The sequence below is a fragment of the Salinicola rhizosphaerae genome, assembly GCF_014652715.1.
Taxonomy (GTDB): Bacteria; Pseudomonadota; Gammaproteobacteria; order Pseudomonadales; family Halomonadaceae; genus Salinicola; species Salinicola rhizosphaerae.
Window position 1 is genome coordinate 128,275 of the sequence record NZ_BMZI01000007.1, and the last position, 56,304, is coordinate 184,578.

A 56,304-nucleotide genomic window follows, 5' to 3' on the forward strand; every position below is an offset into this window, starting at 1 on the left:
CCGAGGCCGGTCGCACCGCCCAGCGTGACGGCGAGCCCGATCAGCATCATCAGGCCGTCGCCGGCCGTCAGACCCAGCGCCATGACAACGATTGCCAGCGCCGGCAATGCCGCAGCGAACGGCAACAACTCCAGCGGCATCATGCCGAGCCCCAGAAACACCATCAGCAGCGCCAGTAGACGCTGCGTCAGCGACCCCATCAGCCACTGCAGGCGCGGCTTGAGCAGCCGGTCGATGCGCTGCGTCCAGGGCTTCACCCGCTGAGTGATTCTATGCCAGCGATCGTGACTGACGCCCCGCTCGCTGATCTGGCGAGGAAGCCAGGGGCTGCGGCGTCCGAGCACGAGCTGGATCGCCATCAGCGCAATGAAGATGCCGCAGAGGCTGGGAATACCGGGGACACCACCTGTCGGCAGCAGAACGATCAACCCGGGCAACAGAACGACCGGGCCGAACCCGCGCGAGTTGAAGGTATCGACGATATCACCCAGGGTGATTTCGTCATCCTCGACCTGCTGATCGAGGGTCTCGAGTATGTCGGTGAGCTTGAAATGCTCGGCCATTCGTCACCTCCCTGTGACGTTCTAGAAATGATCGATACCGGGCCGTCGTTCCTTACAGCCCGCGGCGCGCATGCTTCAGCGAAATCTGATCGTTGAGCGTCCAGAAATCGTAGAGCACGCCGATGAGAAAAAGCCCGCCAGTGAAGAGATAGATCACGCCGGTGATCCACTTCCCCATGTAGAGACGGTGAATACCGAAGACGCCGAGAAACGTCAGCAGTATCCACGCTAGCGTGTAGCTGGTCGGCCCGGCGCGAAAGCGGAAATCCGCCTGTCGATCCATCGCCGGTATCAGAAACACGTCGATCAGCCAGCCGATGCCGAACAGACCGAGGGTCAAAAACCAGATCGTGCCGGTGACAGGCTTGCCGTAATAGAAGCGGTGCGCCCCCGTGAACCCGAACAGCCAGAGCAGGTAGCCGATGATCTTGCTGTGCGTGTCATTGAATCCGATATCTCTTTGCGCCACGCGCTTCACTCCTGATCGCGAACCGGTTGAATTCATGCGGTTGAATCCATGCATCGTCCCCGGAAATCAAGATATCGATCTCCGGCGGGAGGCATAGCTTACCCGAGGCGCCGCCCGACGTGCATACTGCTGGGGGGGGCGAAGACGTGAACAATCACTGGCCAGGCACGGATTTGACCGTGATAACGCCCTGACGGACCACGCCCCCGAAGAGGACCTATGACAGTGGTGTCTCAATCGTCTTTAAAAGGGTTAATAAAACCATACCCGATGCCGCGATTGGCGCTAAAAAAGCCTCTTCCATGTTGTAGACGTGTCCGAAAATTCCATCTATGGTGCTTAGGCGGGGCATGTCTTAAACCCGTCCAAAGTCAAGTGGTGGGCCGCTTGACGAGATTTGGCGGGCACATGCATCATCCGCTGCGTAGGTTTGCAGGTAGAATGTCGTCAGTTGTCAGTCGATCTCGTCGAACTCCTCTTGCGCATTCCCCCCCTGGTCTGACCACGCAATTCGGGCTCCCCTGGGGGGAGGCTCGGCAACATCACCATGCAAGTTAAGGATATCGACAATGGCAACTGGCACTGTCAAATGGTTCAACGACACCAAAGGCTACGGATTTATCTCCCCGGACGACGGCGGTGATGATCTGTTCGCACACTTCTCCGAAATTCAGGCAGAAGGCTTCAAGACCCTGCAGGATGGCCAGAAGGTCACCTTCGACGTCACGCAGGGCAAAAAAGGCCTTCAGGCCGCTAACATCAAGGTCAGCGGCTAAGTCAGCGCGAACGCTTGAGCAAAGCCCACCGATCAGGTGGGCTTTTTTGTGTGCCTCGACTGCCGGCGCCAGGATGCGAGCCGAGCCATGTCATGAATCCCCCGGCAGCGAACGCTTCAGGGCTCCCCGATATCCTCGTTCCAGATCTCCGGGTGCTCGGTGATGAACTGCGTCATCATCTGCCGGCAGGTCGGGTCATCCACCACATCGACCTCGACGCCGCGACTGCGCAGCAGCGCCTCTTCCCCCATGAAGGTGTGATTTTCCCCGACCACGACCCGCGGAATGCCGTAGAGCAGGATGGCGCCGCTGCACATGGCGCACGGTGAGAGCGTGGTATACAGCACCGATTCCCGATAGACCTCGGCGGGCAGACGGCCGGCATTCTCCAGTGCATCCATTTCGCCGTGCAGGATGGCGCTACCCCGCTGCTGGCGCTGGTTGTGCCCACGGCCGATGATCTCTCCACGATGGACCAGTACCGAACCGATCGGCACGCCACCGCTCTCCAGTCCGCGCCGCGCCTCATCGATGGCGGTTTGCAGGTAAGGCTCCGGCATGTTGCGACTCCTCGATCAGGGCTGATGGTTGAAAGCGGCTCGTCCCCGGCAACGCCGTGTGACAGAGAAAGCCGGCGCCGTGTGGCAGAGAACCGGCTGAGTCACTGGTCTCGGCCGAGCAGCGGTGAGCGTTCGGGCACGACGAGCGATATCGCCTCTTGCTCCAACCCGGCCCGGAACCGGTGATACCGACGCGGTTCGCCGTCCAGATTGAGCGGGAAGGCGCCGTCACTGTCGAACTCGACCCACGGCACGCGAAGATAGCGAACGAAGTGTCCATCGTGCGGGAGATTTTCCAGCTCGTCGATGATGCGCTTGAGCTCGCCCAGCGAATTGAAATGACGGACGAATAACAGCTCCAGCAGACCATCGTCGAGTTTGGCCGACGGCGCGAGCTGCTGGCCACCTCCGGCCTGACTGCCGTTACCGATGGCAAGCATGAATAGCGGCACCCGGTCTTCGCCATCCGGCCAGCGGAGATGTCCCTCAAACGGCTGGTAGTTCCACGCCTTCAGCATGCCCATCAGCGAGTAGGCACCACCGCCGAGAAGACGTTTCAGCCCGACCGGCGTGGAGGTCGTTATCTCGGCGCCGAAGCCCCCGGAAGCGACATTGATGAATGGTTCGTCGTCGAGCATGCCGACATCGACATCGCGCACCTCTCCACTCACGGCGAGCGCCAGCGCTGGCTGGGGCGCCAGCGGCAGGTTCAAGCCGTTGGCGAAGTCATTGGCACTGCCCAGCGGGAGAATACCGAGCGCGGGTCTGGCGCTACGCTCGTGCGCCATGAGGCCGGCCACGATCTCGTTGATCGAGCCATCGCCGCCACCGGCGACGACACGGGAGATGCCCGCCCGTACGGCGTCGTCGACCAGGCGTTGCCCATCGCCACCTTCCCAGGTCACCCGGACATCGAGCCGATGCCCCGACGCTCGCACGCGCTCGACGGCTTCACGAACGTCCGGCTGTTGAGCGGACTTGCCATTGAGTATCAACCAGGTGCCATCCCTGCCATGCTCGGCCATACAGATACTTCCTTCTAGACTCCGTTCGGCGGACGAAACCGCCATATCGGCGCGGCCCTTCCCGGGTCGCGAATCACCGTGTCGCCCGACACCACGAGCTACAGTCTAGCCCAGCCGGCGTCGCTGCAGGAGCCTGCGATGCCGGGCCGCTCATGAAAGTGGTGTCGGCGAGGGATCGGCGCTGCTGAGACAACATGGGGGCGTCAGGATTCCACCGAGGTTGCCCGGCCGTCGGATATCACCGGGCGCTTGCCGAGCTGCCAGAGCAATAGACCAGCGCCCGTGCACAACAGCGTCAGTGCCAGCCGCGGGGGCACTGGCGTCAGCAGAAGCAGCGTTGCCAGAGACGCACCGCCGCCCAGTTGCAGCGCACCAAGCAGCGCGGCCGCGGTTCCTGCCCGCTCGGGAAACGGTTCCAGCGCCAGGCTCGCGGCGGCGCCGAGAACCATCGAAAAGCCGATCGAGAGCCACGCCACTGGCGCCATGAAGGTCACCACCGATAGCGGTAGCGAGACGAATAGAATGGCGATGAGCAATCCGCCCGCCGCCACGACGATCAAACCTCGCTGCACCGTGACCATACGGCCCCAGCGCGCCATCAATTTCGGCACGACGAAAAAGGCGATGGTACTCACCAGGGCATTGGCGCCGAACCACAGGCTGAAGACCCATTCCGGCTGACCGAGTCGATCCATGAGCACCACGGGCGCCGCTGACACATAGACCAGAATGGCCGCCATCATCAGGCTGACCACCGCCGCAAAGTAGAGAAAGCGACGATCGAAGAGCACCGGGCGATAACGCGACCAGCGATACAGATGTCGCTCGACGGGAACGTCCACGGGCCGCGTCTCGGCGAAGCGCCAGCAGGCGCCGATCCAGAGTAGCGCGGCAAAACCGGCCATGAAGGCAAAGTTGCTTCGCCATCCCAACGCGACGGTCAAAGCTCCGCCGAGCAGCGGTGCAATGGAGGGAATCAGCGTCAGCGAACCGTTCAGATAGCTGTATAGCCGCGCGCCTTCGGTCGGCGTGTAGCCATCGCGCACGGCGGCGAACGCCACCGTGACGGTGGCGCAGGCGCCAAGCCCCTGCAGCACGCGCGAAGCATAGAGCATCTCCAGTGAGACCGACGTCATGCCCAGCAGCGCCGCCGCGCCATAAAGCCCGGCCCCACCGAGCAGAACCGGGCGTCGGCCGAACCGGTCCGCCAGTGGACCGACCAGAACCTGCCCCGCCCCCACGCTCATCAGGAACAGCGTGATGGTCATCTGCAGCGCGGCGGGAGAGCGCTCGAAATCGCGCGCCATGGCGGTCAACGCGGGCAGAAAGATATCGATCGCCAACGGCGACAGCATGATCGCACCCATCAACACCCAGAACGGCGGCCTGGCTTTCCCTACCGGCATCGCGACCTCGTCTTCCCAACGAAAGCGACCACTGTAGCGGGTGGCTCCCGAATGACAAACATTCGCGATCAGTCACCAGTCGGCGATAGCTGAAATTCCAGTAGATCCCGGTTGGCGAGCAGATCGCGCGCCAGCAGCGCCAGGTACTTGCGATGATGCGTGCGCAACATCATTCGATATTCGAATTGCCTGCCATCGTCTCGCGTGCGGTAGCTGAAGCTCTCCACGTGAAAGCGATGCTCCCGCATCATGGCAACGATGGTGCCTTCGTCGAGGACCTTCTGGCTATCGCAGCGCAGTATGCAGCGGGCGAAGGTTCTCGTCGGCACTCGCGCCTCGACGATACGAAACAGAGAGAGCGTCAACAATGTCAGGACCGTGGCCAGCACGGCAGGGACCAGAAATCCGATACCGTAGAGAATGCCCAGTGCCGATGTCATCCAGATCGACGCGGCCGTGGTCAGCCCACGGACCGTGAGACCTTCCTTGAAAATCACCCCCGCACCGAGGAAACCGATCCCGGTCATGATGCCCTGGGCCATGCGCGTCGGATCGGTACGCACGGTGGACTCCGGCACATCACTACCGAGCCACTGCCACTGATAGACCGTCACGATCATCAGCAAGGCGGAGGAGACGCAGACCAGTGCGTGGGTGCGAAACCCCGCCGGTCGGCCATGAAAGGTTCGCTCCAGGCCGATCAGACTGCCGGCGAGCCAGGCCATTCCCAGATGCGTCAAAATCGTCAGCGATACTGTAGACATCCGACTGTCTCCCGAGCGTTTTTCCATCTATCGTTCTGAGCATAGCGCCGACGACCGCCGCCGGTCGCGCGCGCCATACCGATGTCATGACAAGGATGACCCGATTGAGCAAACACGACGACCTCACGCCCCCCAGCCGCGTCAAGGGCGATGGCGAAGAGCACGACCTGCATCTGAACGGCGACGAGCTGCCCTCGCGCGCCGCCGCCGTTCACGAGACCATTCGCGAGGAGGGCGAGAAGGAGCTCGGCCGCACCGTTTCCGCCCTGCTCTGGTCGGCGATCGCCGCGGGACTCTCGATGAGCTTCTCGATGCTCGCCAAAGGCATTCTGCGCGCACATCTGCCCATGACCGACGGCGGCTTCCTCATCGAGTCGATCGGCTACACCGTCGGCTTTCTGGTCGTCATCATGGCGCGCCAGCAGCTCTTCACCGAGAACACCGTGACCGCAGTGCTGCCGGTGATGAGCCAGCCGCGGCTCGACCGCTTCCTGTGCCTGCTGCGTCTCTGGGGGGTGGTGCTGATCGGCAACCTGATCGGCGTGTTCGTTTCGGCCTGGGCCATCTATGCCCTGCCGATCTTCTCGATGGACACTCACGAAGCCTTTCTGGCACTCGGCGAGCATATTCTCGAGAACACCCCGATGCAGATGTTCGCCAAGGGCATCGTCGCCGGCTGGATGATTGCCACCATGGTGTGGCTGCTGCCGAGTGCCGGCAGTGCCAAGATTTGGGTGATTCTAATCGTCACCTACCTTGTCGCGATCGGCGGCTTCACCCACATCATCGTCGGTTCGACCGAAGTGATGTATCTGGTGTTCGCCGGCCACGCCGACTGGACCGAGTATCTGTTCCACTTCGGACTGCCGACGCTCGCCGGCAACGTCTTCGGTGGCACCTTCATCTTCGCGCTGATCAGCCACGCGCAGATCCGCAGCGATAGCGATCGCTGATTTCGGTACTGGAGCGGTAAAGATGCTGGCCTGGTAACACACCGGCCTAACGAAGAAGGGCGCCCCGTGGGGCGCCCTTCCGGCCGATCATTCCAGCAATTACCCTGTCACTGGGCAGTTTCCATCTCGCGCATCGCGCTGGTCGCGCTGGATTCGGCAAGATTGATGCCGGAGATCACCGCCTTCAGCGAGGCACTGACGGTATCGCTGTCTTCGGCGACTGCGCAGATGCGCTGTCCTCCCACGTTCAGCTGAACGAAAGCGATCGCGTTGGCATCGCTGTCGCCGCCGAGCGAGTGCTCGCTGTAATCGATGATGCCGACGCTCACGCCAGAGTGCTTCTGCCAGGCGGCGGTAAACGACGACATCGCGCCGTTGCCCTTGCCCGAAAGCCGCAGCGTCTCGGCGCCCTGCCACAAGGTCACCTCGATTCCCTCATCCTGGCCCTTGGAGAGCCGGTAGTCGGCAAGCGACAGCGGCGCCTGGCGCTGAAAGCGGTCGAACATCACCTCCCGAATCACTTCGCTCGAGAGTTCGCTGGCCCGCTTCTCGCTCTCCTGCTGCACATGCGGTGCCAGCGCGAGCATCATCCAACGCGGCAGACTGATGCCGTAATCGCGCTCGAGCAGAAACGCCATCCCCCCCTTGCCGGACTGACTGTTGACGCGAATCACCGCCTGGTAGTCGCGGCCGATATCGCGCGGGTCGATCGGCAGATAGGCCACCTGCCAAGGCTCGTCAGGCTGCTGCTTTTTGAGCGACTTGCGGATCGCATCCTGGTGACTGCCGGAGAACGCGGTATAGACCATCTCGCCGACCCAGGGATGCCGCGGATGCATCTGGATGCCCGTGCACTCGTGCACGACCTGAATGATCTCGTCAGGGCGCGACAGATCCAGCTCGGGATCGATGCCCTGGCTGTAGAGGTTCATCGCCAGCGTGACGATATCCATGTTGCCGGTGCGCTCGCCGTTGCCCAGCAGCGTACCCTCCACCCGCTCGGCGCCGGCGAGCAGCGCAAGCTCGGCGGAAGCCACCGCGCCACCGCGATCGTTGTGGGTATGGACGGAGATGATCACGCTATCGCGGTTCTTGATGTGCTGGCAGAAGTACTCGATCTGGTCGGCGTGATGGTGCGGTCCGGCGACCTCGACCGTCGTCGGCAGGTTGAGGATGCACTTGTTGTCCGGCGTCGGCTGCCAGACATCCATCACCGCTTCACAGATCGTGAGCGAGAAGTCGATCTCGGTGCTGGAAAAACTCTCCGGAGAGTACTGGAAACGCCAGTCGACGTCAGGATAGCGCTCGGCGTGGGTCTTGACCCAGGTCGCACCCTGCACCGCGATATCGACGATGCCGGCCCGATCCATCTCGAACACGCGCTCGCGCTGCGTCGTCGACGTGGAATTGTAGAGATGAATGATCGCGCGCTTGACGCCGACCAGCGAGTCGAACGTCTTCTCGATCAGATGCTCGCGGCACTGCACCAGCACGGCGATGGTCACATCGTCGGGAATCTGGTTCTCCTCGATCAGCCAGCGCACGAAGTCGTAGTCCGGCTGGCTCGCCGAGGGGAAACCGACCATCACTTCCTTGATGCCGACCTTGATGATCTGGTGCCAGAAACGCTTTTTCTGCTCCACGCTCATCGGCTCGAGCAGCGCCTGATTGCCGTCCCGTAGATCTTCACTGACCCAGATCGGCGCGTGATCGAGATCACGATCCGGCCACTGACGGTCGAAGGCGGGGACGCGGGGCGCCGGGCGATACTTCTTGTGATCGAAGGCACGATGGTCGAAAGCAGACATGTCGAGATTCCTGAGCTTGAAGAATTCAGTGGTCGTCGGTCGCTTCTGGCGGACCGGTCGAGAGGGGCACCCAAGGGTGGCGGGCACCGTATCGTCGGCTGCTTTTGACAGCATGAACAGTGTAAGCCTTTCGAGGCGACAGATTCTTGCGAAAATACGAGAATCCTCGCCGGCAATGGCATATTCTGCCTTACAAACATCCAATCAAGACAGGGTCTGCCAACTCCATGCCATCATCGCCCACGCCTCTCACACTGGATCGCTATGATCGCCGTATCCTCGAGCTGCTTCAGGAAGACGGAAGGCTCAGCAATCAGACACTTGCCGATCGCATCGGTCTCTCCCCCTCCCCTTGTCTGCGTCGCGTGCGGGCGCTGGAGGAGCACGGCCTGATCACCCGCTATCGCGCGGAGGTCGATTCACGCCGGCTCGGCTATCAGCTCATGGCCCTGCTGCATATCTCGATGGACCTTCACACGCCTGAGCGCTTCGACAATTTCGAGCGTTACATCCGCGATATTCCCAACATCGTCGAGTGCCTGATCATCACTGGCCAGGCCGCCGATTTTCAGCTCAAGATTCTGGTCCAGGACATGGATCACTATCAGCACCTGCTGCTGCACGTCATCAACCGCATCGAGGGCGTGACCGGCGCACATACCAGCTTCGTGCTACGACGCGTGTTCGAGAACCGGCCGGTCCCCACGGATCTGGTCTCGTCGGCCTGATCGCTTGGCTGCGATGCCGCGCAAGCGCGGCGGATACCAGCGCCCTTAGACATAAGCGCAATTGTGCGCCCGGCGACGCGTGATCGACACTGAGCTGGCGTCGACTTTGCACGCAAAGTTCATCTTGAACCGTCAAGTTGCCGAGGCTCTCATGAAAAACAAGCGCTCCCTGCTGCTGGTTTCCGCCCTGCTTTCGCTGTCGCCTGCGGTGCTGGCCGACTATCCGGAAAAGCCGATCACGCTGATCGTGCCTTGGGCCGCCGGCGGCGGTACCGACGCGACCGCGCGTATCATTGCCTCTTCGCTCGAACAGCAGCTCGGCCAGACCATCAATGTGGTCAATCGCACCGGCGGCAGCGGCGTCGTCGGCCACACCGCCATCGCCAACGCCCGGCCCGACGGCTACACCTTGGGGCTGGCGACGGTCGAAGTCGCGATGATGCACTGGCAGGGGCTGACCGGCCTGACCTATCAGGATTTCACACCGATCGCCCAGATCAATTTCGACTCCGCCAGCCTGTCGGTGACCCAGGACTCCGAATTCGACGACATCGAGGATTTCATCACCCAGGTGAAGGAGCACCCGCAGGGAACCTATACCGCCTCCGGTACCGGGCTGGGCGGTATCTGGCATGTAGCACTGAACGGTTTCCTGATGGAGCAGGACATCCCCGCCGGCAAGATTACCTGGGTGCCCAGCCAAGGAACCGCGCCGGCGATGACGGAGCTTGCCTCCGACAGCATAGACCTGGTCGCTTCGTCGCTGCCGGAGGCTCGCGCGATGATCGATGCGGGCGAAATTCGCAGTCTGGGTGTCATGACGCCTGACCGGCTCGAGGGATTCCCGAAGATCCCGACGATGCACGAGCAGATCGACAGCGACTTCACCATGGGCGCCTGGCGCGGCATCGTCGGCCCCAAAGGCATGGAAGAAGATGTCGTCGCCAAGCTCGAGACGGCACTCAAGCAAGCCTACGACAGCGACGCCTATCAGCAGTTCATGGCCAAACAGGGGTATGGTGTGGTCTGGCGCGATGCCGAAGGCTTCCAGCAGCTGATGGCCGAGGACGACGAGAAATTCGGACGCGTCATGGGCGAAATGGGCTTGACCCCAGAGTGAACCTTTTCTTGCCCCTCGCATCACCGAAAACGCTTTCAAGCTGACTCTCTTATCCGCGTCATACCAGGAGTGCGCCGATGCTGCTGCCGACCAATCGCTTCCAATCTCTCCTGACCGGTGAACCGCGCTACGGTTGCTGGGCAGGGTTCGGGACCGGATATGCCACCGAAATTCTCGCAACGACCGGATTTGACTGGCTATTGATCGATGGCGAACACGCGCCCAATACCGTGCCATCGATTCTGGCTCAGCTGCAGGCAGTGGCCCCCTACGCCAGCGCGCCGGTCGTGCGTGCGGTCAATCACGACCCGGCACTGATCAAGCAACTGCTCGATATCGGCGCACAGACGCTGATGATCCCGATGGTGGAGAGCGCCGAGCAGGCGGCCAACCTGGTCGCCGCCACCCGGTACCCGCCGCACGGCTTTCGCGGTGTCGGCGGCGGGCTGACCCGCGCGACCCGCTGGGACGGCGTGGAAAATTATCTGGCGACCGCCCACGAGGAGCTGTGCCTGATCGTGCAGGTCGAATCGCAAGGCGGCGTGGACAATGCCGAAGCCATCGCCGGCACGCCAGGCATCGACGCGGTCTTCGTCGGCCCTGTCGACCTCTCGACCGGAGTCGGTCACGTCGGCAACCCCAATCACCCGGAGGTACAGGCAATGATTCGCCACACCTTCGAAGCCACCAAGGCAGCCGGCAAGGCCGCGGGAATTCTGGCGCCTGCCGAGGCAGACGCCAGGCGCTATGCCGAATGGGGGTTCGACTTCATCGCCGTCGGTATCGATATCTCTCTGCTCCGTCAGGCCGCACTCGAAACGCTCTCCCGCTACAGGCCGGAAACACCCAAGGCAAGCTCGACTCTGGGTTACTGAGCGTCCGGCACATTGCGCGCGACGAACGACGTCTCGTACCACCAGCGAGGACTAACAGCAAAAGCCCCGGTCACATCCTGTGACCGGGGCCGATCTAAGCCAGCTTTGCTCCGCAGTGCCGACAGATTCCGGGGTCATCATGAACTCCCCCCGTTATCGCATCACTAGCGGCAGCTTCAGCGTTTTCATGCGCCTTTCGAGTTATCGGTACCGGCGTGATCGATACGATCTCGCCTTCCTCCCAACGGAGACCGATGTCTTTCATCATATGATCACTGAGATGAGACAGTGCTCGGTAGTCTTCGTGTAACTGGTGACGGGTCTGCCGTTTTCTTTTCAACGAACTGATGATACGACGATAAATCATGATTCCGATCTCCGTTACGCGGAGGCCGGACACGAATCGCAGCAGAAAAAGAGAAGAGGCTGACTAACTTTCTCGACCGCGACGAGTGCCGCGGCCGGTGATGTTTTTTCAGTCCGAAATCCGCGACGTAACACGCACTCGCATACCATGACGGCGCACGGTATTCGATAGTGATAGGCAGGTCGGGCGATGAAAAAGCATCAGGAATTTCCGCAAATCAATGAGCCCTGGTTTCGGGCATGGATGAGTTGAAAATCGAGTTATCGATCCTCAACTCATTCTGATTAAACGCAACCGTCGATCAAGCGTCAACCACGAGATCACAAAATAATGGTCCATGCGGTATTCATCAGTAAATCCGTGAACAGAAAACGCGAGTAATCTGCGCAGCGTGACTTTCCGAAGCGATGTGACTTTCCGGAGAGATCGGATGAGAGAGTGTTTTCATCCGATCAAGGACATAATCTCGCAAGCCATCAAAAAATGCTGCCGCGCCAGTGACGCGACAGCACAACATGACCATTGGCGCTTGTCGCTGGCGCCTGAGCCACGACATTCAAGCGTAAGTGTTGATCTGCGTGCCGAGACTACCCGTGGTGGCAAGCGTCGTGCTCGGCGCCACGGAGGACATCAACTGCTCGATATGGGCAGCCTGTCCGTCGAGGGATTGCTTGAGCAGACTACTCTGCGCTTGCTGTTCCTGCTTGACCTGTTGCAGCGCCAGCGCTGAGCCGACGGCAGCATTCACGGCGGTATCCATTCTCACTCCTCTCTACGGATTGAAATCTTTGGCCTATCGTCCTTCAGTATGACTATCGGCGCCGCGCGACGATGCTTTAACACGACGATGTTTTGATATGACGATGCCTTAACACGCCCCTCGAACCGCCGGGTGTCCTACGCTGTCAGCAGTAGTGATCAGCCCATCGATCAACGGAAATTCGACTATGCCAGGTAACCGTCCAGCTCGCGCCCCGATTCCTCCCCCGCTCCCACGTCACCCCTCGCGGTGCGCCACCCTCGGGATGCTGCTTGCCGCGCCGCTCGTGCTCGGCGCCTGTCAGGCGCATGGGCCCGATCAGATGGGCTCCCCAAGACCCGCCGACCGGGGCGCGCCAACCACGACGACCTTTAGCGCCCCCGACCATGAGATCGCCGTCACCTATGACGCGACATTCGAGCGCCTCGACGCCCCCGAGGATGGCTACTTCGACAATGGCAGCTGGGCGTCAGAGGCTGGTGACGACGGTGAGCGCCTGCTGACGCTGTCACTGCCCGACTCCGACGAGATCACCACCGGCCTCTGGCGACTCGGTACCAGCCGAAACGCGAGGGCGCTCGAGACCTGCACCGATGAACCGTCCGACATGTCGTCTGCAGCGCCGGAGACAGTGCGCATCGGGGGCCATGATTTCGTCTCCTTCACCGTCGGCGACGCCGGCATGAGTCACTTCCAGTCGATTCACGCCTATCGCGCCGTGGTCGACGATACCTGTTACGCCATCGACCTCATCGTCCAGGGGACCCGAGGCGATGTCTACGATCCGCCGAGGCCAGCCCCATTCAGCCAGGATGCGGCCATGGCGCGTCTGCGCACGATCAACACCGGCGTCTCGTTCCCGTCAGGCCACTGAGACTCGCGGGAGACCCCGAACAATGGGTCGAGGCAGCCCGCAGGCCCGGCTGGTAAACTCCCTCCGCTTGCAGATCAGGAATACGATTTATCATGAAAACCATCGGAGCCCACGTCAGCGCGGCCGGCGGGGTCGACCAGGCCGTGGCCCGCGCCGTCGAGATCGGCGCCAACGCCTTCGCGCTATTCACCAAGAACCAGCGCCAGTGGAAAGCGAAACCGTTGGCGGAGGAGACGATCGCCGCGTTCAAGCAGGCGTGTCGAGATCACGGCTTCTCACCGGCCCAGATCCTGCCCCACGACAGTTACCTGATCAATCTGGGTCACCCCGAACCGGAAGCGCTCGCGAAGTCGCGTGCTGCCTTTCTCGACGAGTGCCAACGCTGCGAGCAGCTGGGCCTCACGCTGCTCAATTTTCACCCTGGCAGCCACCTGGGGCGAATCAGCGAGAGCGAGTGCCTCAAACGCATCGCCGACTCGATCAACGAGACACACGCCGCGACCGAATTCGTCGTTGCCGTGATCGAGAACACCGCTGGTCAGGGATCGAATCTCGGCTTCCGTTTCGAGCAGCTCGCCGAGATCATCGACCAGGTCGAGGACAAGTCCCGCGTCGGCGCCTGCATCGACACCTGCCACGCCTTCGCCGCCGGCTACGACCTGCGCAGCGCCGAGGACGCGATCGCCATGCTCGATACGTTTGCGTCGGTCGTCGGTATCGAGTTTCTGCGAGGCATGCACTTGAACGATGCCAAGAGTGCGTTCGCCAGCCGCGTCGACCGCCACCACAGCCTGGGCAAGGGCAATATCGGTCTGGACGGCTTCGCGGCGCTGATGCGCGACTCGCGTACCGACGACATTCCGCTGATCCTGGAAACCGTCGAGCCGGCAATCTGGCCTGACGAAATTCAATGGCTGCGCGATCAGTCACTCACCTGATATCGGACCTTTTATCATCATGGATGGATTCTTCAACTGGCTGGGCGAGGCGCTGGGCAATGTGCTGCGCACCATTGTCGATCTGCTCAACGGGCTGTTCGGCAATGTCTGGGGCGCCATGGATGGCTTCGTCGACGGCCTGACCGGCGCATTGGGCATCAACAACTCGATCTTCAGCATCGGCGTGCTGATCGTCGGCGTGCTGCTGCTGATCAACGGCGTACGTGCGCTCCTTCGCGGCGGTATCGTCGGCGGTATCCTCTGGCTGCTCCTCGGCCTGCTGATCCTGAGCTGGCTGATCCGCTGATATCGCGAGGCCGCCTGCTCCATGGCTGCGCGCTCGATACGCCGGGCTTCAACGGCGCCCAGGGTCTAGTGGCGCGAATCGTTCTTGCTGCCGAACTTGTCAATCGTGTTGCCGTCTACCACCTTGAGACCACACCGAGGCGTTGATTAGCGACCTATCGACAACCGGGGTCGCCGCTTCTCGAGGAAACCTGATAGCCGGGAAATCGGACAAGGAGTCAGCAGCATGAGTCAGGCACTCAAATCGCAGCAGAACGGCGTCGATGTCTACAACCAGTTCATCGGCGGGCAGTGGATCGAGGGTAAGAGCGAGCTGCTCGACGTGATCAACCCCGCCACGGGCGAGGTGATTGCGAAAGTCACCATGGCTGACGAAAAGATGGCCGACGACGCGCTGAAGGCGGCGCAACAGGCGTTTCCCGCCTGGTCGCGCAAGACCGCCGTCGAACGCGCCGATCATCTCTATCGGCTGATCGAATTGATCCAGCAGCACCGTGACAGGCTGGCTCGACTGATCACGACCGAACAGGGCAAGCCGCTAGCCGAGGCGGATGCCGACGTCGGCATGTGCTGCGATCTGATTCGCTTCGCCGCCGAGAATACCCGCCGTCTGGAGGGTGACATCATCCCCGCCGACGACCCGGACGAGCAGATCTGGATTCAGAAAGTGCCGCATGGCGTCGTCGTCGGCATCACCGCATGGAACTTCCCCGCCGCCCTGGTCGGGCGCAAGGTCGGCCCCGCGCTCGCCGCCGGTAATACCATCGTGCTCAAGCCCTCGGAGGAGACGCCACTCACCGCACTCGAGATTGTCGAGCTGGCGCGCCAGGCCGGCATTCCGGATGGCGTCATCAACCTGGTCAATGGACGCGGCCGCGACGTCGGCAATCATCTCGTCACCAGCCCGATCACTCAGCTCGTCAGCATGACCGGCAGCGTGCGCGGCGGTCGCGAGATCAACAAGGCCGCCGCAGAGCACCTGAAGATCGTTCGCCTCGAGCTAGGCGGCAAGGCGCCATTCATCGTGCTCGACGACGCCGACCTCGACCCCGCCGTCGATGCCGCCATCGCCTCGCGCTACAGCAACTGTGGCCAGGTCTGCACCTGCAATGAACGCATGTACGTGCAGTCGGGTATCTTCGAGCGGTTTCTCGAGCGCTTCAAGACGCGCGTCGAGGCGCTCAAGGTCGGCAACCCGCTGACCGACAAGGATGTCGACATGGGTCCCAAGATCAACGCCGCCGAACTCGACAAAATTCATGACATGGTGACGCGAGCCCAGAGCCAGGGCGCGACTCTGTTGACTGGCGGCCAGCGCCTGACCGGCGGCGACTACGACAAGGGCAACTACTACGCGCCGACGATCCTGACCGACGTCAACAACGACATGGACATCATGAAGCAGGAGATCTTCGGCCCGGTAGCTCCGATCATGAAGGTCGATAGCTTCGAACAGGCGATGGAATATGCCAACGCCTCCGAATACGGCCTGTCGGCCTACGTTTTCACCCAGAACGTGAAGCATCTGATGGCGCTCACCCGGGAGCTGGATTTCGGCGAGATCTACGTCAACCGCGGGGCCGGCGAATCCGTCCAGGGCTTCCACAAGGGCTACCGCAACAGCGGCCTGGGCGGGGAAGACGGCAAATACGGCCTCGAGGCTTACGTGAAGAGCAAGACGATGTACGTCCACTACGCCTGAGGTTTATGCCTAAATCACGCCTAAGTGGCGCCGTGTACACCGAGAGACACGCTTGCCGACGCCCGGCGGCCATCTCGGGCAGTATTGACATCAGGAGTCAACGTGAGCCAGTTCATCTTCGCATCTCCACGCAAGTACGTTCAGGGTGCCGGCGTGCTCGACCGGCTCGGCGAGCAGGTCGCTGAGCTTGCCACCAACGCCTTCGTGATGGCGGACGATATCGTCTGGGGCCTGGTCGGCGAGCGCACTCGCGCGTCACTCGACGAAGCCAGCGTCAGCTATCACTACGAGCGCTTCAACGGCGAGGCGTCGAACAACGAGATTCGGCGCCTGGCCGACATAGCGCGTGGACAGAAAACTGCGCTAGTGATCGGCGTCGGCGGTGGCAAGACGCTCGATACGGCCAAGGCAGTCGCCGACGAGCTCGACCAGCCGGTCGTGATCGTACCGACGATCGCTTCGACCGACGCGCCCTGCTCCGCCCTTTCCGTGATCTACACCGACGAAGGCGTATTCGACAGCTACCGTTTCTACAAGCGCAATCCGGATCTGGTGGTCGTGGATACCCACGTCTGCGCGCAGGCCCCGGTGCGACTGTTCGCCTCCGGTATCGCCGATGGCCTTGCCACCTTTGTCGAGGCGCAGGCGGTCAAGCGCTCGCACGCAAAATCGATGGTGGGCGGCGACCCGACCATTGCCGGCATGGCGATCGCCGAGGCGTGCGAAGAGACGCTGCTGACCTGGGGTTACAGCGCCTGTGAAGCCGTCAAGCGCCAGGTGGTGGCGCCTGCGGTGGAGGCAGTTGTCGAGGCCAGCACGCTGCTCTCCGGACTCGGTTTCGAGAACGGCGGGCTGGCGGGTGCGCACGCCATCCATAATGGCTTCACCGCGGTCGAGGGCGATATCCATCACATGACCCACGGCGAGAAAGTGGCGTACGGCACCTTGACCCAGATGGTGCTCGAGCAGCGTCCGGATCAGGAGATCGAGCAGTATATCCGTTTCTACCGCTCGATCGGCATGCCGACGACGCTCAAGGCCATTCACCTTGACGGTGTCGACCGCGAAGGGCTGCTCAAGATCGGCGAACTCGCCAACAGCGATGGCGATACGCTGAAGAACCTCAATCCGAACCTCACCGCGGCGCAAATTGCCGATGCGATCATCGCGGTCGATGCGTTGAGCCAGACGATCGACTGAATCAACCTTCCACACACAGTTGAACCGTAACGCAGAACGGCCGCTCGATGAGCGGCCGTTCTGCGTCAGGACATCAGCCCGCGAAGCCGTGTCAGGCGTCGGCGAGCGCGCGCTCGACCATCTCGTACACATTGGGCGAAAGCTTCTCGGCCCGAATGCGTTCGAGTTCGGCTTTCATCAGCGCCTGGCGAGTCTCGTCGAAGCGTTGCCAGCGAGTCAGCGGCGTGATGATTCGTGCGGCGATCTCCGGGTTGAGGCGATTGAGTTCGATCACCACATCCGCAAGCAACTTGTAACCCTCGCCATCGAGCCGATGGAAATTGACCCGGTTCTGGGCGAAGGCGCCAATCAGCGCGCGTACCTTGTTCGGGTTCTTGAGCGAGAACAGCGGATGGTTCATCAGGAAACGTACGCGCTCGAGCACGTCGGCTTGCGGGCGGGTGACCTGAATCGTGAACCACTGATCCATCACCAGCGGATCGTGCGCCCACTTCTCGCCGAACGCCTTCAAGGCGGGCTCGGCCAGATCGGATCGGTCGCTGTGAGCCAGTAGCGTCAGCGCCGCCCGCACGTCGGTCATGTTGGCGCCTTGATCGAGCTGCTGCTGCGTCAGCGTCACGGCCTCTTCGTCCTCCACGCTCATCAGATACGCCAGCGCCACGTTCTTGAGCCGGCGCTCGGCGATCTGCTCCGGCGTCGGCGCGTACGCCTCGTCCGACCGGTTGTCATGGTAGACGGCGAGAAATTCGTCACGCAGCTGCCAGGCCAGCGACTGACGGACGAACTCGCGGGCGGCATGGATGGCGTCGACGTCGACGACCGGCTGCTGCTCGGCGATGTAGGCCTCCGACGGTAGTGTCAGCATCTCCGCCAGCACGGCCTTGTCGTCACTCGCCTCGGTCAAAAGCGCCCGGTAAGCGTCGACCAGGCGCACGTCCATCACCTTCTCGACGCCGTTGCGGTGCGCCGCGATGAGATCGTCGAGCGCCAGCAGGGTCAGGCGCTGCCCGGCGTCCCAGCGATTGAAGCCGTCCGAATCATGCGTGAGCAAGAAGGCGAGATCCTCACGCGAGTAGGGATAGCGCAGCTTGACCGGCGCCGAGAAGCCGCGCAGCAGTGACGGCACCGGCGCCTCTTCGACGTCGGTAAAGACGAAGGTCTGCTCGGCCTCACGCAGGTGAATGACGCCATCCTTGCCGAGCGTCTGCGTTTCGCCGGATTCATCGGTCAGCTTGAGCGTGAGGTCATGACCGGATTTGGTACCGACCAGCCCCATGCGAACTGGAATGTGCAGCGGCAGCTTGTCGAACTGGCCCGGCGTCGCCGGGGTGCGTTGCGAAAGGCGCAGATGATAGTGGCCCGTGGCGTAATCGTATTCGCCGTGCGCGTCGATCTCCGGCGTGCCCGCCTGCGCGTACCAGCGCATGAACTGGTTCAGATCGAGTCCGGAAACTTCTGCCATGCAGGCGACGAAGTCTTCGATACGCACCGCCTGACCATCGAAGCGCTCGAAGTAGAGATCGCTACCGCGGCGGAAGTCGTCCCAGCCCAGCAGATGGCGCAGCATGCGCACCACTTCTGCCCCTTTTTCGTAGATCGTCAACGTGTAGAAGTTGGAGATCTCGATGTAGTGATCGGGGCGCACCGGGTGCGCGGTCGGTCCGGCGTCCTCGGCGAACTGTGCCGTGCGGAAAAACGAGACGTCTTCGATGCGCTTGACCGGTGCCGAATTGACATCAGCGGAGAAGGTCTGGTCGCGGAAAACGGTAAAGCCCTCTTTCAAGGAGAGCTGAAACCAGTCGCGGCAGGTAACGCGATTGCCCGACCAGTTATGGAAGTACTCGTGGGCGACGATGCCCTCGACACGCTGGAAAGTCGCATCGGTGGCGGTCTGCGGATGCGTCAGCACGGCCGCCGAATTGAAGATGTTGAGCCCCTTGTTCTCCATCGCGCCCATATTGAAGTCGTTGACGGCAACGATCATGAAGCGGTCGAGATCGTACTCGCGCCCGTAAGTCTCCTCGTCCCACTTCATCGAGCGTTTGAGCGAGGCCATCGCATGCTCGGTCTTGTCGAGATTTTCCGGCTCGACCCAGATCTGCAGTAGCACCTCGCGGCCGCTCATCGTCGTGAAGTGGTCCTCGACCTTCTCCAGGCTACCGGCAACCAGCGCGAACAGATAGGCGGGCTTGGGATGTGGGTCTTCCCAGGTGACGAAATGACGCCCATTGGGCAGCTCACCCTTCTCGACCGGATTGCCGTTGGAGAGCAGCACCGGTAGCGTCTTGGCGTCGCCGATCACGGTTGTCGAGAAGGTCGCCATGACGTCCGGGCGATCCGGATAGAACGTGATCCGGCGGAAGCCCTCCGGCTCGCACTGGGTGCAGAACATGCCGTTTGAACGGTAGAGCCCTTCGAGCGCGGTATTGGCATCCGGGTCGATTTCCACCTCGGTGTCGAGCTGGAAGCGGGCCGGTACCCGTGTGATCGTCAGCCCCTTCTCGTCTTCCTGAAACTCATGCGGTTCGAGCGGTTGGCCATCGATTGCCACGCTGACGAGCGTCAATGCCTCGCCGAAAAGTTCCAGCGGCAGGTCCGCCTCGTCGCGTTCGGGATGACGCTCCACGTGCAAGCGCGCCTTGACTCGCGTCGCCGACGGGTCGAGATCGAACGTGAGTTCGGTGTGCGTCACTCGATAGGCCGGCGGCAGGTAATCCTTGAGATAGGTCGCTTGCATCTCTGACATGAAACGCTCCTTGTTGTGGGTGAAATCGCCGACCATTCTACCCGCCCGAGCGGATCGATATCGAATCCCGAGCGCGAACCCGGTGTGGTGGAATCAGCGACGGTCGGGGGACTTCTCCGGCCACAGTTCCCGTATCGGACACTGCAGACTCGGTAGCGGGCGCGTCACGATCCAGATCGACAGCGCCACGAGGCCGAGGATCAATCCGACCTTCAGCCACAGCAGAGATACCGCGAAGCCGATGACCACGCAGGAAACGCTGAGCATGCTCACCGCCATGATCTTGGCATGCCTGGGAATCGCGCGTTCACGCTCCCAGGCCTGAATGGAGGGGCCGAAGCGGGGGTGGGTGCGGATCCAGTTGGCGAAACGCGGCGAGCCCTTGGAAGCCAGCCAGACGGCTGCCAGCATGAAGCAGGTGGTCGGCATCACCGGCAGGAAAAGACCGATCACGCCCAGCGCAAAGCTGATGGCGGCCAAGGTGACGTAGATGGCATTGCGCATGCCGTGATCCCCACTACGATTGGGCGAGACATTCCGTCGTGGTGGATGCCGGAGCCACCGCTGAACGTCTTGACGGGTGAAAATGACGATCGACTGCCACAGTGTAAACCAGCTCCAGCTCTCTCCTCCAACGTGTGAGGGATTGAACGTACGAGGGCTTGCTCGCCTTTTCGGAAGCTCATCGAAGAGCAACGACGACACCACCGTTCACGATCGGGAAATCATTCTTTCGCCACTCTGCCGCTAGTGGCTGCCGGCGATCGGCGTAGGCTAACGGGAGCTGCTGACCCTCAGGACCCCCGATCATGACCCAGCGTCAAGTGCTCTATCTCTCTCACGGATCGCCAGATCTCACCCTGGCCGATCACCCCGCCCGCACCTTCCTGCTTGAGCTGGGCCGCGAATTGCCGAAGCCGCGTGGCGCATTGGTGATCTCGGCGCACTTCGAGGCCCCTGGTCTCGTCGTGGGTGCTGCCGAGAGGCCCGATACATGGCACGATTTCCACGGCTTTCCCGCTGCACTTTACCGCCTGCGATACCCGGCGCCGGGCCTTCCGACGACCTCCGAGCGGCTGGTCGGCGAGCTCGCCACCGCGGGTATCGATGCTCGCCTGGATCCCGAGCGACCGCTGGATCACGGCATCTGGTCGCCGCTGTCGCTGATGTGGCCCGAGGCCAATGTGCCGTTGATCCCCGTCAGCGTGCCGATGCAACTCGACGCGCACGGCCAGCTCGCCATCGCCGCCGCACTCGGTCGCTGGGTCGAAGCGAACGATTTCATGCTGACCGGCTCGGGCGCCGCCACTCACAACCTCGGCGATCGCCATTTCGGCCATGATGCCCCCGATGCCTGGGCGCAAAAGTTCCACGACTGGGTCATCGATGTCGCCGCCCGCGGCGATCTGGAGGCGATGGCGAATTGGCAGAACGAAGCGCCGAATGCGCGCCATGCCCACCCGACACCGGAGCACTTCCTGCCGCTGCTGATGTGCCTGGGCGCCATGGAAGGGAAGTCGCTAGCCGTGCTTCACGAAAGCTTCATGTTCGGTAATCTGAGCATGCTGGCGCTAGGGAGTGAGGGGATCGGCCCCGAAACTAGCTAATGCAGTCGTCCATGACCCGCTGATACTGGCTCGGCGCGGCGCCAATATGTCGCCGAAAGAAGCGGGTGAAATGCCCCTGCTCGGGGAAACCAAGCGCTAGCGACAACTCGCCGAGCGAGCCATGGCGATTGTCCGAAAGCCAGCGGAAAGCAGAACGCATGCGGCCCATGTTGGCCAACATCTGTGGCGTCATGCCGGTCGTCCGCTTGAACAATGAGAAGAAATGCGCGCGCGACAGCCCGCATTGGCGAGCGATCAGATCAATATCTACCGTACCAGGCGGCGCGGCAAGGATGGTCTCCGTGGCCCGGCGAATACGAGCATCATGAAAATCGCCGGCGCTTCCCACACGCAGCCGAGCGAGATGATGCCAGTCGGAGTGCCGCTCCATGATCGATATCAGCAGATCGAACAGCAGCGACTCCATCGTTTCACGGGATTTGGGGCCGAAACTCAGCATCTCCTCGATCAAAACATCGGCTTGACGCCGTATCACCGAGCTCAATTCCACACAGGGATGCAGAAAAAAGTCCGGACGCGCGCTGGTGGAAAGATCAGTCTGCAGTGCCGCCAACCAACGTGGCTCTATATAGAGCGCCAGAATCACACTTTCGGAAACGCCAGCCTGATGATCATAGAAATGCGGCTCCCAGGCATTGATCACAACGGCGGTGTTGTCGGTTAGCGGGAAACGCCGCCCTCGCACCGAGAAAAATGTGTCCTCTCCCGACGCTTTAATCAGTACGTGACATTCCGAGTGCGCGTGCGGCACCAGTGGTTCGTCCATATCCAGAAGGGCGATCCGTCCGAAACCGCCGTGAAAGATTCGATAAGCGTTCGACATTGGCGCACATCAATCCTGAAGCGTCCCGAAAATGACTCGCGAGAGAAGCGAATGCTGGAAAGATTACCATTGGATACAGACGCCATAGACTTCATGCCACCAAAGGCGAAGAGGCCACCGCGAAGGTTTGACACCCTTTTCGAGATGGAGCACCGAGCCAATCAAGCATCTCTCACTGCGTTCTGACGGTGCGGGAACCAGCGCCTGGCGCCTCTCTCAGTATGGAGGAGATGATGATACCTGCCACCAGCGCCCAGAACGGAGAGCTGATACCCAGCAGGCTCAGCTTGCTCATCGCCACGACCAACGCAACGAACGCTCCAACCTGATAACCGACTTGACGGTCGAACGCCTGTTGCAACGCAGCGATCAGCACCCCGATCATCGCGACGCCTGCGACGCTGGCGATGAGTGCTTTGGGCAGCGCCATGATGATGGGCACTGCGGCTCCCGCAAATAATCCGAAGGCGCAGAACAGCACCCCATTGACGATCGTCGCGCCGAAGCGGCGATCACGTGCTTCACCGGCCTGCTCAGACGCGCAGATGGCCGTCATCGGTCCAGCAATATTGGCGTTGTGGCCCCCGAGCAAGCCGGCCAGCACACCACCGATGCCGCTAACGATAGTCATCGCATTGATCGGTGGCCGGTAGCCCTCCGCCAGCAACACACCGGTTGCCTGAGCATTCTCCGCGCCCAGCACCAGCGCCGCCAGCGGCACCGAGATCGCCATGAAGGCGTCCAGCGAGAAGACCGGCAGCGTGAACTGCGGTGCGACCATGGCGATATCCACATTGGCTGTCTGCACCGCACCACTAGCGTAGGCAACGACGAAGCCGACCACCGCCGCGACCAGCACCGGCGGCACCGACCTGAGAAAGCGCGAGGTCAGGAAAAACGCGATCAGTGCCGTCCCGGCCACCAGTGGCGCAGCCCCCACCGATTCCACCGCGCCGACGCCAAAGCGGATCAAAGCTCCCGCAATCATCGCCATCACGATCGGCATGGGCAGCCAGCGCATGATTCGTGACACCCAGCCACTAAGGCCTAACAGCAGCACGATGATGCCGCTCATGATGAAGGCACCGGTCGCCTCCGCAAACGGGATCGTAACTAGTGCCGTGCTCATGATCGCCGCTCCCGGAATCGAGTAGGCTCCGGTGATCGGCTGACGATAGCGTAGAGCCATTACCAGGCTGATGAGCCCACCGAGGAAATAGACGGCGAAGAGCCAGGCGACAGTCTGTCCGTTGCTGAGATGACCAGCATTTGCCGCGCTGATCACGATCAGCGCCGGTCCAGAGCAGCCGAACAGCGCCGCGACGACGCCGGCGCTAATGGATTTGACGGTGAATGCCGAGAGCAGCCCACCAGTGTCGTTGAGAAGATTGTTCGAAGCCGACGTTTCTTGATCATTGTCGATTGGCATGGCGTAGCTCCACGATGTTGTTATGTCGGTATTGATCGATCATCAGGGGTCATTCGCCATGGAAAACCGCCTTGCGTTTGCCGTGGAAGGCTTCGACGCCCTCCCGGAAGTCAGCAGAGCTTCGCAAGCGGCTGTAGCAGTGGCCTTCCATCTCGATAGCGACGGATAGCGGCGCATCTTCGTTATCGTTGATCAATTTCTTCGCCGTGCGCTGGGCCAGCGGCGAGAAGCCACGGAGCTCGTCGACCAGTGCTTGCGTCGCGTTCTCCAGCTCCACGTCGGCAACGCATTCGGTCGCAATACCCCAATCGAGCGCCGTGGCACCGCTGATCCGTTTAGCCCGCATCACCATGTGCTTGGTACGTGTGATGCCGATAATCTTCTGCAGCCGGGCGGAGCCGCCCGAGCCGGGAATCTGACCAAGATTCTGCTCGGGCAACGCGTAGCGCGTCGTCTCCGAGGCGATGCGGAAATCGCAGGCGAGTGAGAGTTCGAAGCCGACGCCGAAGGTGTAGCCCCGGTTGGCGACGATAACCGGTTTCTCACAACGTGCCGGGGCCGCCACGTTCCATGCCAACTTGGAGACATGCTCGGGTGACGCCTCAAGAAAGCCCTTGATATCGCCGCCGCTGGAGAAGTGCTCGCCTTCGGAGCGCAACACGATCACACGCACATCATCGTGAGCATCAAGCGCCTCGAACACCTGACGAAGTGCATCACGCTGAGTCATCGCGATAATATTGAACGGCGGCCGATCAAGTACGATGTCGGCTCGCTCACGCTCACTGTCGACATGGACATGAAAACCATCGAAGGTGGAAGACAGAAACTCGATAAGCGCAGATTGGGTCATGGAAATCTCCTGGAAATTGATCGATATTGCCGAACTTCGACAGCTCAATTCGTCGTCAACGAATTGGCCTGCTGGTTCAGTAGGACGCGGCGCAGCACCTTGCCGACCGCGGATTTGGGTACCTCGTCGACGAACAGATAGCGCCGTGGTCGCTTGAATCGAGCCAGGCCAGCATCGGTGCAGTAATGGTCGAGTGCCTCTTCGTCGATCTCGCCACGTGCCTTGACGAAGGCAGCCACAACCTGACCCCACCGCTCATCGGGCAGGCCTGCAACCACGACTTCTTCGACAGCTGGATGCAGCGAGAGCACGTTTTCGATCTCGGCAGGGCTGACGTTCTCGCCGCCGGTAATGATCAGATCGTCAACTCGCCCCGTGACGAACAGATCCCCTTCCTCGTCGAGATAGCCCATGTCGCTGGTGAAGTACCAACCGTCGCGGAGCGCCTTGCGATCCGCATCGGGACGCTTCCAATAACCTTCGAATGCTTCATCGCCGGCGAGATCGGCGATGATCTCCCCCTCTTCGCCGGGTCCGACCGTCTCCTCCGGCGACTCGGCATCGACCTTGACCACGCGGATTCGCTGATTGAGCGAGGCACGGCCAGAAGATCCGGGTTTGTCACTCGCCCGCTGATCGATGGTGAAGGTGTAGATTTCGGAACAGCCGTAGTGATTGACGAAAAGACTCGGCGTGAACGCCTGCTCGACGCGTGCCATCAGGCCGGCACTCATCGCCGCGCCGGCAAAGCCGATCTTGTCGACGCTGGCGACTCGCGAGGGCGCGAACGTCGCATGCTCCAGCAGCATGTGGTAGAGCGTTGGCACCAGATAGAGATTGGTCACCGACTCGCGTTCGATCGCTGCCAGTGTCGCCTCGGGATCGAACTTGGGCACGCAGACGAATCGACCATCGATCAATGCCATCGACAGCAGCGACCGCACCCCCATGGTGTGGTAAAGCGGCATGACGCCCAGCGTTCGCTCATCGTGGCCGTATAGGTTCTGTGCCACGTGTGCCACCGCCGCGGCACGCTCGGCGCGATGACTGCGCGGTACGCCCTTGGGCTTGCCACTGGTGCCCGAGGTATAGAGCATCAGCGAGATGTCTTCCGGCGATGCACGGCAGATGACGTCACCGCGCGTATCGGGCGCTTGCCCCAGTAGCGACGTGAAGTCGATACCACCAGGATCCTTGCAATCCCCCACGCTGATGCGCGGAATCTCTTGCGCCTCCTGGCAGGCAAGCACTGCCTTGGCACCTGCCTCGTCGAAGGCGACACCACATGCCTCGGCATCGTGCAGGCAGTAACTCAGTTCCTGAGTCGTCGAGCGCCAGTTGACCGGCGTCACGATGATGCCGGCGAACTGACACGCCCAATGCAGCGTCGCCATCTGCCAGCGGTTCTGCATGACGACCACCAGATGATCGCCGTGGCCGAGCCCGAGTTCGCCGAGTCCGCGCGCCACGCTCTGAATGTCGTCCAACCACTCGGCATAGGTGCGTCGGAAGTCACCGTCGGTCACGGCAATGGCCTGCGGTCGGCGCTCGACGGTGGCAAGAAAACTACGTCCGAGATCGAACATCAGGTCGATTCCTCCAATGCGGCCTGCCGGGTGCCGGCAACATCGAGAACCGCCTGGACGATCCCCGTGTAGCCGGTACACCGACAGAGATGACCCGATAGCATGTCGCGCACCTGCCGCTCGGTCGGAGCGGGAACACGACGCAGAAATTCATCGCACGACATCAAAATGCCAGCCGTGCAAAAGCCACACTGCAGGGCATGGTGGCGTCGAAAAGCCAGTTGCAGCTCGCTCATCGTCTCGCCCTCGTCAAGCGATTCGACGGTATCCACTCGCTGCCCATCGGCTTGCACTGCCAGCATCAAGCAAGAGCGTACTGCGCGACCGTCCACCAAGACCGTGCAGGCGCCGCAGACGCCGTGCTCGCAGCCAACATGGGTGCCAGTGGCGCCAAGCTGATGGCGCAGAAAGTCGCAGAGTTGCATGCGCGGTTCAGCCTCGGCGCTACGCGACTGACCATTGAGCGTCAGCGTTGCGCGATGACGCTCATCATGTCGTAGATGCATCGGCGATCTCCTCTATCTCGTTCGGCGCAATCAGTCGGCGCCCCAGTTCCCGCACCAGATGACGGCGATACGCCGCGGTGGCGTGAGCGTCATCCTCGGCGCCGAGCGACCACGCCAGCTCGTTGAGCGATGCGTCAAGGTCGTCATCCGGCGCAAACTCCCGCACCACGGGCCGATCCGCGACTCCGCCGACCCCCAGCCGGATGCGCTGATCACTGATATCCGCCGCGAGCGCGACGATCGCAAAATCCCCGTGACGCATGGCAACTTCGGTAAATCGATAACGATGGCCCGAACGGGCCAGTGGGAATCGCACTTCGGTGATCAGCTCATCGCTGCGCCGCGCCGTGGTCAGTACGCCCTGGAAAAACGTCTCACCTGATACGTGGCGGGTTTTGCCTCGACGAGTCTCGAGCACCACCTCCCCGCCGAGCGTGGCGAGGCAGAGCGGCAATTCGGCACTGGGGTCGGCATGGGCAATGGAGCCGCAGACGGTGCCGCGATTGCGGGTCTGAACGTGGCCCACCCACGGCAGCACCTCGTGGACAAGTGGTACTGCGTCGGGCAGTTCGGCGTATTCGAGCAGCTCTGCCTGAGTCGTCGCGGCGCCCACCGCTAGATGATCCTCGCGCCTCTCGATGTAGCGCAGCTCGTCGACCGCACTGATGTCGATCAGCGTGGAGGGCTGGCTGAGGCGCATATTGAGCACGGCCATCAGCGACTGACCGCCGGCGATTACGCGGGCATCTTCACCGGCGTCGAGCAACTGTTGCACGGCCTCTCGGCGGCTCTGTGGGCGACGATAGGCAAAGGCGGCGGGTTTCATTGGTCACCTCCACGGTGGAAGCGTGCCGTCAGACGCTGCCACAACGAATGGCGAATGCGACCGCCACTGACCTGTTGAGAGAGCCGCGAGAAGATCTGACCGATAAGCAGCTTCGAGGCACTCGAGAGCATGCGCCCACCAACGGAGGCGATCTTGCCGCCGATGGCAAACTCGTAGTCGTAGTCGAGTCGCGTGTGACCGTTGCCGAGTTCGCTCAACCGGATCTTTGCCTCGCCACTTGCATCGCCCATACCACTCTTGCCGGCACCGGATAGACGTAGCGCGTGCGGCGGATCGAGGTCGGTCAGTTCGACACGGGCATCGAAACGCGCTCGGATCATGCCGACGCCCACGGTAACGTCGGCGTGGTAGGCGTTGTCGCCAGTCAGCTCGAGCGAGTGACATCCGGGGATCATCACCTGCAGAACCTCGGGATCGAGGATGCTGTCGTAAACGGCCTGCGGGGACGCGGGAATCTCCACGCTGTCACTGGCGGTGAGTTTCGAGCCGCCACCGCTGGCGGTCTCCACGTCAGCCTCGCCGACACCCTCGGGCCGCGCGGGTTCCTCGATGCCGATCAGTCCTCGCACTTTCGCCGGGGTCAACGGCAGCTCGATTGCGGCCGGATCGATGCGCTCGCCCAATGCGTCGGCAACCGCGTTGGCGATGCACACCGGTGTACTCATGTTGTTGCCCTCGCCAACGCCTTTGGCGCCAAGTGGCGTGAACGGCGATGGCGACTCCATGTGCAGAATGGTTGGATCAGGCACTTCCATCGCGGTGGGGATCAAATAATCGGCAAGCGTGCCGGAGACGAAGCTGCCGTCCTCGCCATAGGAAAACTCCTCATATAGCGCAGCGCCAACAGCCTGCGCGAAGGCACCGCGTACCTGCCCGTCTACCAACTGGGGATTCAGCATGCGCCCGGCATCATGGAGGGTGACGTAGCGGTCGATCTCGACGCGTCCGGTCAGCACATCGATTTCCACCCCGCAGTAGTCGAAGATGAAGCCGTAACAGAGGGAGCTGTTGATACGCTCGTCGTCATCCGGCGCGGTCAGCTCGTCTGGCGTCCAGAATGCCGTTTCGCGCAATCCGCCGGGCTCACCCTCCGGCAGGGTTCCCGGTGACCAGTGAGTGGCGCCAGCGATACGATGGAAAGCGGCAGAGTGGCGATCATCCAGGGTAAAGAGGCGCCCATCGGCGAACTGAACGTCATCGGCAGCAACTTGCCATTGATGCGCGGCGATGGCAGCCAGTCGCCCGCGCACCTTCAACGCTGCGCGGTGTACCGCCCCGGCCACCGCACCGGCAAAGCGGCTCGAGTAGTTGCCGGAGGCGATCGACCACGCGTCCTTGCCGGTGTCGAGCTCGACATCAACACGAATCCGCTCCAGCGCAACGCCCAATACGTCAGCGACGACCTGCGCGGCAACGGTGCGATGCCCCTGCCCCTGAGGCGTCGAGGAGACGTGGACACTGACACCGCCCAGTGGATCGACGCTAATGGTCGCGGTGCTGACGGCGCCGTTCTTGGGCCCACCCTTGCGCCGCTCTTCCGGCGTCAACGCCATCGTGATGTAACCCATATTGGAAACCGAGGGCTCCACCGCCACGGTGTAGCCAATGCCGTAGAGGCGCCCTGCAGCCCGTGCCGCGTCTCGACGCTCGAGCAGCGTCGCGAGCCCGCCCTCTTCGACGCCCATATCGATGGCACCCGGATAGTCGCCGGAATCCAGTAATGCTCCGGCGGCACAGCGATAGGGAAACGCCCCTGTCGGCACCAGGTTGCGTCGTATCACCGTAAGAGGGTCGATCTCCAGCTCAACGGCGATGCGCTGCATCAATCGCTCCAGTGCAAAGTACACCTGCGGACCGCCAAACCCACGGTTCAACCCCGTCGGCGTCTTGTTGGTCATGACGATGCGGTTACGCACCTCGAGGTGGCGAATGTCATAGGCACCGGTGAGATTGCCGTGCATGCGATAGGTGGTGGCGGGTTCCGGCGCGCGCAGATAGGCGCCGCAGTCGTCGAGTTGATCGAAGCGCAGCGCCGACACACGCCCTTCGTCATCGAAGGCTGCTTCGATCGTGGTCACGCGGTTGGTCGCCGATGACGCGCCCTGCAGGTGCTCCAGACGGTCCTCGACCCATTTGACCGGGGCGCCGACCTTGCGCGCGGCCAGCCCCATCATTACTACGTAGGGGAAGACACCTTGCTTGATACCGAAGCTGCCACCGGAGTCTGGCGGCGTTCTCAGACGCAGGCGATTGGCAGGAACGCCAAGTGCCCGCGCCATTACCGAGTGAATCGCGTAGGGGCCCTGGAAATTGGCCATGACGTCGTAGCCACCCTCGGCGGGATCATACTGCCCCAGCACCACGTAGCATTCGATGGGCGTACAGGCACTGCGCGGGTAGCGAACCTTGAGTGACAAACGGTGTGCGGCATCCTCGAAGGCGCCACGTGGCTCGCCATAAACGAAGTGGCGGTCGTTGACGACATTGCCACCGACCGCTTCGTGTAGTACCGGGCTTTCGGTTCCTGTCGCGATCTCAGGATCGATTACGGGTTCGAGCAGTTCGTAGTCCACCTTGACCGCGTCCAGCGCGTCCTCGGCCAGATATCGATCCTCAGCGATGACCACGGCGACGGGTTCCCCGACATGACGCACCTTGTCCACGGCGAGACACCAGTGAGCCATCGGTTGACGTACACCAACAGGGAACGGCGCTGCCCAGCGCTGCACATCCTCACCAGTCAAGACGCCGCGCACACCTGGCAACGCGAGTGCGGGCTCGACGTCGATCGTCTTGAGGCGAGCGTGAGCGTGGGGGGAGCGGACGATGGCGGCGTACAACGTACCCGGTGGAATGGCGATGTCGTCCGCATAGCGCCCGAGCCCGCGTAGCAAAGCCTCATCCTCGACCCGCGGCTGGCGCGTGCCGAGATGCGTGGTTTGAAGCGAGTCACGAAGCGGAGCTTCTGAATTCATTGCCGACTCCCATTGGGTGAAACCCGATGGAAGGGAGTCTATGGAGGGAGTGGTCTTCGACGCATTGCCACCCGGTCCAGCTTTTATCTCGGGAGTCTGCTGATTTGTCTCACAGTCTGATTTCTCGACCAAAGTCTAATGATGACAATCACTTATTGAGTCTTCGGCTTGCGGCTTTGGTCGTAGGACGGGGGCTTAGAACGAATGGCCGTGAGCGGGAGGCTTGGCGAGGAAGGCTGGCGCGATGCGGAAGTGATAATGGCTAGCCAATAAAACGCGCCGGAGATTGACCAGTCCCCGGCGCATTTCCGATAAAGAGCATCAAGGCACAACCGTCGGTAAGCTCAATCCCGAAAGTTGTTGTACTGCAGCGCCAGGTCCGGACCATCTTCGCCCTTGAGCAGCGCGATGGCCTGCTGAAGATCGTCACGCTTCTTGCCGGTAACGCGCACTTTGTCGCCCTGAATCGCGGCCTGGACCTTGAGCTTGGAATCCTTGAGCAGCTTGACGATCGCCTTGGCGTCCGGCTGCTCCAGGCCCTGCTTGAGCTTGACCTGCTGGCGCGCTTTGACGCCGGAGGTCTGGGCATCCTCGATCTCCATGCAGCGCGGGTCGATGCCGCGAGCGATCAGTTTGTTGCGCAGCACGTCGATCATCTGCTGGAGCTGAAATTCCGCATCCGCCTCGATCGAGACGACCTCCCCCTCCAGTGCGAAGCTGGCATCGACGCCGCGAAAATCGAAGCGTGTCTGAATTTCCCGATTGGCCTGATCGACCGCATTGGTCGCTTCGTGACGGTCGAATTCGGAAACGATGTCGAAAGATGGCATGGCTTGCAGTCCTTGATTGGTGGTGCCGTCGCGCGGCAACCGAGAGTCATGAAGGGGCGCTGGCGGTCTCCATCGCATCCAGCTGCTTGTCCATTCGCCAGGCCGCGCATCCGTCGGCATAGTAGTCATCCAGCCAGCGGTGAGCGATGAATCCCATCCGGCGGTAGAGTCCCATCGCGATACGATTGTCGGCCCGTACTTCCAGCGACAGACGCTCGCAGTCCCGCTCGCGCGCCGACTGTTCGAGCCGGCCCAGCAGCTCGCGCCCCAGCCCGCTGCCGCGAGCCTGCGGATCGACACAGAACGAGTAGAGGCGCGCGGTGCGGCTGTTGCGTCGAAAGAGTACCGTCCCGTAGCCGACGAGCCCGGCTTCCTCCGCGACCGCTACCAGGGTTACCGCGTTGGCCCGCGTCAGCAGGTGAGAGAGTTGACGACGGCTGAAGCGGTCGCCTTCGAAGCAGCGTCCTTCCAATCGGTAAAGCGCATCGACATCGGCAGACAGGCCGTGGCGCAGGGTGCGAAGCATGGGGAGTGACTCACTCGACGAACGATTTGACGACAGGCTGAGCGGCGGCTGATGACGCCAGCTGCCTGACCATGGTGAAATTATTTCACGCCGAAGGCGACTTGTCGCTGTCGCCCTCCCATCGCATGCTATGCCCGAAGTTTCATCGAGCCAAAGCGCCCATCCAGGAGTCTTCGATTCATGTCACGTCTGCGCATCGTGGTCGACCGTCTGGCCGACTGGCAGCCCTACTACCCGACCGACGATCTGATCACCGCGGAAGCCTTTCTCGCTCTCGAAGGCGCGGCCGCCGACGATGACGCCACTCATGTGATCAACCTCTGCGCCAATCTCGACTATCTCGAAACCGGCTATTACGTCTCGCTGCTGGCGCAGGCCCGCGATCAGCGGGTTCTGCCAAGCGTCGAGACCCTCAACCAGCTCTCGCGCAAGGCGCTCGTCGACATGCAGCTGGCGTCGATCGACCCGTTGCTCGTCGAACTCGACAAGCGCGGTGCGCTCGCGGGCGACACGCTGACGTTGCGCGTCCTGTTCGGCGAGTGCCGGGAACCCGAGCTTGCGCGCCTGGCTCGGCGACTGTTCGAGCGACTGCCCCACCCGTTGCTGGAAGCCCGCTTCGAGAAGCGCCAGGGTGTCTGGCGACTCTCGCGGATCAAACCGCTGGCGTTGACGGCACTGGCCAACGGCGAGGAAGATCACTTTGCCAGTGCGCTCAACCGGCACTCCACCAAGGTCTGGCGAACGCCGCGCGCCCGGCGCCGCTACCGCTTCGACCTAGCAATTCTGGTCGACCCGGAAGAGCAGCTGCCGCCCAGCAACAAGAGCGCGATCAAGCAGTTCATCCGCGCCGGTCGCCGGCTGGGCATCGACGTCAGTCTGATCACCCACCGAGACGCTGGACGTCTGGCGGAGTTCGACGCCCTCTTCATCCGCGAGACGACACGGCTGGACCACCACACCTATCGCATGGCGCGCAAGGCGGAGCACGAAGGCCTGGTCGTCATCGACGACACGCAGTCGATTCTGCGCTGTACCAACAAGATCTTCCTGCACGCGCTGCTCGGCACCCACAAGATTGCCGCGCCGCGCGGTCAGCTGCTGCATCGCAGCGACATGACCCGGCTCGACGACAAGCTGGCCAACCTGGAGTACCCCTTGGTGCTCAAGGTGCCGGACGGCGCCTTCTCGAAAGGCGTGGTCAAGATCCGCTCGCGCGAGGAGCTCGAGTCGCAGGCCCCACGGCTGTTCGAATCCTCCGCACTACTCTTGCTGCAGGAGTGGCTACCGACCGACTTCGACTGGCGAATTGGCGTTCTCGACGGCGAAGTGCTGTTCGCCAGCCGTTACTACATGGCGCGCGGTCACTGGCAGATCTACGACCACTCCAGCGGCAAGACACGAAGCGGCGGTTTCACGACCCACGATCCCTCGGAAGTGCCGACTGCCGTGGTCAAGACGGCCCTGCGCGCCACCCGGCTGATCGGCAATGGCCTCTACGGCGTCGACCTCAAGCAGATCGGTGATCGCGTCGTGGTGATCGAGGTCAATGACAACCCCAACCTGGATGTCGGGGTCGAGGATGTCGTGCTGAAAGAGGCGCTCTACGACAAGGTGATGCGGGTATTCCTCAAACGCATGGAGCAGCAGCTGACGCGCGAGTAGACCTCAGGCGGCGATATCGACCTCGACCTGATACCCCGCGAACTTACGCAGGTTGATGACGCCGCCATCGAGAATCAGATACTGCCCCTTGATTCCCAGCAGCGTCCCCTCGAGCTGCGCCTGCTTGTCGAGGTTGTAGGAGACGATTTTCTGCGGCCATTCGCGGACCGGATAGCGGATCGCCAGCGGGGTTGGCGCCGCAAGTTCACGAATCGCCTGTGCGCCATGCGTCTCGCGTAACGCATCGAGCTCCGGCGCTACGAGAGACAGCAGTCGGTCGCGTTCAGCCGGCAGGTCGAGCGGGTCGACTTCGCCCTTGAGCATGGCGCGCCAGTTGGTGCGATCGGAGACATGCGCCTTGAACAGCGTCTCGACCAATCCTGACTGCTGACGCGTCTCGACCTCGAGGATCGGTAGCGCCTGGATCGCGCCCTGATCGAGCCATCGCGTCGGCGTGTTGGTACCACGTGTGATCCCGACCTTCAGACCCGAAGCATTGGCCAGATACACGATATGCGGCCGGAAGCAGTGGCGCTCGCCCCATGACGGTTCCCGACAGGTTCCCTTGAAATAGTGGCAGGTCTCGGGTCGGACGATGCAGAGATCGCACTGCGCCAGCGACTTGAAACAGGGATAGCAGTAGCCCTGCCCGAAGCTCTTGCGCGTCTTGCGGCCACAGTGGACGCAGTGGATCGCACCGGTATGACGAAGGCGCAGACGCTGCCCCAGGCGCGCATTGAGGGCCACGGTTTCCTCGCCGGCGCGCAGGTGATAATCCGCTTCTCCCGAACTCGGCAAGTGAATCCGCATCTTTTGCAGCCCGCCAGCGACGCCGCGAGCGGCAAGGTTGCCGCCCGAGAGATCGGGGATCAGTTGATCCATTTGACCGCAGCTTCCTCCGCTGACGAACGCGTGCCGGATGAAGAGTGCGTGCCGGAGCTGCACTCGTTGCGCTCCAGATACCCTATCCGCTGCTCCGGCGGCAGATCGTGAAAACGTTCATACTTGATCACGGCCTCCAGGCAGAGCTCGGTCTGCTCGCCAGTCAGACGCCGCCCGTCCGGCCATTTACGCAGCTGGATCGCCTGCTTGAAACGCTCGTAGAGCTCGGGCGTCATCTGAGCCACCATGTCATCGAAGCTCGTTTCGCTCATGCCTTTTCTCCTGTTGCGTGACGGCTGGCCCACCAGCCGAGAATCAAGCCAACCAGCAGGCCACCGAGATGCGCTTCATTGGCGACATTACCGAAGCCGAACGCGCCGGCCAGGTCGGTCATGGTGAAGACCATCCAGATCAGCATGAAGACGACCAGCATCTGTGGCACGAAAAAGCCGCTGCCCGGCCGTCGTCGCGCCATCAGGAAGACATAGCCGAGCAGCGCATAATCGACCCCGGACATGCCGCCGAACAGCACCGTGCCGGTGAAGTACTGAACGAGATTGGAGGCCACCGCCGCGACCAGAGTGACTCCAGCGAGTCGCTTCCAACCCTGAATTGCCTCGATCTGACGACCGAAATACCACACCCACAGCATGTTGAAGATCAGGTGCATCCAGCCGAAATGCAGAAACGCCGGCGTGATCAGTCGCCAGATCTGCCCGCCCGCCAGGGTATCGGCTACCAGGTCGCCGGGTACGAGGCGCTGGCCGATAACCTCCACCGGCACGATCGTGAACGCCTTGATGATCGCGTTGCCGGCAAAGGTCATCGCCAGAAAGACAACGACGCAGGCCGCGATGAGGCCCGCGGCCAGAGGCGCCTGGCCGAACGCCTGCCGGGTGACGCCGGGCCGCCGGCGCCCCTCCGGTGCCGGCGCCTGCTCCAGCTCGCCGCGGTGCCAGAGCTCGATCAGCTTCGCGGCATCGTCTCGCTGGTCCGGATCGGCGATCCACAGAATCTGTTCTGATTCCTGACGGGTAAAGCGATGACCGATGTGATGTGCCCACAGCGCCTGGCGCAGCGGGCGCGTGTCGAGCTCATCGGGCAGCGCCAGCAGTTTGTACATAGCGAAATCCGAGCGATGGAAGAAACCTGCTGCGCATTTTACAGACACGCAAAAGAAAAATCCGGCGGGAGGGCCGCCGGATAAGAGCAAGGGATCATTCAAGGGAACACTGACTTTGAGAGCGCCTGCGCTCGGGAGTTCCGCGGCAGACTCAAAAAAATCCGATTTTTTTCAACACCTGTCGCCACAAAAACCAAAAACCCTTTCAAATCAGACGACAAAGGGCATAGATCGGGCAGGCTCATCACGCCTCCAAGCCCTGACGCTCGACGCTCACCCAGACGAACCGGTTGCCATCCAGCACCGATTCGCCGTCCCAGCGGTACGCGACCAGACGGCCATACTTGACCGCGCTGTAGTCGAGACAGGCAATGTTGGCGCGCGGCAGTGCCGGCACACCCTTGCACCAGTAGTGGCCGACGAAGAGCGGTGGCGAGGACTCCGGATAGTGGACCAGTCGTTCGCGTTCCGCGTCACTTAGCGCTCGCGATTCGAGGCCTAGCGGCAGGTTGTCGGGCTGAAACACCACGTCCCCATAGGTACGCGGCGCCCGGGCCCAGAAGTGCGTGCGGAAAGAGCGCCGCGTGTAGCCGTCACCGGAGCGTATCTCCACGCCTTCCGGCAGTGCCATCTGGGTGCCACGGGTGAGGCGGTCCAGCGCTCGATGCGCAAGACTCCCATGCCGGGTCGAATCGATCATGAAATCGCGATCGATGACGCCATCGGGATAGTCGTCACGCAGGGTCTCGATCAGCGCCTCGTCCCAGCAGGCGTGAACGACGCGCATCCCGTCGAGCTCGAGAAACAGCGGCATGCGCAGAAACCAGTCGAGGGTGCTCTCCCACTCCCGAGGGTAGTCGCGGAACTGCTCGAGCGTTCGGCCGATGATGCGGTTGTTGCGCGGCGTGTGCTCACGCAGCCACTCGCGATCGCTGCCGGCTGGCGCCCGGCTGCAGTACGCCAGCGCGTTCGCTTCGTGGTTACCCATGACGACATGAGCGGCCCCCGCCTCGACCATGCGACGTGCCACCGAGAGTGCCAGCCGGATGCTCGGCCCGCGATCGATCAGGTCGCCGAGAAAGATCACCTTGCGAGCCGGATGACGATAGACGCCGGCGTCTTCGCGGTAACCGAGCGTCTCGAGCAGTCGGATCAGCGTCTGGCCACAGCCGTGGACATCACCGATCAGGTCGTAACCCTCGAGACCACTTGCCAGGGCCATGTCAGTCCCCCAGCCTGCTGCTCCACCCCAGCTTGGAGCGACACGCCTCGAAGAAGCTGTGCCCCCGCGGGTGGATCAACGTCAGCCGCTGGGCCTTGCGTCGCACGTAAAGCACGTCGCCCGCCTTGCTGACGACGCGTGTCTGACCATCGCAGCTGACGTGCGGGTAAGTCCGGTTGATATCGCCGATATGCACGCGGATCTCGCTCGCGGCGTCGATCACGATCGGTCGGCTGGAGAGCGTGTGGGGAAACATCGGCACCAGAGTGATCGCCTCGAGCCCGGGATGCACGATCGGCCCGCCGCCGGAGAGCGCGTAGGCCGTCGATCCCGTCGGCGTTGCCATGATCAGGCCATCGGAGCGCTGGGAGTAGACGAAGCGGTCGTCGACGAACAGCTCGAACTCGATCATTCGCGCCGCCTTGCCTGGATGCACGACGACGTCGTTGAGACTGCTGCCGCTGCCGATCAGGCGGTCGCCGCGGTAGAGCTCGGCCTCGAGCAGAAAGCGCCGTTCGCTGTCGTACTGACCTTCCAGCACTTCGGCGACCTTCTGTTCGACCTCGTCCGGCGAGATATCCGTCAGAAAGCCGAGCCGCCCCCGGTTGATGCCGAGCACGGGCGTCGCGCTGTGACATAGCGCTCTCGCCGCCCCCAGCAGGCTTCCGTCACCACCGACCACGATGACCAGGTCGCAGAGTGTACCCAGCTCCCGACGCTTGGCCTCGCGGTGCTCGTGATCGACCAGCAGCGCGGCGGTGCGATCCTCGATCACGATCTCCAGCTCGCGGCGTTCGAGAAAGATCACCAAACGCTTGAGTGTCTCGACGACCTTGTCGCTGCCCAGGCGGCCGATCAGGCCGATGGTCTTGAAAGATTCCATGCAACTCGTCTCTGGCGGCGTGGCAGCCGCTCATTATGCGGCGGGCCTCGATGTCGGGCAAACCGACGCCACCCCGAAGGCGACCCGCTCCCGTTTGCGCCACGCTTGGCTGTGCGACAAAAAGACTCATTGAAGCGATGGTTTCGTTTCCACGCTAACAAAAATTGCTCTATCCTTATGCCACTTGGTGGATCGTGTCACCTGTCGACCTGAGCGTTCCAAGCGCTATCATTACGCCAGGCTTTACTCTCAGGACGGCAAATTTTCCTACCCTGGCAAGGAAGCCAAGTAAAACACTCCGAACCAAAGACCACTCTCAAGGGGACACTCGCGTCATGTCGCAACCTCGATCGTCACGATGGGGCATTTTGCTGCTGCTCCTGGCGGCAGTCGTCGGCTTCGTGCTGGCTCTCTACGCTTATTTCACGCCGCTAACCGGCGTCACCGGCACCCTCGGCGCCCTGGTCGTCATCGCCGCCAACGTCATTGTCGCCGTTCTCGCGTTGATTCTCCGCGCCTCCAAAGGCCGCGGCGCGCGCATTTTCTGGGGCATCGTCACGCTGCTTGGCCTGATCGGCACCGGCTTTGCCGCGCTGCTGCTGCACCAGTGGTGGATCACAGCGGCCATGGTCGTCGGCCTCGTCGGTCTGATCGCCAGCATCGGCTGCCCGGTCAGCCACGATAAACCCGCTAACGCCTGAGGAGCCCGACATGCCCCACTCACGATTCGCGGCGCGCGCGCTGGGCAGCCTTACTGCACTGGCGCTGCTGATCGCCCCCGCCACACTGCTCGCTCAGGATCAGCCCGCCGACACCCCCGCCGCGCAGGCCCAGAGCAACAACGCGGACGTCGACAACGGCACTCAGAAGAGCGCGTCGACGGATAGCGATCGCCAATCGATCCCACTAGTGCCGAACTCCACGGACTGGTCCAGCTTCCACGGTCAGCTGAACGCGCAGAAATATAGCCCGCTCAAGCAGATCACCGCCGATAACGTCAGCGATCTCGAAAAGGTCTGGGAATATCACACCGGCGATGTGTCCGACGGCTCGGGCGATATCCCCGCGACCGTCTGGTCGGCGACGCCTGTGGTCGCCAATGACACCATGTACGTCGCCACACCATTTGGCCACGTCATTGCGCTCGACCCGGGCACCGGCAAGCAGAAGTGGACCTTCGACACCAAGTCACCGCTCAAGGCGCTCACTCAGCCGGTTCTGAAAAATCGTGGCGTAGCCTACTGGCAGGCGGACGATCCCGTCTCGGGTCAGTCCTGCCAGAAAGTCATCTACGCGGGTACCGGCGACGGCAAGCTTTATGCGCTGGATGCCGACAGCGGCGAACGCTGCGCCGACTTTGCCGATAACGGCATGCTCGACGTCAACCAGTGGAACACGATCAATGACAAGTTCCCGCTGGCGCTGCTGCAGCCGCCGACCGTCGTCGGTGACCATCTGATCTTCGGCTGGGCCGGCAAGGATTGGGCTTACGCCGAAGCGCCTCCCGGCACCGTATTCTCGGTCAACGCGCGCACCGGCGAACGCGAGTGGACCTTCGAAGCGATTCCGGCCGATATCCGCAAAAAGACCGGTACTGCCAACGTCTGGACGCAGATGTCCGCCGACGCCGAGCATGGTCTGGTCTACCTGCCGGTGGCTTCGCCCTCGCCCAACTACTGGGGTGGCAATCGCAAGGAGTCGATTCCCTACGGTACCTCGACCACCGCGCTGGATGTCGATACCGGCAAGGTCGTGTGGTCACGCCAGTGGGTGCACCACGACGTCTGGGACTACGACATCAACTCCGCACCGACGCTGATGGACATCACTGTCGACGGCAAGCAGATCCCGGCGCTGATCCAGGCCACCAAGCAAGGTTTCCTGTTCGTCGTCAATCGATTGACCGGCAAGGATGTCTGGCCGATCGAGGAGCGCCCAGTGCCGCAGGGCGACGGCTCAGTCGAGGGCGAACAGCTCTCTCCGACGCAGCCGTTCCCGACCAAACCGGCACCGCTGCTCGATCAGTCGAAGAAGCCGAAGATCTGGGGCCTGGCGGATGCCGTAGGCGGCGGACAGTGCTCGCGTCTGTGGGACGACCTCTACTACGAGGGCATGTACACTCCGCCGACCACCAAGGGTGAAGGCACGCTGACTTACCCGGATAGCTCCGGTGGCGTGCAGTGGGGTGGCGTCGCTTTCGATCCGCAGAGCCAGACCGCGATCGTCAACACGTCGCATATCGTCCAGTACGTGAAGCTCTACAACCGCGAAGACTACAAGAAGGCCGATACCGGCTCGGGCAACGAGAGCGGGTTCTCGCCGCAGGAAGGCGCGCCCTACGGCATGCGTCTGAAAGTCGCGCGCAACTGGCTCGGCATGCCCTGCTGGGAACCGCCGTTCGGTGAGCTGGTCGCGATCGACATGCACACCGGTGACGTCAAGTGGCGCCGTCCGGTCGGTGCTGCCCAGCAGTACGGCTTCTTCATGCCGGAAAGCTGGGGTTCGCCGACGATCGGCGGGCCGGCCGTCACCGCCGGTGGCGTCGTCTTCATCGGTGCCTCGATGGATGCCAAGGTCCGCGCCTACTCGCTGAAGACCGGCGACGAGCTGTGGGAAGATCAGGCTGAAGCGCCAGCCGTCGCCAACCCCTCGGTCTACGAGTACAAGGGACGCGAATACGTCGCCTTCGTGGCTGGCGGCAACACGATCCTCAAGGATCAGGTCGGCGACCAGGTCGTCGTCTACGCGCTGCCGGAAAACGACGACTAAGTTCGACGTCGCAATCCGGTAGACCTAAACGGGGTGAGCTCAGGCTCACCCCGTTTTTTTGTGCGTACTCGCCGACGGCGGCGCATCGAGCGCTCGACAGGGAGAAAATGCTCCCCACCAGCGATCTCATAAACAGAACACACTTCGACTTTCATTCGGTCACGAGAACTTCCGATACTCGACGCACAACCTCCCCCAACAATAACGAGGTCGCGCGATGGCTCTCTCCCGTCTACTCAACTGGCGCCTGCATCTGCTGGTCGTGGTGATATCGCTTCTCGGCGAATGGATCGGCATTCTCAAGATCCCGCTGGGCCCTGGCACGCTACTGCTGCTGCCGCTGTTCTACGCTTTCATCCTCGCCGTGCTGCTCAACCCGCATCTTTTCTCCGGCACCAAGCGATTCCTGCCGGAGAGCGTGAGCCAGGCGGCCACGCCGTTGATACTGATCTCGATCATGCCGTTCATCGCGCGCTTCGGCTCGACCATCGGGCCGGCGATCGACCAGATCATCAGCGCCGGCCCCGCACTGGTTCTCCAGGAGCTGGGTAACCTCGGCACCATGCTGATCGCGCTGCCCGTCGCCGTGCTCGTCTTGAAGATGGGGCGCGAGGCCATCGGCGCGACCTATTCGATCGCCCGTGAGCCCAACATCGCGATCATTTCGGACAAGTACGGTCTCAAAGGGCCCGAGGGCATCGGCGTCATGGGGGTCTATGTCGTCGGCACGATGTTCGGCACCCTGTGGTTTGCGCTGATGGCGGGTTACCTCGCATCGATGGATCTGTTCGACCCGCGGGCCCTCGCCATGGCCTGCGGAGTCGGCAGCGGCAGTATGGTTGCGGCCTGTTCCGGCGCACTGGCCGGTGCGGTGCCGGAGATGGCCGATGATCTGCTCGCCTTCGCCGGCGCCAGCAATCTGTTGACCTATGCCACCGGGCTTTATGTATCGCTCTTCATCGCCCTGCCGGTCGCCGAATGGCTTTACCGTCGGCTTGGCGGCAAGCCGCGCGTGGCGACAAGCGTCGGCGCGATGGCCACCGGCGGCGACGCTGAAATGGTGCCGACCGAGGCGCGCCCGGAGCAGGATCTCGGCAAGACGGCCGTCGTGCTCGCCGTCGCCTGTCTGGTCGGCTGGGTCACCAACACGATCAACGGCGCGTCTCTGGGTGCCGCTCTGCCGGGCATGATCATTCTCTATGCGATGACGCTGATCGGCCTGGTGATCACTCGACTCGCGCCTTTCTATCTGCCCAGTGTCGCCTGGGTGTCGCTGGTCAGCATCGTCATGACGCTCCCCTTCTTCCCCGGCAGCGAATGGTTCGTGGCGCAGCTCTCGGCGGTCAACTTCCTCGCCATCGTCACTCCGGTTCTGGCCTACGCCGGCCTCGCGCTGAGCCGACGCGAGTTTTTCATGTTCCGTCAGACCGGCTGGAAGCTGATCATCGTCTCGCTGCTGGTATTTACCGGCACCTACGTCGGCTCCGCGATCGTGGCCCAGGTACTGCTGTAATCGGCCGCGCAGAGGCGGCGACTCGGTAGCCGCCTCGAGATACCCTCGCCACGCGGGCCATCCCGCGTGGACAGCACGACACTCCCATCACGGCATCTTTGGAGGTAACGTGACGACACCCTCTGTCTTCCCTGAACCACAGACTCTCATCGCGTGGCGCCGGGATTTTCACCGGCACCCGGAGATCGCTTTCGAGGAGCAGCGCACCAGCGAGCGAATCGTCGCCGTTCTGCGCGAGCACGGTATCGAGCCGGTGACCGGCCTGGGCGGCGGGACCGGGGTCATTGCGACGATCGAGGGCAATCGCGGGCCCGGCCCGAGCATCGGTCTGCGTGCCGATATCGACGCGCTGCCGATCGATGAGCTGAATGAGGTCGAATACCGCTCGACGATCCCCGGACGCATGCACGCCTGCGGTCACGATGGCCATACGACCATGCTGCTTGGCGCCGCTTGTGCGCTGGCGCGAGAACCGGACTTTGCCGGCACCGTGCACTGCATCTTTCAGCCGGCGGAAGAGAGCGAGGGCGGCGGTCGCGTCATGGTCGAAGAGGGCCTGTTCGAGCGCTTGCCGATGGATGCCATCTACGGGTTGCACAACTGGCCTGGGCTCGCGGTGGGCGAAGCGGCCGTTCACGACGGCCCCGTCATGGCGGCTTTCGATGTCTTCACCCTGCGTCTGACCGGCCGCGGCAGTCACGCGGCCATGCCACATCTGGGCACGGACGTGATACTCGCGGCCTGTCAGCTCGCCAACCAGCTGCAGGGCCTGATCAGCCGGGAAACACCGCCACATCAGTCGGCGGTGCTCAGCATCACCCAGTTCCACGCCGGTGACGCCTACAACGTGATTCCGGAAACCGTCGAGCTGCGCGGCACGGTGCGCTGCTTCGACGCCGAGCTCAAGACCAAGCTCGAGCAGCGCTTCCGCGACGCCATTTCGGCTTCCGCAACGTTTCACGGCCTGAAAGCCGAGTTCGACTACCAGGCGCGCTACCCGGCCACGATCAACGATGCGGATCACGCCGCACGCTGCGCCGAGGTCCTCGAGCGCCTGCCGGGGATCACCAGGGTGCACCGTGATCTGGCCCCCAGCATGGGGTCGGAAGACTTCGCCTTCATGCTCAACGAACGGCCCGGCGCCTACATCTGGCTCGGCAACGGCGATAGCGCCGCCCTGCACAACCCCGCCTACGACTTCAACGACGCCATCGCCCCGCTCGGCGTCGCCTACTGGCAGGCGCTGGCCCGACAACTGCTCAGTCCGTGAAATTTTCAACGTTTGTCGTCGGCGAGAGACTCGAGGTAACGCACCGTCACCGCCAACGACAAGGTTTCCTAGCCAACAACAACCTGGAGACATGCATGAAAATCACCGTCATCGGCCTCGGCCAGATGGGCGGCAACATGGCGCTGACATTGCACAGCGCCGGATTCGACGTGACCGGCACGGACGTCTTCGAATCCGCCCGCCAGCGCCTTGCCGACCAGGGCCTCGACGTCGCCTCCCCTGATGCCCTGCCCGCCAGCGATATCTATCTGCTCTCGCTGCCGACTTCGGCCCATGTCCGTGAGGTGATCGAGACCCGCCCGGGATTGCTGAAGACCGCGGCAGCCGGCAGCGTCATCATCGATACCTCGACCAGCGACCCCGTCGATAGTCGCGAACTCTCCGCCAAGGTGATCGCCGCCGGCCTCGAGTGGCTCGACGCACCGGTCAGCGGTGGCCCGAAAGGCGCAGCCAGCGGCAAGCTCGGCATGCTGCTGGGCGGCGAGACCGCGACCATCGAACGCGTCTCGCCGCTGCTCGAAGCGATGTCCGCCAAGCGCACGCACGTTGGTGGGCCCGGCAGCGGCCACGTGGTCAAGCTTGCCAACAACTACCTCTGCGCAGCCAATCTGGTCGCGACGGCCGAAGCGGTAGCCCTCGCCGCCAAGGCAGGTGTCGATCCGGCGGCGTGCCTGGCCGGGCTCAACAGCGGCTCCGGGCGCAGCGCCGTCAGCGAGATCAACTTCCCCGAATGGATTGTGAGTGGGCGATTCGACTCCGGCTTCACGACGGGGTTGATGCGCAAGGATCTGCGTCTGGCGCGTGATGCGGCGGCCAATCTCGACCTGGATCTGGCGCTGCTCACCGAGACCGTCGAACGCTGGCACGCCGATTCCGACCAGCCAGCGGACACGGACGACTTTAATCACATCGCCTCCCCGATTCTTGCGCTGGGCAGTGTTCCGACCCACTCGAATACCATGGAGGACGCTTCATGACGTCACGTGACACGACTGACCTCGACGCACGTGCCAAGGCGCGACTCGCTCAGCTATTGAGTGAATTCGGACTATCGACCGACACGGAATCGCTACACTCCAACTGGGTCGGCGGCGAGCTGCTTCCCGGCGACGGGGATGTGATCGAGCTGATCAATCCAGCGACCGGCCGTATGCTCACCTCGTATCGAGACGCGGGCATCGCCCTGCTGGACCGAGCGGTTGGCGCCGCGACCACGGCACAGATGGCCTGGATGGCGCTCACCGCCAGCGAGCGCGGTCGGCGCATGAACGCCGCGGTGCGCATGCTCGAGGGGCACGAGGAGTCTCTGGCCCAGCTCGAGAGTGTCGTCGCCGGTAAGCCGATCCGCGACTGCCGCGGCGAAGTCGGCAAGGTTCGCGAGATGTTCGAATACTATGCCGGCTGGTGCGACAAGCAGCATGGCGAGGTTATCCCGGTCCCGACGTCCCATCTCAATTACGTACGACAGGTTCCGTACGGTGTCGTCGGTCAGATCACGCCGTGGAATGCCCCGATGTTCACCTGTGCCTGGCAGATCGCCCCGGCGATTGCCGCTGGCAACGGTGTCGTGCTGAAGCCTTCCGAGTTGACGCCGTTCTCCTCCGTCGTCGTCGCACGGCTGCTGGAGCGTGGCGGCCTGCCTGCGGGTCTGATCAACATCGTCAACGGGCTGGGGGGAACGACCGGCCAGGCACTGACCGGCCACGACGGCATCAGCAAGCTGGTCTTCGTCGGCTCCCCGGAGAGCGGCCGAATCATCGCCGAAGCCGGCGCCAGGCGGCTGGTGCCGAGCGTGCTGGAGCTGGGTGGAAAATCGGCCAACATCGTCTTCGATGACGCCAACCTCGACGATGCCGTGGCTGGCGCCCAGGCAGCGATCTTCGCGGCCGCCGGGCAGAGCTGTGTCGCGGGCTCGCGACTGCTGATCCAGCGCGACATCTTCGAGACCGTCGTCGAGCGGCTCGGTCGCGCCGCCAGCGAGATCGCGGTCGGCCTGCCGGACGAGGAAGCCACGCGCATGGGGCCGCTGCAGAACGCGCGCCAGTTCGAGCGCGTCACGGCCATGATCGAGCGCGCGACTGACGCCGGCGCGCGAGTCGTGACAGGCGGCCAACGCCCGGTCGAGCTGCCCGATGGCGCAGATGGCTACTACCTGTCACCGACGGTCATCGCGGACGTGGACGCCAGCATGGAGATCGCCTGCGAAGAAGTTTTCGGGCCGGTCGTAGTGGCCATGCCGTTCGACGACGAGGGCGACGCCGTTCGGCTGGCCAATGGCACCCGTTTCGGCCTCGCCGGCGCGGTCTGGACTCAGAATCCGGCGCGTGCGCACCGCGTGGCCAGCCAGTTACGCGCGGGGACGGTTTGGATCAACAGCTACAAGGCGATCAACGTGATGTCGCCCTTCGGCGGTTTCCGCGACAGCGGCTTCGGCCGTTCCAGTGGCCTCGATGGCCTGCGCGAGTACACCGTGGCGCAGAGCGTCTGGGTCGAAACGGGACTCGAGGCGAGCGTGGCCATGGGCTATGGCAACGGACAGGACCAGGACAGCGGCAAGCCCTGAGACTGCCCGCCCCAAGGATGACGACGAGGGCGCCCGCCCTCGTTGCTGGCCGAACTGGCGTCCTGTCGTATACTCTCGACGTCCACCGACGACGCCACTTTCGCGAGGCATCGCTCATGAGCTTCGGCATCGACCATCCGCTACTGGCGGTCAACGATCTCGATCACGCCGCTCAGGTCGCCGAGCGGCTGGGTTTCACCCTCGCGCCCCGTCATCGCCATCCCTGGGGCACCGACAATCGTCTGGCGTTCTTCAGCAACAATTTCCTCGAACTGATCGGTATCGGTCGTCCCGAGTGCCTCGACTATCGCGACGAGAACGGCTTTCAGTTCGGTCGACTGATCGAGGCCAGATTGAAGAGCGTCGGTGATGGCATCGCCATGGTGGCGCTGGATAGCGGCAGCATTCAGCGAGACCATGCCCTGGTCGCCGCTCGCGGGTTCGACGACGCGCGCCCGATCGTCTTTCGTCGTATGGCCCATGTACCCGGTCGTCGCGATGAAGAGGTCAGCGTGGCGCTGGATATTCTCCACGACGCGGAGCGCCCCTTTCTCACGCAGTTTCTGTGCCAGCAGCTGCGCCCGGAACTGTTCCGTATCGATCCGACTCAGGAAGCCCACGCCAACACGGCAACCTCGATCTCCGATGTCTGGTATCTGAGCGACGACCCCGCCTACGACATCGCTCACTTCCGCCGCATCCATGGCGAAGCGGCCATTCGCGGGAGCCAAGGCCAGTGGACGATTCACACGCACAAGGGCGACTGCCACCTGCTCGACCGAGAAGCCACGATGGCCTGCTTCCCTATCCTCGGCGACATCGAGGCAGAGCCGCCGAGAGCGGTCGCGCTGACGCTGACCTGTCGCGACCTGGACGCGGCCATCGCTCGATGGAGCGATGCCGGGATCGACTATCATCGCCACAGCGAGACCGCGGCGGATATCGCTCCGGGATGGCTCGGGACGCTGCTACGGTTCGAGCAGCGCTGAGACCAGCCTAGGTCCGGCTGCCCTGGCACACCTGCCTCATTGTCGAAATGCCTGCATCCAGGCACCGAGGTGCCGAAGCAGCTTCAGACTGGCCTGAGGCTGACGACGCCCCACCCGCGTGATCATGTGAGCCTGCGAGTTCTGAAAGAGCGATGAGGCCACCGGCAGCGCGACAACCGACCCTTCCGCCAGCTCGTGCGCGACGGCGAATCTCGGCAGCAGCGTCATACCCATCCCCGCCACGACGGCTCGGCGCAGCACCGCCATCGAGTTGGTCTCGATCGCGACCTGCGGCCGCAACCCGGCTTGCTCGAATGCCTGATCGACCAGGCGACGCACGCCGTGGCCCGGTTTCCAGAGAGCCATGGGCGTCTCGCTCAGGCGTCGCAGCGTCAGAGGCGAGGCATCTTGGGCCAACGGATGATCGGCGGGACAGATGGCCAGCAGCGGCTGCCCGCTCGAGACCCAGAACCGGATCTGCGGGTGCACGCGTTCGTGAAACATCAGGCCGATATGCGCTCGGTCGTCGACGACGGATTCGATGATTTCATCGGTACCGGCCTGTTCGATATCCAGGCGAATGCCGCGGTAGCGCTCGGCGAACGCTTTCAGCGGTGCATCGATCAGGTCATTGATGAAGCCTTCGCCGACCACCAGCGAGATCGTGCCGGTCTCGAGACGCTGATAGGCCTCCAGTCTGCCGATGAACTCGTCGTCCAGCGCCCCTCGCTGCCGGCAGTAATCCAGCGCCATCTCGCCCACCGGCGTCGGCCGAATACCGCGAGGCGTGCGCTCGAGCAGAGGCGCCTCGAACGCCGATTCGAGCAGAGCGATCTGACGACTGACCGCCGAGGGCGCGATATCGAGCCTTGCCGCCGCCTTACGCAACGAACCGGACTCGACGGTCACGCGGAAATAGACCAGTCGCTGATGGGGAATATCCATGACGCGGGGCTCACATCGTCGGGTGTTGCCTGAATTAGCCCATTCCCGTCTATCCAGGTCAACAGCCGCCATCGCCACGCTGCAAGTCGGGTCGACTTTTTCCCGTCTTTGCTGTCAAAGTGACAACCCGCCGGTCACCCGACGTCCTCATCCGCTGTCACGGGAGTCAACCTATGTTCATCGCCATGAATCGTTTTCGCGTCAATCCACAAAGGACTGAGGAGTTCGAAGCCATCTGGCTCGAGCGGGAGACGCATCTTCAGGGCCTCCCCGGATTCGTCGAATTTCACATGTTGCGCGGTCCAGCCGAAGAGGATCACGTGCTCTATGCCTCGCATACGATCTGGCGTTCGCGGGAGGACTTCGAGGCGTGGACGCACTCCGAGGCGTTTCGCGCCGCCCACGCCAACGCCGGCCAGAGTCGACGAGAGGGGCTGTATCTCGGGCCGCCCAAATTCGAGGGTTTCGAGGTCATCCAGACGATCGAGAACGATGCCTGAAATGTCCATCCGGGGCCGTCACGAATGAGACGCTCGCTCATCGGGCTCGGTGGATACGTCACCTTGAGCCTGCTGCTGATCGCGCTGGTGACACCTTGTCTGGCCGACGATACCCCGCGCGCGGCGATGGCTATCGAGAAGGCCAGGATTCTCGAGCAGCGCATCGTCAACGAAGACACGATCGTTCCGGCCCCGGTCGCGACGCGACTGACCCCAGAAGGCACGCACGCCGTCGATCCGGATGGCACGGCACCGCTCGACGACGCGATCTCCTGTCTGGCGCGTTCGATCTACTGGGAAACCAAGGGCACGGATCAGCGGGAGATGGAGTCCGTCGCCAATGTCATCATGAATCGGCTCGGCAACGCCCGCTTCCCGACAACGCTGTGCGGTGTCGTGCAGCAGGGTTCCGAGACGGGGCGCTGCCAGTTCTCCTGGTGGTGCGACGGCAGACCCGATGAAGCCGATGAGCCCGACCAGTACGCGAAAGCGCTCGATGTCGCGCGCCGAGCCCTCAACGGCACGCTGCCCGACCGCACGGGAGGCGCCCTGTTCTTCCACCATCGTGACATCGACCCGGGCTGGTTTTCCGAGTTGATCATGACGGTCAAGACGCCGGAATTTTTGTTCTATCGTCTGCCGGGCTGATGATGGCCGTGGATGCTGACTCGCTGCTCGCCGCATTCGGCGAACCGCACGCCGCGCTCGCCGCCGATCTGCGAGCCGTTCGCGAGCCTTGGGTTCGCGATCTTGCCTGGCTGCTGCACGCACCGAACATGACGCTTTTCGAAGATATCAGGCGCCCATCGCTCGACGAGCTGGGCCTCGCCGATCGCGCTCGCCGGATCGCCTGGCTCGGCGCTCAGGAAGCGCTTACCGGCCAGTTTCGTCAGCGTCTCGACCAGCGGCGATCGCAGCGCCTCGGCATCTACCATGAAACGCTGTGGCAATGGATCTTCGCTTATGCCCCGCGCACGCGTCTCCTGGCCCACAACGTGGTACTGCGCGAGGGCAACCAGACTCGCGGCGAGCTGGATCTGCTTTACGCAACGCGTGAGACCTATTCCCTGGCGGCCCCTCGCCCGCCTCGCCTCTACCATGCCGAGCTGGCCATCAAGTTCTATCTGGGACTGGGAGACGGACCCGGGCACGATGGCAGCGCCGCGCGCTGGATCGGCGTCGGCAGCTTCGATTCGCTGGCGCTCAAGGCTTCGCGCCTGACCGACAGGCAGCTACCCATGGGGTTGTCGCCGCCGGCCCAAAAATGGCGCGAGCAGATGATTCCCGGCGCCCAGCTTCACCAATCCGTCATCATGCCGGGGCTCCTGTTTCATCCCTGGAACCGACGGTTGATCCTGCCGGACACGACACCCCGGCAGGCACTTCAAGGGCTGTGGTGTCAGGCTGGCGAGTGGCCGCAGCTGGCCGCGCAGCTTCCCGATCGCACCCGAGCACAGCGTCTGCTGAAGCCACACTGGCTGGCCCCGCAGGCGGGTACGACATTGACGCTAGCCGAAGTTGGCAGACTGCTCGAGAGCCACTTCGAGCATCATGGATCGCCGCTTCATATCCGGCTGACCCTGGCCAACCGGCGGCAATGTCGCTTGTTCGTCGTCAAGGATGGCTGGCCATCGATGGTGCCGCTGCCGCCGCCCAGCGCGCGTTGAGCCAGAGTGAAGCCAGTAAAATGATCGCCCCGAGGCTCAGACGGAGCAGATCGGCATCGCGATTCCAGATCAGCAAATTGACGAGCAGTCCCGCAGGAATGAGGGCATTGTTCATGACCGCCAGCGTGCCGGCATCCACCCGGCATGCTCCCTTGTTCCAGAGAAAATAGCCAAGACCGGAAGCCGCGATGCCCAACCACCCGAGTACGCCCCACTGCAGCGGTGTCGAGGGCAGCTTCGCGGCGTCGCCGAGCAGCCAGAAGGCGGGAACGGCTATACAGAGCGCACCGAGGTAGAACCAGCCGAAGAGATGTCGGTGCGCCACGCCCGGCGGCAAGCGTTGCGCCAGGTGGCGGTAGGCTACTTGGCCCAGCGCAAAGCTGAGATTGGCGCCCTGGACGACCAGAAATCCGAGCCAGTAGCCGGAGCTGACCTCGTCATAGCGAATGACCGCGGCGCCCAGCACCGCCAGCGCTGCAATGACGAGATAGCGCGCCGAGAAGCGCCGGGCCATCAGGTCATCGATCAAGGTGATGTACAGCGGCGTGAAGATCGTGAACAGGAGCACTTCCGGTACGCTGAGCAGCAGGAACGATTGATAGAAAAAGAGGTACATCACGCCGAGCTGGACCGCACCGATTGCCATCAGCCCGCAAGACAGCGAGACTTTCAGCCGCCCGGGACGCAAGAACGGGAGAAAAATCAACGTGGCCAGCGAGATTCGTGTCATCACGGCAAAGTAGCTATCGACCTGACCGGAAAGGTAGGCCCCGATCAGACTGAAAGAAAACGCCCAGAGTACGGTGACACCAACGAGATAGGACATGCAACGGTCAACCCTAAGGAGAAAACAAGTTGACGGCCATTATACGGCTACGACGCCTCCTGCCTAGTATCCGGCAATTCGCGTTTACCGCCACGAGCGGGCCTGGCTCGAAAACGGGCTGGAACGGTAAGGGACAGGGCACGCTGGAGATCATCGAAGCGAACGAGCAAGTTCGCTTTGTCGAGACCGGGCAGTTTTTGCTCGATGGGCAGTCTCGGTCCGTGCCCATGCGCAACGTCTATCGGTGGGTATCTGGCGACGAGAGGCTATCGCTGCTGCATGAGCGGAGAGGTCCCGAAGCCGCCGTGCATCTTTTTGACCTGGTGCAGGCAGAGGACGGCGAGTCACTTGTCAATGAAGCCGTACATCAGTGTGTCGACGACGCCTACAGTGCAAAGCTCACATTGAGAGAGGGAGGTTTCGATCTGAACTGGCGCATTGTCGGACCGAAGAAGAACGAAACTATCGACTATCAATATCGACGCTGATGAGCCCCCAGCCGGCCGGCGTCAGGAATCTGCAATACAGCCCTCCTGTGACGCCGGCCACCGCCGAACATTATCGTGTCGCGATGATCCAGACGGCGTGGATGATTCCCGGAATGTAGCCGAGAAGGGTCAGCACGATATTGATCCAGAACTGCAATCCCAGCCCGACCTGCAGAAAGACGCCTACCGGCGGCAGAATGATCGCAAAAATGATGCGAATGATGTCCATGAAGCCTCCTTTGCTCTTGATGGCGCCAGAACCGCGAAATTCACTGCTGACTGACGCCGTTCCTTATTGCTCGCTATTCGTTTTCGACTGCCGAGCCCGGCCATGTTGCGCTATGGGACCGCAGCAATCTTGTGCGGCCCCCGAAAGTGCCAAGCTCGGACAGCTCCCCGCCAGCATAGCGCCTCCCGCAAAAAAACGCCGCCACCGTTCATCGATCTTTCTGATCTTCATCGCGGCGGCTGACTTTTTCGCTGATCTGCCCGGCATCGGAAGCCAGTTGATCGTGAAACCGCTCCCACTCCTCCCAGTCATGGGGAGTGCCGCTTCGCGGCCCGTGTTCCGCGGCTTCCCGAGCTCGCTGCCATGCCTTCTCCTCCAGTGACTGCGGCTTGGCCTCCTCCTTGTCGAGCGGAATTCCCTGTTTGGCGAGGTAGTCGCGTGCGTTCATGGCCCCTCCAGAGAGTGTCGTCAGATTGAACCTGTCTCGCATGGATCCTGCCGAAAGAGATGGCAGCGACAGCGGCCACTTTCAATCCCTGAAGCGTAGCAGCAACGCTATTACCAATTTCAATTACGTTTTTTTGCAAATGAACTATTCTTAGTGTCAGGCGCCATCAGGCGCCGGTATCGCAACACCGATAACTAATGACACTCATAGCAAAAGGACTTCGCCATGAAAAAGGGACTGCTTACCGCCACGATCACCAGCCTGATTCTGCTGGGCGCAACCGGCACGGCGATGGCGCAAAGCGCCGCCATGGAGGATGCTTACGACGCGACGGATGAGCCGTTGGCTCAGGGCGACGGCGTTACCGCCTCGGGCGAGAGCACCGACATGGCATCCGGCCATAGCGCCGCCACCAATGAGTCCATGGACGCCGTCAGCGCGGAGACGCAGGACGTCAACAATGCCACGCAGACCGATGATCTCGATGAGCTCAACGCGTCAGGTCACAGCGATGCGGCCGCCGAAGCCATCGAAAGCCAGTAATCAAACGGCTTTTCCTTTGCGAAAACCGAGTGCAAGGGGCTTCGTGCCCCTTGCCGTGAACCGTTGACCACCGCAGGTCACTTCTTGGATCTCGATTGACGGGAGGCGAAGATGGCACGCTTCGTTGTAAAGCACGCAGAAGAGCCTCAGGCACAGGGCGCCCCCGCTTGGCTTGTGGTCGACTCGCACCTCAAACGTCAGGGAGCTGCGACGCCCGTCGCCTCTCGGCACGCGTTCAGAGAAGAAGCCGAGATGGAGGCGCAGCGCAGAAACGGAGATGATACTTCCCCCCTCGGCAGCGAGGACTGAAGCCGAATATTGTCCGGAGGACTCATGAAAAAAGCCATTGGTGCCGCGGTCGCGAACTGGCTGAGAAAGCCCGAGAACCGGGAGAAGGCCAAACAGACCGCCAAAAAAGCCTACGCCAAGTACCAGCAACGTAAAGGCGCTGCCAAACGCTGAGTGGCGCTTCAGACGCCGAGGATAAAGGTCGAACGGCGCTAGCCAGGCGGTGATCAGCCCTGCCGCTCACGCAGAGCCGACTGATTTGAATCATAGCTCCGTCGGTCCATCGGCAGCGCCCGCGCTGCAAGACCAGTTGCATGAGCTAACCATTTGGATTTACTATTGAAACCCCTTCGCGGGTGTAGCTCAATGGTAGTCCCGCATCCTCCCAGTTTTCCCCTCCAAATCATGCGCTTCCTAGCACCCTCGTCTCATTTTTCGACATCTGTCTCACAAATCAGGCCGGTGCTTTCCGATTGAGCATCTTTTCTGCTGCTGGTTACTACCTGCTAAATCCACTCGAGTCGTCGGCTTGTTGCAGATAATGACCGCTTAAATCAGCCCACCAAGACTTCCGTTATCACCTCCTTTGCAGCGGTCAGACAGCTGCATGTGAGTCGCGCTTTCATCCTGCACACACCAGCCCACTCTCGGCGATCTCGCGAGCTCGTGACGTTCCGATGCCATCGATGCGCGTCAAGTCATCGACACTCGACCAAGGGCGGCCATCGATGATGTCCTGCGCTCGGGCCGGACCAACATCGGGTAGTCGGTCGAGATCGTCGGCTGATGCCGTGTCGAGATCGATGCAGGCAGAGGTTGCACCGGAAAGCTGATCGCCCTCGCCCGCCAGCTCGTCCGCGCCAGCGAATTTCGCCCGCGCGTTGTCGGTGGTCAGGTAGATGGGAGCATGGTCTGAAACGATATCGCGCGCGGTGGCGTGATCGATGCCAAGAATCTCGGGAAAGCGGACGATGTCGGCGCTAGTGGCGTCGAGCTCGGCGGGGTCATACCAGAAATTGTCGTAGAGGTTGGCGTATTGACCGTCTGTTTCGCTCAGGGTGGTGGCGCCGCGGGTGATGGCCGGCTGGGCGCCGGTGTCGCGGAGCGGCTGCCAGGCGGGATCGCTGGGAGCCAGGTTGAAATCACCGGCAATCACGCGAGCGCTGTCCGGATAGACCTCGCGCATCCACTCCCAGATGCTTGCCAGCTCGCGGATCTCCGGCGTGCGATCGGCCCGGCTGTCGCCGTAGACGATGTGCACCGCGGCCATGGCGATCGTGTCGCCCGTCTCTTTGTCGCGGAACTCCGCCAGGTACGGCTCCCGCGCGAACAGATCACCGGGATCCAAATAAACCACGGCGCCCTGCGTGTACTCGACGGCGCTATCTCGCCAGAGGTAGGCGTAGCTCTCGCGATATGAGCTGCGCCCTACCGTATGCGAGGTCATCGAGCTCCACTTCTCGCCAGTCTGACGCTCCAACTCGTGCTCTAGCTCGGTGACGGCGTTTTCATCCATCACCTCTTCAAGCGTCCAAAGATCGGCCCCCTTGGCAACGTCAGCGACCGCGTCGAGGCGTTTGCCGTTGTTCCAGCCAAGATGCTTGAGGTTCCAACTGCCAACGGTGACGTCTGCCGCCGCATGATTGAATAGCGCCCACGCGCAATAGAGCACGATCCCTACCGTTAGTCGTCCTTGATACCGCATCTGCTGCCTGCTGCTCATAAGTTTGAGCCGGCACGGTAGCGGATACGGGTCAGGGCGTCGATTCGTCCCCATTGGAAGGCACTAAAAAGCCCCCGCCGCACGACGCGACAGGGGCTAATTGGACGCTATTGAGAATTAGATAAGCCGTTCTCGGCAATGCTCACTGCGCGTGCACTCCGCAGCGATCGTGTCGTCAGTGTCTTTGTCGCGGGACTCTGCCAGGTACGGCTCCCTCGCGAACAGATCGCCGGGATCCAGATGAACCACGGCACTCTGGATGTATTCTACGGCGCTATCTCGCCACATGATTAAAAGTTGCCCTCGCAGTGGGAGCTGCGATCCCAGCATGAGAAGCCGATTGAGCTCCATTCCTTACCTGTCTGTCACTCAAGCTCATGCTCGAGCTGTGTGACGGCGTTCTTATACATTACCTCTTCAAGCGTCCAGAGATCCGCGCCTTTGACAACGTCCGCGACAGCATCGAGGCGTTTGCCATTGTCCCAGCCGAGGTGGTAAAAACTCCAACTGCCTGTCCGCATAGTTCCGTAAGCGGATGCTGGGTAGAGCCATGCCAACATCACACACAATGCAATGCATGGAGACCCATAAGCGACCAGGGCTTCAATTTTTCTGTTCCTAGCTGTATTGTTATGTAAGCAATAAAATAGCTTATTATAAGAAAACATCCCCGGATCTACAAAATAAAACACTCGTAATACGCAGGCAAACTATGAGAAGCACATTCTACGCTAGCGCACTCAACATAAAGATGCACCCACATTCGCCTGACCATTACATCAGTGCGCTAAAACAGGTAGCAAAAAGCAGAATAGCCAAACAATATTATAGTGAAAGACATGCCTTAATTGGGCTTTTTTACCCCAGAGACAGAGATGCTCCATTGGAAGGTTATGAAGGAGAGCTAATATCCTTTGTTGACATTAACCCAGACGATCCTTGGCTAAACCTTAGTAGCGGAAAAACTGCTGGAGAGGATGAGCTGAGAAAGCTCAAAATACCTGATCACCTAAAGCCAGGAATGCGAAGATTCCATTTCGTATTCTTTCCGAAAACACATAGGCTAGTTTTTGAGTCAAAAAACACTAAAGGTGAAACACTAGGACCAAGCTCCGCTCAACGCGCCTTTGAGCGACTTTTAAATACTGAGGATTTAAACCTACTGTTTGGCCCTATAGATGTAATCGTGGAGCCTGAGAAAAACGCCCTCGATGAAATATTCAAAATCGAAAAGTTGAAATCTGTTACGATTTTTATTACCCGTCCAAATGGGGATGATACCGGAGACGCTGAGCGTGAAATAATGAGAAGGCTAGAAAAAATGAATGCTCAGTCTACCACTGAGGTATATAATGCCAGAAAAGGTGAGTCTCTCAAACTAGATGAAGAAGCCAAGTCCTACGCAGAAATTGGCAGCCATAACGGTTATGTTCAAGCCCGCGGCAAGAATTCCGCAAACGAGCCAGTATTTGAATCCACCGAACAGTACCCAATGAAAGAAAGAGGAACTGTTGAGGGAGATCAAGTACACTCAGAGTCTTTTTGGGACAAGGCAAAGGAGTTAGTCAGTCACATTACGAGACGATGAAATGTTAGATAAAGATGTGTACTTAAGCACCAAAGATATTTTCCAGAGATACTGGAGCATATATGGTGGGCGAAAAGCATTGTTAAAGTCGCCTTACCCTCATGTTTCATTTGTATTAACGATACTACTATTCCCCATCTGGTCAAAATCTGGATGGTGGGAAACTAGCTTGAGCGTCATGCCAAATATCTTGGGGTTCTCGCTTGGGGGGATGGCAAT

General features: G+C 61.9%; 57 protein-coding genes (1 of these 57 only partly in view). 27 read left to right on the forward strand and 30 right to left on the reverse strand.

Going from position 1 to position 56,304, the window contains the following annotated elements:
- Both IE125_RS15670 and IE125_RS15675 read right to left on the reverse strand, forming a co-directional pair.
- Nucleotides 1–563 (reverse strand): exopolysaccharide biosynthesis protein (locus IE125_RS15670; protein ID WP_189445616.1); only part of this gene is annotated, 563 nt, incomplete at its 3' end.
- A gap of 52 nt (nt 564–615) precedes the next feature.
- Nucleotides 616–1,032, reverse strand: a complete 417-nt coding sequence (locus IE125_RS15675; protein WP_229809162.1) for an NINE protein — start codon at nt 1,030–1,032, stop codon at nt 616–618.
- A gap of 569 nt (nt 1,033–1,601) precedes the next feature.
- On the opposite strand from IE125_RS15675, the gene IE125_RS15680 reads away from it, so the two are divergent.
- Nucleotides 1,602–1,808, forward strand: a complete 207-nt coding sequence (locus tag IE125_RS15680; RefSeq protein WP_035471072.1) for a cold-shock protein — start codon at nt 1,602–1,604, stop codon at nt 1,806–1,808.
- A 116-nt stretch (nt 1,809–1,924) separates the two neighbouring features.
- Here IE125_RS15680 and IE125_RS15685 read toward each other — a convergent pair whose 3' ends face one another.
- The 4 genes from IE125_RS15685 to IE125_RS15700 form a co-directional block, all read right to left on the reverse strand.
- Nucleotides 1,925–2,368 carry a nucleoside deaminase gene (locus tag IE125_RS15685; RefSeq protein WP_189445618.1) on the reverse strand — a complete coding sequence of 148 codons (444 nt, stop codon included), beginning with the start codon at nt 2,366–2,368 and terminating at the stop codon, nt 1,925–1,927.
- Between the two features lie 101 nt (nt 2,369–2,469).
- Nucleotides 2,470–3,393 (reverse strand): lipid kinase YegS, encoded by a 924-nt coding sequence (gene yegS, locus IE125_RS15690; protein ID WP_189445619.1) that lies wholly within the window; start codon nt 3,391–3,393, stop codon nt 2,470–2,472.
- A 203-nt stretch (nt 3,394–3,596) separates the two neighbouring features.
- On the reverse strand, nt 3,597–4,799 hold the full coding sequence (locus IE125_RS15695) for a multidrug effflux MFS transporter (RefSeq protein WP_189445620.1): 1,203 nt from the start codon (nt 4,797–4,799) through the stop codon (nt 3,597–3,599).
- A gap of 68 nt (nt 4,800–4,867) precedes the next feature.
- The gene (locus IE125_RS15700; protein ID WP_189445621.1) at nt 4,868–5,563 is read right to left on the reverse strand and encodes an MgtC/SapB family protein; all 696 of its coding nucleotides are present in this window, start codon (nt 5,561–5,563) and stop codon (nt 4,868–4,870) included.
- 104 nt (nt 5,564–5,667) lie between these two features.
- Between IE125_RS15700 and IE125_RS15705 the strand changes: the two genes are divergently transcribed.
- Complete coding sequence (locus tag IE125_RS15705; RefSeq protein ID WP_229809163.1) at nt 5,668–6,516, forward strand: formate/nitrite transporter family protein; 849 nt, start codon at nt 5,668–5,670, stop codon at nt 6,514–6,516.
- 107 nt (nt 6,517–6,623) lie between these two features.
- On the opposite strand, the gene IE125_RS15710 is transcribed toward IE125_RS15705, so the two are convergent.
- On the reverse strand, nt 6,624–8,324 hold the full coding sequence (locus tag IE125_RS15710) for a 2-isopropylmalate synthase (protein WP_189445623.1): 1,701 nt from the start codon (nt 8,322–8,324) through the stop codon (nt 6,624–6,626).
- A gap of 227 nt (nt 8,325–8,551) precedes the next feature.
- On the opposite strand from IE125_RS15710, the gene IE125_RS15715 reads away from it, so the two are divergent.
- The 3 genes from IE125_RS15715 (at nt 8,552) to IE125_RS15725 (ending at nt 11,047) form a co-directional block, all read left to right on the forward strand.
- Nucleotides 8,552–9,052 (forward strand): Lrp/AsnC family transcriptional regulator, encoded by a 501-nt coding sequence (locus IE125_RS15715; RefSeq protein ID WP_189445624.1) that lies wholly within the window; start codon nt 8,552–8,554, stop codon nt 9,050–9,052.
- 151 nt (nt 9,053–9,203) lie between these two features.
- The gene (locus IE125_RS15720; RefSeq protein WP_189445625.1) at nt 9,204–10,172 is read left to right on the forward strand and encodes a tripartite tricarboxylate transporter substrate binding protein; all 969 of its coding nucleotides are present in this window, start codon (nt 9,204–9,206) and stop codon (nt 10,170–10,172) included.
- Between the two features lie 77 nt (nt 10,173–10,249).
- Nucleotides 10,250–11,047 carry an HpcH/HpaI aldolase family protein gene (locus IE125_RS15725; RefSeq protein WP_189445626.1) on the forward strand — a complete coding sequence of 266 codons (798 nt, stop codon included), beginning with the start codon at nt 10,250–10,252 and terminating at the stop codon, nt 11,045–11,047.
- Nucleotides 11,048–11,141: 94 nt separating this feature from the next.
- Here the strand turns inward: IE125_RS15725 and IE125_RS19450 are convergent, their stop codons facing one another.
- Both IE125_RS19450 and IE125_RS15735 read right to left on the reverse strand, forming a co-directional pair.
- Complete coding sequence (locus tag IE125_RS19450; protein WP_189445627.1) at nt 11,142–11,414, reverse strand: DUF1127 domain-containing protein; 273 nt, start codon at nt 11,412–11,414, stop codon at nt 11,142–11,144.
- Between the two features lie 556 nt (nt 11,415–11,970).
- Nucleotides 11,971–12,174, reverse strand: a complete 204-nt coding sequence (locus IE125_RS15735) for a putative motility protein (RefSeq protein WP_189445628.1) — start codon at nt 12,172–12,174, stop codon at nt 11,971–11,973.
- Between the two features lie 265 nt (nt 12,175–12,439).
- Between IE125_RS15735 and IE125_RS15740 the strand changes: the two genes are divergently transcribed.
- From IE125_RS15740 to IE125_RS15760, 5 genes are all read left to right on the forward strand, one after another.
- Nucleotides 12,440–13,048 (forward strand): hypothetical protein, encoded by a 609-nt coding sequence (locus IE125_RS15740; protein ID WP_189445629.1) that lies wholly within the window; start codon nt 12,440–12,442, stop codon nt 13,046–13,048.
- Nucleotides 13,049–13,140: 92 nt separating this feature from the next.
- On the forward strand, nt 13,141–13,986 hold the full coding sequence (gene nfo / locus IE125_RS15745; RefSeq protein WP_189445630.1) for a deoxyribonuclease IV: 846 nt from the start codon (nt 13,141–13,143) through the stop codon (nt 13,984–13,986).
- Between the two features lie 19 nt (nt 13,987–14,005).
- The gene (locus IE125_RS15750) at nt 14,006–14,293 is read left to right on the forward strand and encodes a hypothetical protein (RefSeq protein ID WP_308430154.1); all 288 of its coding nucleotides are present in this window, start codon (nt 14,006–14,008) and stop codon (nt 14,291–14,293) included.
- Nucleotides 14,294–14,518: 225 nt separating this feature from the next.
- A complete protein-coding gene (gene aldA / locus IE125_RS15755) occupies nt 14,519–15,994 on the forward strand; it encodes an aldehyde dehydrogenase (protein WP_189445631.1) in 1,476 nt (491 codons plus the stop codon).
- A gap of 102 nt (nt 15,995–16,096) precedes the next feature.
- Nucleotides 16,097–17,194, forward strand: a complete 1,098-nt coding sequence (locus IE125_RS15760; RefSeq protein ID WP_189445632.1) for a glycerol dehydrogenase — start codon at nt 16,097–16,099, stop codon at nt 17,192–17,194.
- A gap of 91 nt (nt 17,195–17,285) precedes the next feature.
- On the opposite strand, the gene pepN is transcribed toward IE125_RS15760, so the two are convergent.
- A complete protein-coding gene (gene pepN / locus IE125_RS15765) occupies nt 17,286–19,940 on the reverse strand; it encodes an aminopeptidase N (RefSeq protein ID WP_189445633.1) in 2,655 nt (884 codons plus the stop codon).
- A 93-nt stretch (nt 19,941–20,033) separates the two neighbouring features.
- A complete protein-coding gene (locus tag IE125_RS15770) occupies nt 20,034–20,444 on the reverse strand; it encodes a YbaN family protein (protein WP_189445634.1) in 411 nt (136 codons plus the stop codon).
- A 305-nt stretch (nt 20,445–20,749) separates the two neighbouring features.
- On the opposite strand from IE125_RS15770, the gene IE125_RS15775 reads away from it, so the two are divergent.
- Nucleotides 20,750–21,547 carry a DODA-type extradiol aromatic ring-opening family dioxygenase gene (locus tag IE125_RS15775; RefSeq protein WP_189445635.1) on the forward strand — a complete coding sequence of 266 codons (798 nt, stop codon included), beginning with the start codon at nt 20,750–20,752 and terminating at the stop codon, nt 21,545–21,547.
- On the opposite strand, the gene IE125_RS15780 is transcribed toward IE125_RS15775, so the two are convergent.
- From IE125_RS15780 to IE125_RS15820, 9 genes are all read right to left on the reverse strand, one after another.
- Nucleotides 21,540–22,391 (reverse strand): helix-turn-helix transcriptional regulator, encoded by an 852-nt coding sequence (locus IE125_RS15780; protein WP_189445636.1) that lies wholly within the window; start codon nt 22,389–22,391, stop codon nt 21,540–21,542. The genes IE125_RS15775 and IE125_RS15780 overlap by 8 nt on opposite strands.
- Before the next feature lie 172 nt (nt 22,392–22,563).
- Complete coding sequence (locus IE125_RS15785; RefSeq protein WP_189445637.1) at nt 22,564–23,820, reverse strand: benzoate/H(+) symporter BenE family transporter; 1,257 nt, start codon at nt 23,818–23,820, stop codon at nt 22,564–22,566.
- A gap of 49 nt (nt 23,821–23,869) precedes the next feature.
- Nucleotides 23,870–24,673, reverse strand: coding sequence for an enoyl-CoA hydratase/isomerase family protein (locus tag IE125_RS15790; protein WP_189445638.1), 804 nt, complete (start codon nt 24,671–24,673; stop codon nt 23,870–23,872).
- A 44-nt stretch (nt 24,674–24,717) separates the two neighbouring features.
- Nucleotides 24,718–26,259, reverse strand: a complete 1,542-nt coding sequence (locus IE125_RS15795) for an AMP-binding protein (RefSeq protein WP_189445639.1) — start codon at nt 26,257–26,259, stop codon at nt 24,718–24,720.
- Nucleotides 26,259–26,765: a (2Fe-2S)-binding protein gene (locus IE125_RS15800; RefSeq protein WP_189445640.1), complete on the reverse strand. Its 507-nt coding sequence runs from the start codon at nt 26,763–26,765 to the stop codon at nt 26,259–26,261. The genes IE125_RS15795 and IE125_RS15800 overlap by 1 nt, the downstream gene beginning before the upstream one ends.
- A complete protein-coding gene (locus IE125_RS15805) occupies nt 26,749–27,591 on the reverse strand; it encodes an FAD binding domain-containing protein (RefSeq protein ID WP_189445641.1) in 843 nt (280 codons plus the stop codon). Before IE125_RS15805 ends, IE125_RS15800 begins: the two co-directional genes overlap by 17 nt.
- On the reverse strand, nt 27,588–30,587 hold the full coding sequence (locus tag IE125_RS15810) for a xanthine dehydrogenase family protein molybdopterin-binding subunit (RefSeq protein ID WP_189445642.1): 3,000 nt from the start codon (nt 30,585–30,587) through the stop codon (nt 27,588–27,590). Before IE125_RS15810 ends, IE125_RS15805 begins: the two co-directional genes overlap by 4 nt.
- Nucleotides 30,588–30,931: 344 nt before the next feature.
- Nucleotides 30,932–31,417: a YajQ family cyclic di-GMP-binding protein gene (locus tag IE125_RS15815; protein ID WP_189445643.1), complete on the reverse strand. Its 486-nt coding sequence runs from the start codon at nt 31,415–31,417 to the stop codon at nt 30,932–30,934.
- 46 nt (nt 31,418–31,463) lie between these two features.
- Complete coding sequence (locus IE125_RS15820; RefSeq protein ID WP_189445644.1) at nt 31,464–31,943, reverse strand: GNAT family N-acetyltransferase; 480 nt, start codon at nt 31,941–31,943, stop codon at nt 31,464–31,466.
- 180 nt (nt 31,944–32,123) lie between these two features.
- Between IE125_RS15820 and IE125_RS15825 the strand changes: the two genes are divergently transcribed.
- Complete coding sequence (locus IE125_RS15825) at nt 32,124–33,605, forward strand: RimK family ATP-grasp domain-containing protein (protein ID WP_189445645.1); 1,482 nt, start codon at nt 32,124–32,126, stop codon at nt 33,603–33,605.
- 3 nt (nt 33,606–33,608) lie between these two features.
- Here the strand turns inward: IE125_RS15825 and IE125_RS15830 are convergent, their stop codons facing one another.
- From IE125_RS15830 to IE125_RS15850, 5 genes are all read right to left on the reverse strand, one after another.
- Nucleotides 33,609–34,487 (reverse strand): DUF2797 domain-containing protein, encoded by an 879-nt coding sequence (locus tag IE125_RS15830; RefSeq protein WP_189445646.1) that lies wholly within the window; start codon nt 34,485–34,487, stop codon nt 33,609–33,611.
- Entirely contained in the window at nt 34,475–34,759 is a 285-nt protein-coding gene (locus IE125_RS15835; protein WP_189445647.1) for a YeaC family protein, read from the reverse strand. Before IE125_RS15835 ends, IE125_RS15830 begins: the two co-directional genes overlap by 13 nt.
- The gene (locus tag IE125_RS15840) at nt 34,756–35,610 is read right to left on the reverse strand and encodes a rhomboid family intramembrane serine protease (protein WP_189445648.1); all 855 of its coding nucleotides are present in this window, start codon (nt 35,608–35,610) and stop codon (nt 34,756–34,758) included. The genes IE125_RS15835 and IE125_RS15840 overlap by 4 nt, the downstream gene beginning before the upstream one ends.
- Before the next feature lie 244 nt (nt 35,611–35,854).
- Entirely contained in the window at nt 35,855–36,832 is a 978-nt protein-coding gene (locus IE125_RS15845; protein WP_189445649.1) for a metallophosphoesterase, read from the reverse strand.
- Between the two features lies 1 nt (nt 36,833).
- Nucleotides 36,834–37,715: an NAD(+) kinase gene (locus IE125_RS15850; protein WP_189445650.1), complete on the reverse strand. Its 882-nt coding sequence runs from the start codon at nt 37,713–37,715 to the stop codon at nt 36,834–36,836.
- Between the two features lie 335 nt (nt 37,716–38,050).
- Between IE125_RS15850 and IE125_RS15855 the strand changes: the two genes are divergently transcribed.
- The 7 genes from IE125_RS15855 (at nt 38,051) to IE125_RS15885 (ending at nt 46,840) form a co-directional block, all read left to right on the forward strand.
- Complete coding sequence (locus tag IE125_RS15855; RefSeq protein WP_189445651.1) at nt 38,051–38,416, forward strand: hypothetical protein; 366 nt, start codon at nt 38,051–38,053, stop codon at nt 38,414–38,416.
- A gap of 10 nt (nt 38,417–38,426) precedes the next feature.
- Entirely contained in the window at nt 38,427–40,484 is a 2,058-nt protein-coding gene (locus IE125_RS15860) for a pyrroloquinoline quinone-dependent dehydrogenase (RefSeq protein ID WP_189445652.1), read from the forward strand.
- A gap of 217 nt (nt 40,485–40,701) precedes the next feature.
- Entirely contained in the window at nt 40,702–41,997 is a 1,296-nt protein-coding gene (locus IE125_RS15865) for a DUF3100 domain-containing protein (protein WP_189445653.1), read from the forward strand.
- Nucleotides 41,998–42,106: 109 nt separating this feature from the next.
- Nucleotides 42,107–43,267, forward strand: coding sequence for a M20 aminoacylase family protein (locus IE125_RS15870; RefSeq protein ID WP_189445654.1), 1,161 nt, complete (start codon nt 42,107–42,109; stop codon nt 43,265–43,267).
- A gap of 95 nt (nt 43,268–43,362) precedes the next feature.
- Nucleotides 43,363–44,265: an NAD(P)-dependent oxidoreductase gene (locus tag IE125_RS15875; protein WP_189445655.1), complete on the forward strand. Its 903-nt coding sequence runs from the start codon at nt 43,363–43,365 to the stop codon at nt 44,263–44,265.
- Nucleotides 44,262–45,851 (forward strand): aldehyde dehydrogenase family protein, encoded by a 1,590-nt coding sequence (locus tag IE125_RS15880; RefSeq protein ID WP_189445656.1) that lies wholly within the window; start codon nt 44,262–44,264, stop codon nt 45,849–45,851. The genes IE125_RS15875 and IE125_RS15880 overlap by 4 nt, the downstream gene beginning before the upstream one ends.
- 116 nt (nt 45,852–45,967) lie before the next feature.
- Nucleotides 45,968–46,840, forward strand: coding sequence for a VOC family protein (locus IE125_RS15885; protein WP_189445657.1), 873 nt, complete (start codon nt 45,968–45,970; stop codon nt 46,838–46,840).
- A gap of 36 nt (nt 46,841–46,876) precedes the next feature.
- Here IE125_RS15885 and IE125_RS15890 read toward each other — a convergent pair whose 3' ends face one another.
- Complete coding sequence (locus IE125_RS15890; RefSeq protein WP_189445658.1) at nt 46,877–47,785, reverse strand: LysR family transcriptional regulator; 909 nt, start codon at nt 47,783–47,785, stop codon at nt 46,877–46,879.
- A gap of 173 nt (nt 47,786–47,958) precedes the next feature.
- Here IE125_RS15890 and hmuQ point away from each other — a divergent pair, with 173 nt between their 5' ends.
- Genes hmuQ through IE125_RS15905 form a run of 3 tightly spaced genes read left to right on the forward strand, consistent with a single transcriptional unit; the run spans nt 47,959 to nt 49,952 of the window.
- A complete protein-coding gene (gene hmuQ / locus IE125_RS15895) occupies nt 47,959–48,285 on the forward strand; it encodes a heme-degrading protein HmuQ (protein WP_189445659.1) in 327 nt (108 codons plus the stop codon).
- Nucleotides 48,286–48,309: 24 nt separating this feature from the next.
- Entirely contained in the window at nt 48,310–48,933 is a 624-nt protein-coding gene (locus IE125_RS15900; RefSeq protein WP_189445660.1) for a cell wall hydrolase, read from the forward strand.
- 8 nt (nt 48,934–48,941) lie between these two features.
- A complete protein-coding gene (locus IE125_RS15905; protein WP_189445661.1) occupies nt 48,942–49,952 on the forward strand; it encodes a DUF1853 family protein in 1,011 nt (336 codons plus the stop codon).
- Here the strand turns inward: IE125_RS15905 and IE125_RS15910 are convergent.
- Nucleotides 49,900–50,778 (reverse strand): carboxylate/amino acid/amine transporter, encoded by an 879-nt coding sequence (locus IE125_RS15910; protein ID WP_189445662.1) that lies wholly within the window; start codon nt 50,776–50,778, stop codon nt 49,900–49,902. The genes IE125_RS15905 and IE125_RS15910 overlap by 53 nt on opposite strands.
- A gap of 29 nt (nt 50,779–50,807) precedes the next feature.
- Here IE125_RS15910 and IE125_RS15915 point away from each other — a divergent pair, with 29 nt between their 5' ends.
- A complete protein-coding gene (locus IE125_RS15915; protein ID WP_189445663.1) occupies nt 50,808–51,266 on the forward strand; it encodes a DUF6314 family protein in 459 nt (152 codons plus the stop codon).
- Between the two features lie 70 nt (nt 51,267–51,336).
- Here the strand turns inward: IE125_RS15915 and IE125_RS15920 are convergent, their stop codons facing one another.
- Together IE125_RS15920 and IE125_RS15925 are read right to left on the reverse strand one after the other, a co-directional pair.
- Entirely contained in the window at nt 51,337–51,495 is a 159-nt protein-coding gene (locus tag IE125_RS15920; RefSeq protein ID WP_035471155.1) for a YqaE/Pmp3 family membrane protein, read from the reverse strand.
- A gap of 208 nt (nt 51,496–51,703) precedes the next feature.
- Nucleotides 51,704–51,943, reverse strand: coding sequence for a hypothetical protein (locus IE125_RS15925; RefSeq protein ID WP_189445664.1), 240 nt, complete (start codon nt 51,941–51,943; stop codon nt 51,704–51,706).
- 225 nt (nt 51,944–52,168) lie between these two features.
- On the opposite strand from IE125_RS15925, the gene IE125_RS15930 reads away from it, so the two are divergent.
- Together IE125_RS15930 and IE125_RS19335 are read left to right on the forward strand one after the other, a co-directional pair.
- A complete protein-coding gene (locus IE125_RS15930) occupies nt 52,169–52,486 on the forward strand; it encodes a hypothetical protein (protein WP_189445665.1) in 318 nt (105 codons plus the stop codon).
- Between the two features lie 333 nt (nt 52,487–52,819).
- A complete protein-coding gene (locus IE125_RS19335; protein ID WP_268249116.1) occupies nt 52,820–52,948 on the forward strand; it encodes a hypothetical protein in 129 nt (42 codons plus the stop codon).
- A gap of 448 nt (nt 52,949–53,396) precedes the next feature.
- Here the strand turns inward: IE125_RS19335 and IE125_RS15935 are convergent, their stop codons facing one another.
- The gene (locus IE125_RS15935) at nt 53,397–54,479 is read right to left on the reverse strand and encodes a helix-hairpin-helix domain-containing protein (RefSeq protein ID WP_229809164.1); all 1,083 of its coding nucleotides are present in this window, start codon (nt 54,477–54,479) and stop codon (nt 53,397–53,399) included.
- A 730-nt stretch (nt 54,480–55,209) separates the two neighbouring features.
- Between IE125_RS15935 and IE125_RS15940 the strand changes: the two genes are divergently transcribed.
- The gene (locus IE125_RS15940; protein WP_189445666.1) at nt 55,210–56,085 is read left to right on the forward strand and encodes a DUF4747 family protein; all 876 of its coding nucleotides are present in this window, start codon (nt 55,210–55,212) and stop codon (nt 56,083–56,085) included.
- 1 nt (nt 56,086) lies between these two features.
- On the forward strand, nt 56,087–56,304 hold the 5' end (the start) of the coding sequence (locus IE125_RS15945; RefSeq protein WP_229809165.1) for a hypothetical protein. It continues 346 nt past the right edge of the window; 218 of the gene's 564 nt are visible here — the first part of the coding sequence; the start codon lies at nt 56,087–56,089; its stop codon lies beyond the right edge, outside the window.

Coding starts and splice junctions, on each gene's coding strand:
- IE125_RS15850 (WP_189445650.1), bottom strand. CDS start 37,715: ATGGAATCTTTCAAGACCATCGGCCTGATCGGCCGCCTGGGCAGCGAC.
- IE125_RS15835 (WP_189445647.1), bottom strand. CDS start 34,759: ATGAGCGAAACGAGCTTCGATGACATGGTGGCTCAGATGACGCCCGAG.
- IE125_RS15715 (WP_189445624.1), top strand. CDS start 8,552: ATGCCATCATCGCCCACGCCTCTCACACTGGATCGCTATGATCGCCGT.
- IE125_RS15875 (WP_189445655.1), top strand. CDS start 43,363: ATGAAAATCACCGTCATCGGCCTCGGCCAGATGGGCGGCAACATGGCG.
- IE125_RS15840 (WP_189445648.1), bottom strand. CDS start 35,610: ATGTACAAACTGCTGGCGCTGCCCGATGAGCTCGACACGCGCCCGCTG.
- IE125_RS15815 (WP_189445643.1), bottom strand. CDS start 31,417: ATGCCATCTTTCGACATCGTTTCCGAATTCGACCGTCACGAAGCGACC.
- IE125_RS15935 (WP_229809164.1), bottom strand. CDS start 54,479: ATGCGGTATCAAGGACGACTAACGGTAGGGATCGTGCTCTATTGCGCG.
- IE125_RS15680 (WP_035471072.1), top strand. CDS start 1,602: ATGGCAACTGGCACTGTCAAATGGTTCAACGACACCAAAGGCTACGGA.
- IE125_RS15700 (WP_189445621.1), bottom strand. CDS start 5,563: ATGTCTACAGTATCGCTGACGATTTTGACGCATCTGGGAATGGCCTGG.
- IE125_RS15910 (WP_189445662.1), bottom strand. CDS start 50,778: ATGTCCTATCTCGTTGGTGTCACCGTACTCTGGGCGTTTTCTTTCAGT.
- IE125_RS15880 (WP_189445656.1), top strand. CDS start 44,262: ATGACGTCACGTGACACGACTGACCTCGACGCACGTGCCAAGGCGCGA.
- IE125_RS15885 (WP_189445657.1), top strand. CDS start 45,968: ATGAGCTTCGGCATCGACCATCCGCTACTGGCGGTCAACGATCTCGAT.
- IE125_RS19335 (WP_268249116.1), top strand. CDS start 52,820: ATGAAAAAAGCCATTGGTGCCGCGGTCGCGAACTGGCTGAGAAAGCCC.
- IE125_RS19450 (WP_189445627.1), bottom strand. CDS start 11,414: ATGATTTATCGTCGTATCATCAGTTCGTTGAAAAGAAAACGGCAGACC.
- IE125_RS15855 (WP_189445651.1), top strand. CDS start 38,051: ATGTCGCAACCTCGATCGTCACGATGGGGCATTTTGCTGCTGCTCCTG.
- IE125_RS15845 (WP_189445649.1), bottom strand. CDS start 36,832: ATGGCCCTGGCAAGTGGTCTCGAGGGTTACGACCTGATCGGTGATGTC.
- IE125_RS15930 (WP_189445665.1), top strand. CDS start 52,169: ATGAAAAAGGGACTGCTTACCGCCACGATCACCAGCCTGATTCTGCTG.
- IE125_RS15795 (WP_189445639.1), bottom strand. CDS start 26,259: ATGTTCGATCTCGGACGTAGTTTTCTTGCCACCGTCGAGCGCCGACCG.
- IE125_RS15805 (WP_189445641.1), bottom strand. CDS start 27,591: ATGAAACCCGCCGCCTTTGCCTATCGTCGCCCACAGAGCCGCCGAGAG.
- IE125_RS15920 (WP_035471155.1), bottom strand. CDS start 51,495: ATGGACATCATTCGCATCATTTTTGCGATCATTCTGCCGCCGGTAGGC.
- IE125_RS15740 (WP_189445629.1), top strand. CDS start 12,440: ATGCTGCTTGCCGCGCCGCTCGTGCTCGGCGCCTGTCAGGCGCATGGG.
- IE125_RS15695 (WP_189445620.1), bottom strand. CDS start 4,799: ATGCCGGTAGGGAAAGCCAGGCCGCCGTTCTGGGTGTTGATGGGTGCG.
- hmuQ (WP_189445659.1), top strand. CDS start 47,959: ATGTTCATCGCCATGAATCGTTTTCGCGTCAATCCACAAAGGACTGAG.
- IE125_RS15780 (WP_189445636.1), bottom strand. CDS start 22,391: ATGTCGAACGCTTATCGAATCTTTCACGGCGGTTTCGGACGGATCGCC.
- IE125_RS15750 (WP_308430154.1), top strand. CDS start 14,006: ATGGATGGATTCTTCAACTGGCTGGGCGAGGCGCTGGGCAATGTGCTG.
- aldA (WP_189445631.1), top strand. CDS start 14,519: ATGAGTCAGGCACTCAAATCGCAGCAGAACGGCGTCGATGTCTACAAC.
- IE125_RS15790 (WP_189445638.1), bottom strand. CDS start 24,673: ATGACCCAATCTGCGCTTATCGAGTTTCTGTCTTCCACCTTCGATGGT.
- IE125_RS15735 (WP_189445628.1), bottom strand. CDS start 12,174: ATGGATACCGCCGTGAATGCTGCCGTCGGCTCAGCGCTGGCGCTGCAA.
- IE125_RS15800 (WP_189445640.1), bottom strand. CDS start 26,765: ATGCATCTACGACATGATGAGCGTCATCGCGCAACGCTGACGCTCAAT.
- IE125_RS15825 (WP_189445645.1), top strand. CDS start 32,124: ATGTCACGTCTGCGCATCGTGGTCGACCGTCTGGCCGACTGGCAGCCC.
- IE125_RS15775 (WP_189445635.1), top strand. CDS start 20,750: ATGACCCAGCGTCAAGTGCTCTATCTCTCTCACGGATCGCCAGATCTC.
- IE125_RS15810 (WP_189445642.1), bottom strand. CDS start 30,587: ATGAATTCAGAAGCTCCGCTTCGTGACTCGCTTCAAACCACGCATCTC.
- IE125_RS15830 (WP_189445646.1), bottom strand. CDS start 34,487: ATGGATCAACTGATCCCCGATCTCTCGGGCGGCAACCTTGCCGCTCGC.
- IE125_RS15770 (WP_189445634.1), bottom strand. CDS start 20,444: ATGCGCAATGCCATCTACGTCACCTTGGCCGCCATCAGCTTTGCGCTG.
- IE125_RS15685 (WP_189445618.1), bottom strand. CDS start 2,368: ATGCCGGAGCCTTACCTGCAAACCGCCATCGATGAGGCGCGGCGCGGA.
- IE125_RS15725 (WP_189445626.1), top strand. CDS start 10,250: ATGCTGCTGCCGACCAATCGCTTCCAATCTCTCCTGACCGGTGAACCG.
- IE125_RS15890 (WP_189445658.1), bottom strand. CDS start 47,785: ATGGATATTCCCCATCAGCGACTGGTCTATTTCCGCGTGACCGTCGAG.
- IE125_RS15925 (WP_189445664.1), bottom strand. CDS start 51,943: ATGAACGCACGCGACTACCTCGCCAAACAGGGAATTCCGCTCGACAAG.
- IE125_RS15720 (WP_189445625.1), top strand. CDS start 9,204: ATGAAAAACAAGCGCTCCCTGCTGCTGGTTTCCGCCCTGCTTTCGCTG.
- IE125_RS15940 (WP_189445666.1), top strand. CDS start 55,210: ATGAGAAGCACATTCTACGCTAGCGCACTCAACATAAAGATGCACCCA.
- IE125_RS15785 (WP_189445637.1), bottom strand. CDS start 23,820: ATGCCAATCGACAATGATCAAGAAACGTCGGCTTCGAACAATCTTCTC.
- IE125_RS15860 (WP_189445652.1), top strand. CDS start 38,427: ATGCCCCACTCACGATTCGCGGCGCGCGCGCTGGGCAGCCTTACTGCA.
- nfo (WP_189445630.1), top strand. CDS start 13,141: ATGAAAACCATCGGAGCCCACGTCAGCGCGGCCGGCGGGGTCGACCAG.
- IE125_RS15820 (WP_189445644.1), bottom strand. CDS start 31,943: ATGCTTCGCACCCTGCGCCACGGCCTGTCTGCCGATGTCGATGCGCTT.
- IE125_RS15710 (WP_189445623.1), bottom strand. CDS start 8,324: ATGTCTGCTTTCGACCATCGTGCCTTCGATCACAAGAAGTATCGCCCG.
- IE125_RS15900 (WP_189445660.1), top strand. CDS start 48,310: ATGAGACGCTCGCTCATCGGGCTCGGTGGATACGTCACCTTGAGCCTG.
- IE125_RS15865 (WP_189445653.1), top strand. CDS start 40,702: ATGGCTCTCTCCCGTCTACTCAACTGGCGCCTGCATCTGCTGGTCGTG.
- yegS (WP_189445619.1), bottom strand. CDS start 3,393: ATGGCCGAGCATGGCAGGGATGGCACCTGGTTGATACTCAATGGCAAG.
- pepN (WP_189445633.1), bottom strand. CDS start 19,940: ATGTCAGAGATGCAAGCGACCTATCTCAAGGATTACCTGCCGCCGGCC.